Source organism: Veillonella sp. ICM51a, from assembly GCF_000524355.1.
In the GTDB taxonomy this organism is placed as follows: Bacteria; Bacillota; Negativicutes; order Veillonellales; family Veillonellaceae; genus Veillonella; species Veillonella atypica.
Window position 1 is genome coordinate 1 of record NZ_JAPX01000034.1, and the last position, 53,685, is coordinate 53,685.

The window sequence follows — 53,685 nt, forward strand, 5'->3', positions numbered from 1 at the left end:
TGTGTTAACAGCGATGTTCTTAGTATTGTTTGCAATGTTAGTAGTATTATTTTCTACCTTAACATTTGTTTCGTTGATGCGTTTACTATTATCTACAATAGCCTGTGCGTTTACAGCGATGTTCTTAGTATTATTTGTGATGTTAGTAGTATTATTTTCTACCTTACCATTGATATTAGTGATTTGAGTTTTAATATCGTTGATAACTGTAGAGGATTGACCTACTTTGCCTTTCAATTCATCAATAGCTTTAGCGTTGATATTGATATTCTTAGTATTATTTTCAATAGCAACCTTGTTGTCGCCGATAAACTTACGGTTTTCAAGAGCAATTGTGCCAGCTACATTAATATCTTTTGTATTTTGATCTACCCGTTTAGTTAAGCCATCTAAATCGCCTTTAATACCAGCAACTTTTACATTCACATTATTAATAGCTGTTGTATTAGCATCTACTTTAACATTTGTTTCATTGATACGTTTACTATTATCTACGATAGCTGCTGCATTAGCATCTACTTTAACATTTGTTTCGTTGATACGTTTACTATTATCTACGATAGCTTGTGCATTAACAGCGATGTTCTTAGTATTGTTCGCAATGTTAGTAGTATTATTTTCTACCTTAACATTTGTTTCATTGATGCGTTTACTATTATCTACGATAGATTGTGCATTAACAGCGATGTTCTTAGTATTGTTCGCAATGTTAGTAGTATTATTTTCTACCTTAACATTTGTTTCGTTGATGCGTTTGCTATTATCCACGATAGCTTGTGCATTAATAGCGATGTTCTTAGTATTATTTGTGATATTAGTAGTGTTATTTTCTACCTTACCGTTGATATTAGTGATTTGATTTTTAATATCGTTGATAACAGTAGAGGATTTACCTACTTGACCTTTCAATTCATCGATAGCTTTAGCATTGATATTGATATTCTTAGTATTGTTTGCAATGTTAGTAGTATTAACATTTACATTATCTTCAACAGCACTAATGCGTGTAGAGTTATCTACAACATTGCCTTCTAAGTAATCTAAACGTTGATCATGACGATCTACGCGACCTTTAAGGCCATCCAAGTCGCCTTTAACGCCATCAATCTTAACGTTCACTTCACCAATCTTAGTATTGATTGTATTGTTGATTTGTTTGTTATTTTCGTTGATTTTTACATCGATGTTTTTATCAACTTTATTAAGAATTGTAGTATTGTTGTTAGCAATAGCAGTTTCAATATTATTATTGATTACTGTATTGTTATTATTGATAGCTGTTTCGATGTTCTTATTGATAACAGTGTTGTTATTAGTGATTGCAGTGTTGATATCATTTCTAATCACTGTGTTATTGGCTTCAATCTTAGCATTGATTGTATTTTCAACATTAGTGATTGTTGTACCAATTTGGCCTTTTAATTTCTTGATATCATCTTCATTAGCACTAATACGTGTGGAGTTATCTTCAATATTGCCTTGCAAGTAGTCTAAACGTTCGTCATGACGATCTACGCGTTTAGTAAGACCAGCTACATCACCTTTAACACCATCTACACGAACATTAACATTATTGATTGCTGTTGTATTAGCATCAATTTTCTTGTTAACATCAACGATATTAGCATCTATTTTCTTGCTCAAGTCGATAACATTGTTATCAATCTTCGTATTGATTTCATTAACCTTGTTATCAATGTTTGTGTTGATTTCAGTTACTTTATTATCAATCTTAGCGTTGATTTCATTAACTTTATTATCTACCTTCGTATTGATAGTTACATCGTTCTTATCAATCTTAGCATTAATTTCGTTAACCTTGTTATCAATCTTAGTATTGATTTCGTTTACTTTATTATCAACTTTTTTGTTGATAGTAATATTATTATTATCAATTTTTGTATTGATAATATTTACATTATTATCGATTTTTTTGTTAATAATATTTACATTGTTATCAATATTTGCATTGATTTCAGTTACTTTGTTATCAATTTTTTGATCAATAGCAATTACTTTGTTGTCAATCTTAGTATTGATTTCTGTAACCTTATTATCGATCTTAGTATTGATTTCATTAACTTTATTATCTACTTTTGTATTGATAGCGATGTCGTTTTGATCAATCTTTTTATTGATGTTTGTAATATCGTTTTTAATATTATTAATATCTACTTGAACATTACCAATATTTTGACCAACTTTACCCTTCAAATCAGCAATATCCTTTGTATTGATATTAACTTGATTTGTAGTATTGCTCAAATCAGTCTTAATGTTCTTAACATCATTTTCTACAGCTTGTAAACGACCTTCATGGTTGCTCATAGCGTCAAGAATAGTATTAATACGATTATTATTAAATTCTATTTTAGTTGTATTGCCGTCAACCTTAGTGTTTACATTGTTAATTGTAGTGTTAACATTATTAATCTTAGCATCAACATCAGCATTCACTTTATTGATAATAGTTGTGTTGTTAGCATTAATTTCATTTTTGATTGTCTTATTGATTTCGACATTATTTTGTTTAATGCTATTATCAATGTTAGCGTTAATAACTGTGTTATTAGCGTTGATTTTATTATCAATATTAGTGTTTACTGTATTGATAATATTTGTTTTACTATTATCAATTTTAATGTCTACATCTTTATTGATTTGATTAATAATCTTAGTGTTGTTTTCATTAATCTTATTATCAATTGTTGTGTTGATGTTGTTGATAGTAGTACCAACTTTACCTTTCAACTCTTCGATAGCTTTTTTATTATCATTGATGTCTTTTTTGTTATCGCCGATAAGTTTACGGTTTTCTATCGCAATAGTATTGTTGAAAGTGATATTTTTAGTGTTTTCGTTAACTTGTTTAGACAAGTCAGCAATAGACTTGCTGTTATTGTTAACGTTAACAGTCAAGTTGTTGATAGCTTTACTATTAGCATCTACCTTAACATCTACCTTGTTAATATTCGCTTGTAATTCGTTTTTAACATTAGCAATATTTTGATTGATTTTTACATTATTTTCGTCAATCTTATTAACAATTGTTTTGTTAATTTCAACATTATTCGCTTCAATGCTATTTTTGATATTATTGTTAATAACAGTGTTATTAGCATTAATTTCATTCTTAATAGTCTTGTTGATTTCTACATTGTTAGCATTGATTTCGTTTTTAATGTTGTTATTAATAACAGTATTGTTGTTTTGAATACTTTCATTAATAGTTTTGTTTACTGTATTGATGATAGACGTATTATTCTTTTCAATCTTAGCATCAATATTTTGGTCTACTTTATTAATGATTGTTGTATTGTTATTTTCAATCTTAGCATCAATATTTTGATTTACTTGATTGATGATAGTAGTGTTATTATTTTGAATTTCTTTTTTGATGTTGTTATTTACTTGGTTAATAATATTCTTATTATTTTCTTCAATTTTAACATCAATTTTTGCGTTTACAGTATTGTTTACTTGATTAATAACATTGTTAGTAACCTTGTTGATAACATTTTTAGTTACATTATTTGTAACTTTGTTTTCAATGTTTTTCACACTGTTATTAAGTGTATCAACTTTTACATTAAGATTATTAATCGCTAATGTATTTTTAGATACCTTATCAGCTAAACAATAGAATTTACTATTAAGGCAGTTAACATTACCTTTCAATACGCTAATATTGTAAGTATTTTGGTTAACTTGATTTTTAATATTAGTTAAATCAACAATAACCTTACCAGAGCCTTGTTTTTGAGATTGTTGGCCCCATTGTTGTTGGTCTTGTTGTTGCCATTGTTGACCTTGTTGTTGATTTTGTTGGCTTTGTTGCCATTGTTGTTGATCTTGTTGATCTTGTTGATGTAAATCAATTGGTTGTTGTTCAACTGCTTGACTACCTTGGCCAGGTGTTAACCATTTTTGACTACCAATAAGATCAGTTCTATACCAATCTGCAGGTGTGGATGCAGAAGCAATGCCTCCACCCAAACTGGCACTTAACAAAATTGCAGCTACAATTGTAGTTGCTGTTTTTTGATGCGACTTAGCTAACTCAGATGTTACTACATATGCATTCTTAGTCGCACTCCATACTACTTTGAATACCTTATTCATATTAAGTTCCCTCCCAACTTATGCGGCTCTCACCCCGCACAGATGAAATAAATGAAAATACTGGAATATACTTCACTAAATATTCACAATATCTAATTAAATACTAGCACAAGATATTTTAAAATTAAAGCGTTTTTTTAATAAGTTAAACTTATGCTTCATATTTTACTCATCGTTTTATATGGCAACAATCTTGAAAAAGCCTTGTTTATCAAATTTTTCCGATATATAAATTTTCCTCTTCATTTTATATTTAATTAATATTTTTACTTGTATTTTTATTTACACAGATAAAAAAGGCCTATCAATGTATATGTATACATTAATAGGCCTTATATATTTTACCGTTTATTAATCTAATTAGAATTTAGATTCGATAGCACCTTGCAAATCACCTTTTGGTAAGAAACCAATTTTACGATCTACTACTTCGCCATCTTTCAAAATTACAAATGTAGGTAATACTTCTACTTGTAAATCACGTGCCAAGCTTGGTTCTTCATCAGCATTTACTTTTACAAAGTTTGCTTTACCTTCTAGTTCACCAGCGATTTCTTCAATAACTGGCATCATACGTACACAGTAACCGCACCATGGAGCCCAGAAATCAATAACTGTTACGCCACCTTGATTAAGAAGATCTTGATATTCTGCTGTTTTTAACTCTTTTAATTCGCTCATTATTTCCTCCTAAGGCAATTGAACTAATACACAATCTTGAATGTAATCCAAACCTACCTCTTTAGCCTTAGCTAAAACTGCTGGTTTATCCGCACCTGGTTGTAACCAAATCATCTTAATGCCCAATTGTTTACATTCATCAATTGCTGCAAGCCCTGCTGCTTCTGGTACAACAAAATCAACAACGCTAGGAACAACTGGCAACGAAGATAGACTTGGATAACAAGTATCGCCATCGATACTCGTTACATTTGGATTAACCGGATAGACTTCATATCCATGCTCTTTTAAGCACTTATAAATCTTATACCCAAACTTATCGGTTTTATGAGTGGCACCTATTACAGCCCAAACTTTTTCAGCTAACGCATCTTTAATAGTCATTCTTACCACCTCTTATATACTATTATATATCAATATCGAAAACTGTCAATATATTATATCGATTTTTTTAAAACAATATGTTCACAGCCTAACTCTTCGGTTCGCGCTGTATATGTTAATAATGATGCTAGAGAAATACTCGGTGCATCACATTGAGGTAACAATCCCGCCAATACAGCTAATTCTCCCAAAATACGTTCTGCAGTCCACCCCATATCTCTCAATTCTTTTACAGTTATACTTTTCTGCCGTTTTGAAAGCCTATGTCCATCGTTATCTATGAGCAGCGGTGCATGGCCATAGCAAGGAGGCTCAGCATGTAACGTGCGGTACAAATACATTTGTTGAGCCGTAGTTTCCAGTAAATCGTGCCCCCGAATGATTTCAGTAATCCCCATTGCTATATCATCTAGTACGACCGCTAAATTATAGGAATACATGCCATCCCCACGGCGCAATACAAAATCATCAACACCTTGGCGCAATACAAAATGCTGCAGCCCTTGGTATATATCGTTGAAATCCATAGTTGAATCAGTCACCTTAATACGCATTGACGGATTTTTTTCTAATCTCTTCAATTTCACTGTGGCACTATCTAAACTACGACAATGTCCATCATAATGATGAACGACTTCACCTCGATGAGGTGCAGAAGCAATGGATTGCAAGCGAGTACGATTACAAAAACATGGATAGATTAGACCTGTATTCTCTAATTGTTGTAAGACCTCATCATACATTGGCAACCGTTCACTTTGCCAATACGATGGTTCTGGCCCACCCACACGAGGGCCCTCATCCCATTCAAAGCCAAGCCATTCTAAATCATCTAGCAAGGCTTCGCCAAAAGAACGCTTAGAGCGCTGCATATCGATATCTTCCATGCGTACCACATAGGTACCATGTTGGTTACGGGTCGATATATACGACAAAAGGGCGATCCACACATTCCCTAGGTGGATATACCCCGTTGGGCTAGGTGCGAATCGTCCTTTCATAAATAGTATCTCCTTATATGCACTCTAATAATATACTATATATTAATACATTATTATATTAACACATGGTGAGGATAGCCTCAGTTTACAAACTATATATTAGCCAAGGGATATAATGCTATCAAAGACACCAGCATCTTTGATTTTTTGTTCGTTACCCATAGAGCAAATATGATTATCCTTTAACACAGGTTCTACCACATCTGCAAGAGCTACGATATCTTCTGGCTTACAGCCGATGACTTGTTTTCTAAATGCTACCTTATCTTCAATATTGGCACCACTAAAGTATAGCCCCATAGCACGAGGGCCACGCAATGCTGGTGTCATTGGTAAATCAAGACCACTCATAGTACCGATAATATATTTACGCATTTCTCGATCTGTTAATGTAAATTGACGTAAGTATTCAGGTAACTCTTTATATACATTAAGTGTTTCCACAAGATTTGGATCTCGATAGCTACAGAAAATCATATTACCATCGTCGTAGAAGTTAGCAAATGCGCCATAGGCCCCACCTTGTACACGAATGCGAATCCATAAGTATTCATAACGCAAGATTGTTTCTAATACGCTCATAGCACCAACATGAGTAAATCCATGATCGATGAAATTACCACCTTGTGCCACATATTGAACCTTACCAGCTGTGACAATACCTTCATTGCTCGTTGTATGGTCTATGGATAATACATTATTTGGCAATGCCTCTGCATTCCAAGTACTGAGCAATGGTTCCATCAACTCTGTAAATGGTACTAATTCTTGTTCTTCACCTACGAACATGATTTCTACATTGTTAGAACGGAAAATTTTGCGAGCTACATCAGCTAATTTTTCTGGCAATAATGGTAATGCTGCAGGATTAGTAGCTAATTCGCTGATTTTTTGATAATACCCTAAGTTACCGTCATCGCGGAATTTACCAACCTTTGATACCTTAGCCATTACGCGTTGACTAACGATGGTGTTTCCTCTACGGAACGCCTCATTATCCCAAATAGCTTTGCCTTCTTGTACAAGTTCTGTTAAACGCGTTACATCGGTGTATTGAGCATCGTGAATAACTTCATTTACGATATTACACAATTCAGGTAATTTAGCATGCAATACCTTACTACGTACAACCATGAGCGGTACGAATTCATCTCGTTGTCCTGCTTTACTAATGCCTGTAATATCAGCACTCAAACCACCAAGATTTAGATTGATTAATTTTGCCAAATCTTCATAAGAACGTTTGGAAGTATCTACGCGGCCGATGATATCACTTAAGATATCTGCATAGAATAATTCGTCCTCAGTGAGGCAATCTAGCTTAAAATAGTAAGCCACATAGTTGATGCCCTTTGTGAAAGTAGGAACAAAATGAAGTTTTGTATGACCAATCGTACTTTCACGACGTTCCACATCTTCCACTTCTGGACTCAAATCAGATAATTCTAAAAGTGGAATAGTAGCTAGCGCTTCTTCACTATCTGGTGTCTCTTGACGAAGTTTAAGGCGTTTTGTTTGTTCAACGATACCTTCTAGCTCATCTTGTGACATAGAAGCTTTAATAGCTGCTAATTGTTCCTTAACATCTGCATCCTTTTTATCTTGCAATCCTTGTTCAGGATACAAGGATACGAGAGACTTATGATGATTATCCAATAAGGAATGACGAATCAAATCCTCAAAGTAAGAACCTTGAAGGCCTTTGCGAATATTAACTAACGCTTCTTCATAATGCAACAACTCAATTGGATCCTTACCGTATAACCAATTGTCCATCATGCGGATAATATAAGCTAAACCGATTGGACGACCACCAAAGTCGCTTTCACGAAGGGTAAACTCAATGCTATTAAGAGAAGCTTCTAATAATTCCTTGTCGATACCATCCTTACAAAATTGTTGTAATGTAGATTCAACAATCTCTTGTAATTGACCTTGTTTATCCATATTAGAGCCGCTGGCTTGAACAACCCAAATTGGTTGACGGATGCTATCTAGGTAATAACCAGATACATCAGAACCAATACCGGCTTTCACCAATGCTTGTTTTAAAGGTGCTGCAGGAGATGTTAATAAAGCATGTGTTAATACCTCAAAAGCAAGGCTTTGTTCTGGTGTTACATGGGGCAATACATAGGAGAATGCATGTAACGTACGATTATCCGTACTTTCATCAGAGCCTACACTATAAGGATATGTAATCACTTTACATTCCTTAAACGGAGCCTGCTCAGTCACCTCAGTATCGATTTCAATAGCATCGAAATGGCTCAAATATTCATCGTTGATAAAGCGCAATTGTTCTTCGATATTCATTGTGCCATATAGGAAAATATAGCTGTTGGATGGGTGATAGTACACATCGTAGAATTTCTTGAATTTTTCGTAAGTCAAGTCCGTAATATTATCTGGATTACCACCGGAGTCAACACCATATGTTGTATCAGGGAACAAGGAATGCATCAATTCGCGTTCTAGTACGGAATCTGGAGAGGAGTAAACCCCTTTCATCTCGTTAAATACAACGCCCTTATACGTTAACTCATCATCAACAGAATCAAGCTCATAATGCCAACCTTCTTGCATCATAATTTCTGGATCCTTTGCTGCCCGTGGATAAAAAACAGCATCGAGGTATACATCCATTAAATTGTGGAAATCCTTGTCATTCTTACTTGCTACAGGATACATCGTTTTATCCGGATAGGTCATAGCATTTAAGAATGTATTCAAAGAACCTTTTACAAGTTCTACAAATGGTTCTTTTAATGGAAATTTACGAGAACCACAAAGCACGGAGTGCTCCATGATATGAGCGACACCTGTGCTATCTTGAGGAGTCGTTCTAAAGGCAATATTAAATACTTTATTAGTGTCTGGTGAGTCAATATAAATAAGACGAGCACCAGATTTTTCATGTTTCATTTCATAGGCTGTACCATTGATTTCATCAATACGTTCTATGCGATCAAGGCGAAAACCAGAATATATTTTATTCAGTTCCATAGATACCCTTCTTTCTAATTTGTTTATAATGTATATATATATGTAAAATCTTAATCTATTATTGACTATCTATTATACCACATTACGAAGATTTACACGAATTTTCAAGAATTATTATCAAATTACAAAGATTATCTATAACTTATTCTTATTTATGAGATATGAATGTTGCATATAATAACAAAATAAATTAGGACACCCTTATAGGAGTGTCCTGATTTTATTATTTATCTTGTTTGATTTGCCACTTTTGATTGCGTCGACTTGTCAAAAGCCCTTCGAGAACAACCTCAAATTGGCGAAAACTCATTGTATAGGGAGCATACATATCTGGTACTACTTTATAAGATATGGTCACCTCTGACGCATCATAATTATAAAATATACCATGTAAATTGCTCACTGTTGTATAGCCTGTCTGTGCTTGCTCTAATGTGGGAATAGGTTGTGTTTTTAAATTCGCTAATAAATCGCTAATAAAACCTTCCTTACGCCCTTGATCATCGAGCATTTCATCCATAAATGTGCGTAGACTATCCATCATGTATGTTAGCCTCGTTCGTTTAACAAAAGACCATTATGAATAACACGAACTGCATCTTTTACGCGGTTTTGTGCAACCAAGCAAGAAATACTGATTTCAGAAGTACTGATGATTTCAATATTGATGCCTTCTTTACTAAGGATATCAAACATTTGAGCAGCTACGCCAGGTTGACCCAACATACCAGCGCCAATGATAGATACTTTTGCCATATTTTCATCAATATTAACAGCTTCGATATCAACAGTTTGTTGTAATTCTTTCAACACTTCACGTGCCAATACCACATCATCAAGAGCAATTGTAAAGATAAGGTCAGTTTTAGGTTCACCTACGGAACGAATAGATTGAACAATCATATCCACATCAACATTTTTTTCTGCTAATGCTTTGAATACTTTTGCTGCAATACCAGGTTTATTTTCAACGCCCACAAGAGCTACTTTTGCTGTATTTGTATCATCGGCTACGCCTGTAATTACGTGTTTATTAGATTCCACAGTATAATCCTCCCGAATAATTGTGCCTGTATTATTACTGAATGTAGAACGAACATGAATTGGTACACCATAACGGAAACCCATTTCAACAGCACGCGGTTGCATTACGCCTGCACCTAAACGTGCCATTTCAAGCATTTCGCCATACGTAACTTCTTCTAGTTTAAAAGCTTCCTTTGCTACGCGAGGGTCAGTAGAGTATACACCTTCTACATCTGTAAAGATTTCACATACATCGGCTTTCATAGCGCCTGCTAAAGCAACCGCTGTTGTATCAGAACCACCACGGCCTAATGTTACCATGTCACCGTATTCGGTAATACCTTGGAAACCAGCAACAACAACAATATTGCCTGCATCCAATGCTTCGAATACACGATTAGGATCTACACCTAAAATACGACCTTTATTAAAGTTATCACTACTTGTAATACCTGCTTGATCACCAGTTAAAGAAACAGCCTTTTGACCGCGTTCATTAAACGCCATAGCCATCAATGCAATCGTTACTTGTTCGCCAGTAGACAACAAGCGGTCCATTTCACGACCATATGGTTTAGATGTTACTTGTTTTGCCAAAGATACCAAGTCATCTGTTGTATCCCCCATAGCGGATACAACTATTACAATGCGATCGTCCTCTTTCTTTTCATGAAGGACACGATCAACGATATTAAATATTTTTTCAGGTGTTGCAACAGAACTGCCACCAAACTTTTTGACGATTAATGCCACTATTATCCCTCATTTATCATTGTACTAAAAAATAACATGCATATACTTTACCACAAAACAAACCGCACTGTAAAGGGATATACAGGTATTTTTCCACTATAAAAGAACAAAATTCTTTTTATAGCGGACATACATTGTATTTATAATCAATCGTTAATGTTCGTAACTTGTCATACGCTCCATACAAAAAAGGCCAGCCCTAAGGCTGACCTTTTACAGTCAAATACAATTTATTATTCAACTACGATAGCTTTTTCAGATTCCCATAAACCATGGATGTTGCAGTAAGATACAGCAATCAATTTACCAGATTTATTCAAGGATACTGCCAATGTACCTGCGGAAACTGCATGTACAGGACCTTCGTTTGCTGTTGCACCGTCACCATGTACGTTGAAGGATAATTCACCAACTTCATAAGGCAATTGAGTACCTTCAGCTACGAAGTACAATTTAATCCATTCAATGTGATGTTCTACAGTGTTTGGATGAGCAATGTCTTTACCAACAGATAATTTTACGTCGAATGCTTCACCTGCTTTTACTTTATCAGCAGCTTCGATAACAGGAACGTGTTTTTCAGTAGCGAAATCGCCAGATTTAATGTAATCATGTACAGCCATAGTTAACCTCCTGGTTATAGTTATATACATACTTAATGTCTAAGAATATTAGCACCTTGTGCCTATGACTATATTATACATTTTCGATATAGTTTAGGCAAGGACTTTTTCGAAAATTTTCTATATTTAAAACTCGATTCCTCTTGCTGCTTTTATGCCTTTTTCGTAAGCGTGTTTTACTACGTTCATTTCGGTCACTGTATCAGCGATGTCAATGATTTCAGGTTTTGCATAGCGACCTGTTAGGATAACATGTAGTCGCTCTGGTTTTTGTTTAAGCATATCTACAACGGAGTTAACATCGATGAGTTCATAGTTAATAGCATTGTTGATTTCGTCCATAACGATGAGATCCCATTTGTCGGAGTTGACTTCTTCTACTAGTGTTTTCCACGCTTCTTGAGCTGCTGCTTTGTGTTTTTCTAGTTCTTCTACAGTAACTTTATCTCGGTTGTAGTAGATAAATCCTTTACCCATGGATTTAATGGTAACCGCATCACCTAGTTTTTTTAGGCCTTCTAGTTCACCGTATCCATGACCGCTTTTGATGAATTGTAGAATCAAAACTTTCAAGCCTTGTCCTACGGCGCGTAAAACAACACCTAAAGCGGCTGTTGTCTTTCCTTTACCATTACCTGTATTTACGAGAATTAAACCACGTTCGCTCATTTCTATACTCCTATTATCTATGTCACACTATGTAGGGCTGCATCTATAGTTAATATAACAATTAAATACTAATATAATAGATTTATTTAGTATGACCAAAGGCTTCACACATATCTACAAAATGCTTAGCCCCTTCAAGAGAACCAGCAAAGTTAAGATGTAGATAGGATGCCAACACATTATCGGTAGCATACCCACCATCATAGGACTGCGGTTTGCGGCCCCCTTCTAAGTGAAAGGCCCAAGGGAAATCTTCAATGGTTGGTTCCATGGTGGAGAAATGGAATTCATGACCATGCAAAGCTGTTCCTGTATTGCCAAGTAATGTATTGCGTTTAGCCGTTGCCGTTACATATCCTACCTTTTGCAGTTTTTGTTGCATTACACAATTGGCAGGCACAACACCAACTGTATCAAACACATTACCATCAAAATCGTGAATATGTTCACAAAGGTACATAAGGCCACCACATTCAGCATAGATAGGCATACTACATTGATTAGCTTTACGGATTGATTCCTTCATGGCCGTATTTTCAGATAAAGCCTGCAAGAACATTTCAGGGAAACCACCGCCAAATACGAGGCCATCTACATCAGGAATAGCGCTATCATTTAAAGGGCTAAAGTAAACTAGCTCAGCGCCTTGAGCTTCAAGGGCAGATAAGCTGGCTGGATAGTAGAACGAAAAGGCTTCATCATAAGCAACGCCAATTTTTGTTCGTTTAGTAACACCCTTGGTTATATCAATCGGTGCCGGCATAGGTGCTGCACTAGCCGCTACCTTATAGAGTGCCTCTAAATCTACCATAGATTCCACGGCATGCTGAATCGTTGCAATTGCCTCTGTAGGGTCAACTTCTGTAACTGGTGTCAAACCAAGATGACGCTCAGGAGAATGCATGCGGTCATCACGGCGTATAGCACCAATAACAGGAACGCCAATTTTTTCCATACCTTCACGGACCATGCGTTCATGATTATCGGAACCTAAGCGATTTAAAATGACGCCTTTAAAATCCACATCCTTATCATACTCTCTAAAGCCCATGGCAATGGCCGCCGCGCTTTCACCCATGGCCTTACAATCGATAACGAGCACAACAGGAGCACCTAATTGCTTAGCAATTTGAGCCGTACTGCTCACACCCTCTCGGCCACCATCATAGAGCCCCATAACGCCTTCAATAATGGCCAGATCTGCATCGCCCGCCATGGATGCAAAAAATGTTGGCAATGTATCCGGTGGAACTAACCAAGAATCTAAATTATAACTTTCACGGCCCGATGCAATTTTATGAAAGCCCGGATCGATATAATCCGGGCCCACTTTAAAGGATTGCACCCCATGGCCACTTGCTCGATACGCTGCGAGAAGGCCCGCAACAATAGTCGTTTTGCCGACACCGGAATTGGTACCAGCTATAACAACACGTGGAATGGGTACAGTATTCATATGTATTACCTCTTATTAATACTATCTATACGGCTTTCACTAAAAGCATTCAGACATCAGAGTATAGTCAATTAACGATCTTTACGTTTTGCCAAAATTGTGGACAAATAGTTTAATTTCTTGTCCTTAGGCATATTATCAAGACCTACGAAAACTTGTTCATCAGGCAAGCCAACGCGAGAAATCATAACCGCGTCGTCAGCCATATTGTGTTTCAACAATACTTCTTGCACTTCATCAAAGTTTTTATACACCTTCATGATAACTGCATCATCGGCAACAGCCATAACAGCATCAATTTTTTCCTTAGGTGCAGTGGCTGGAACGATAGCCAAAACCTCTTCTTTTTCTACGATTGGATAGCCAAGATGGGAACCAATGGCACAGAATGCAGTGATACCAGGAATTGTTTCAATTTCAAAGCCTGTATTTTCAATCAAACGATATACGTACATATATGTACTATAGAACATTGGATCGCCAAGTGTTAAGAAAACAACATTTTTACCTTGTTCTAAATAAGATACGATAACGCGCTTAGCCTCTTCCCAACCTTCTTGTTGTGTAGCATCATCGAGCACCATTGGGAATACAACTGGAACGATTTCAGTATGTTCTTGAATGTATGGTTTTGCAATATTAAGGGCTACAGAACCATCTTTCTTTTCTGTTTTAGGTGTAATGATAACGTCTGCTTCGCCTACAATACGCGCAGCTTTCACAGTCATTAATTCAGAGTCCCCAGGACCAACACCTATGCCATATAATTTACCTTTCATGATGATTCTCCTATTCTATATTTCAATATGATTAACATTACTATTATACCTAATTTATTAAATATATTCAAAATGTTTGTGAAAGTCTACTCTTATTTCACATTCGGAATCGCTGGTCGATGACTGCTGCGCTTACCGTATATATCATCGATACAATCTTGAATATGCTGGCAATAGATATCTTGAATTTCTGTGTATTCACCGAGGGCATGATGCATTTCTTCTACTTCATAACCAGCCTCTTTCAATACATTGACTACACTATCCTCTTCATCGCCAAATAAATCATTAAGCGCATGATCGCCAAGTACGAGGAGCAATGGGTGCACATAAACCTTATTAGGTTTCTTACCATCAAGCCATTCCCAAGGTACGGCCACATCCTCTACATAAGGAGCATTTTCCAAAGTGGCTACACGAACATGATTAAGGCCACTGCGAATCAATTGATATTGCAAATAACCATATGCAGAATTACCAGAGCCTAAACCACCATGACCAACTAATAATAAACCATCTTCATCGCTGACGGATAAGGATGTAACAAATGTGTCGATTAAAATTTGATAATCATTCGGGTGTTCTTCTTGGCCCATATAGTATACCAATGGTCTGCCTACTCGCAATGTATTCAGTTCTTGTGCCCGTTCGTGATTTAAAATATTATGTTTCAACTTATCAAATTCTTCACCACCAGTGAAGTGCAATGGTTGTACATAAATATCTGTATATCCTTCACCAATGAGAGCATCTAATGCGCCTTGCTCTGTAGGAATTTCAATACCACGGTCTCGTAAACGTTTTACAATGATACGCGATGAAAAGGCTAAACGCACTTCATAATCTGTATATTTCTCTTTAATACGGTTTACAACAGCATCAATTTGATGTTCACGAGCGGAATCAACTGTTGAGCCAAAGGCCACTACTAATATAGCTTGTTTCATAACGGTCTCCTTATCAAATATAATTCACTATTCATCATACCACACGCATTACTATAGTTGGATACCATACCCCGTATAAAGATAATATTATAATTAACTTTCATACCCATATAGATGGATAACAAAAAGCATCCGCCCCTAAAGGTGGATGCTTTTTGAAGATAGTGTGTATTTATGAGAGAGTTTATATACAACTTTACCAGAAGTAATTAAGAAATCATTCCTTGTGCTTCTATACGGGAAGGTCGAATAACAGTTTGATATGATTCGCGTTGAGAGCTACGTTTTCTATCAGACATACGAATCGCTTGACCTAAATGTTTCAAGAATAAATCTTGTACATATGGGTTTTCACCAAGGCCTTCATTCCAGATATCTACATTGTACCCTTGTTCTGTTAAAAGTGCATAAATAGAATCGGAACGATCACCGCCAAGGTAATCCATTAAATGAGTGGAACCAATCAAAGCCAATGGTACAACGAGTACATCTTTATGACCCATTCTATCTACCAATGTTAAGGCCTGCTTAAATGTAGGGAAACCATTTGTAGTAAATACTACTACATTAGAAGCAGAACCATACATAGCTTTCAATTGTAATGTAGAAAATTCTAATTGATTTTGACCATTTGCCATCAATAAAACGGATTTATTAAGAGATTTAGTATTAATATGACGCATGATGCCATCTAATGTAGCTTCATAATCATCAGCGTAATTTTTAACACCTAACGATGTTAATAAGGGTTTACCGATATTAACTTGAGAGAAATTATATTCACTGCTATGTAAGAACTTAAGTGCTTGCTTACGCATTTGTTGATAGCATTGATCCGCTACGAGAGTAATCGGTTGAATATATACCTCATCAATTCCCTTGCGACTAAATTCTTGCATGACGTCGGTGAAAGAAGCAATCGTATCATCATATTTTTCATTCCACTTTTCCACTAATGCATCAGACAAAAATACACGTCGTACCTCTACATCTCTGTATAAGGAACGAACTTTAGACTCTATAGTGCCAATGGATGTTTCCACCGCTTCTTTATAAATTGATCCAAAGGATGCAATGATTATACCTTTCATATGTGACCTCCATATACCCATATATATGAAACAATTTTCATAAATGAAAATTATTATCAACTACTATGTACTAATCATACAGGATTGTCGTATGAAAGTCAATGAGAAATATTATCACTCAAATCAAATGCTCTCCAAATAATAAAAACAAAACAACGATGACCACTGATGTTAAGATCAATATTATAAAAGAATAAATTACATAGAGCATTCTTTTTTCTATTGGAGATAAAAGGCCACGCTTATTTTTGCGGTATAAATTATATATTCCTAAGATTGCCAGTATACTAACCAATACGGAATTAATAGGTGTAATAATATCACTAATACCAAAATACGCAGACAATGCAATACTTAAGAGCAAATAATTTCCTACTAAGGCCACAAGTTTTATGTTATTACTATTTCGATATTTAATCATGAGGTAATTAAAAATTATGAAGATGATTATTATTTGTCCTTGTTCCATTCATATTCTCTCTTACATAAAATTATTTAATCAACAAAAAAGCTATTTTATTATGTATTCCTTGCATGGACTCACCTCTTTTAAACAGATGGCTTCACAAAAATTAGATAAAAAACATATATGTTCACAACAGGCACTATAAGGAAGAAAATCCAAAGACCACTATTACCACTATCATGAAGTCTTCGAACAAGTAAACTAAAAAAAGGAATACACAAAATAGCAACTATCAATTCATTTACTATCACTATACTATTTTGTCCCATAATTTTAGGAGTAAATGGTACAAAATAACTCAATACCATAGATAAAATAGAAAACAAAACTGTGAAAAGTAACAATTCATCTCTAGAAGAACGACCAGTAAAATTGAATACATTCTTTATAAATACATTATGTAAGACATCCATAAATTCCAATTCAGCTTTTGTCGATGGCTTATTACTTCTTCCCTTATCCTCATCATTTCTACGAATTAAATCGAGCCAAAACTTGTGAAACTTACTTTTAATAATCGATATGTTCAACGGATCAACAACCAACTGTGTCCCATCCCAAAATCCAGACTTTGGTTGTTCTCCATAACGATTTATCTTATTTCCAGGAATTAATAAAAATAATAATATAATTCTATTCATAATCATAAAAAAATATGATTTATTTAGATTAAGTATAGAACTTGCTCCTGATTTAGTTATAGATATTATAAAGTTATCGGGACTAACAAAAAAGCTTCCTCCCTGCCAGATTGTAATTAAGGAACTAACCATAATAACAAATATAATACCTACATATCTATGAATACCATAATCCTGACATCGATACCCCAATACTATTAAAAATAATATATTGGTAGTCATCTCTACTCCATAAAAAAAATACTCATACGGCATTGGATTAATAAAAAAAACTACACTCAACGTAAGTAAATATATATAAATTATGGTTGTATAGTAAATTAACGCAGTTGTTATGTTTATGCGTCTATTTTTAAAAATATTGGTTATTCGCAAAGATTCTATATTATCTTTAAACAATCTTATTTCATTATCTATGTTTATATGCTTACTCATTCTATATAAGACACTTTCTATAAACACTTAATTAATCTCAAGTAAACGCCAATCTATTACAAAATATATATTTGTTAAGAGTTTATAGCAACCACAAATCTATATGTCGCTATAAATATAATTAACATCTTATACAATTAATCATTTTAACAAAACAAAATGATAAATCCTATCATAAATATCGAATTACTTATAATTATACCATCATAACCAATAAGAATATTTTTATAAAACATAAGATTATTCCTCATTTATTATGATTTTTTATAAAAAACGGTCGTATTATTTATACGTGTACAGGTATGGGGTTTATTGACATATATACTCTAGGTTGCTACGATTGATTATAGATAATATAGTTATGTCTGCATAGTCAGATGATGTTGTTTAATGAGGTGATTCACTTATGTTTAGTGTAAAAAAACGTGCATTAACAGTTTCTGCTGCATTAGCGGCTTTCGCATTGACATTTGGTGCTCCTGTGCTTGGTCACGCTGCATACCAATTAAATCCTGAAGTAAAAGACCCTACTCCAGCATTAAAAGAAGCTTCTGCAATCGGTGTTCGTACACACAATACTGAAGCTTTACAAAACTTGCCAAACAAAGATGCTATGGTTGTTATGAGCTTTGGTACAACTTTCAAAGATACTCGTGCTAAAACAATTGATGCAACTGTAGATGCTATTAAAGCAGCTCATCCAAACACAAAAGTAATTACAGCTTTCACAAGCCATATTATTCGTGATCGTATCCAACAAAAAGAAGGTATTACTTACCCAACTCCTGAAGAAGCATTGGCTGAACTTAAAAAAGACGGTTACACTCGCGTTGCATTAGCATCCCTTGATGTAATTCCTGGTATGGAATACAACTACGATGCAGCAGTATATAATTTGTACAAAGATAATTTCAAAAAAATGACACTTGGTACATCTCTTATGTACTGGATGGGTCAAGAAAACCAAACTGACCAAGTTATTGAAACATTAAAAGCTGTTCAATCTCAATTCCCTAAATTAGGCAAAGAAGACGGTCTTCTTATCATGGCTCATGGTACTCCAGATCCTTCCAATGCTTACTATTCTGTAATTCAAGACCGTATCCATACTCTTGGTATGAAAAATGTATTTATTTACACTGTAGAAGGTACTCCAAATCTTGAACAAGTTATCCCTCAATTGAAATTACATGGTATTAAACATGTTACATTGATGCCATTCATGATGGTTGCAGGCGACCATGCTAACAATGACATGGCTGGTAATGAACCGGATTCCCATAAATCCATCCTTGAAAAAGAAGGCTTCAAAGTTGACACTTACATCCATGGCTTAGGTGAAAATCCTAACATCCGTAAATTATTCGTTGAACGTGCTAACGAATCTTGGGACGCATTACATAAATAATCAATCTACAATTTAACTAGTATCGTTATATAACATACATAGGAGTACATCATGAAAAAACTACTACTCTGTAGTCTTGCTTTGGTCATGGTTGTACTAGCAATAGCTGGGTGTGGTAAATCCACATCCAGCTCTTCTGCTACTACGAAGGAACTTACCTTTAATGGTGAAACCTACACTGTACCAAAGGATCCACAACGCATCGCCGTTCTTTCAAATTCTGTATTGTCCATGCTATACGCAGTAGATGGCAAGGCAATTTCCCGAGCTAGCACAACAGATAAACTAGCGCCAGAATTAGAAGCATTACCTGCATTAGGTCAAACGGCTAACATCAATATGGAACAATTGTTAGGTTTAAAACCAGATGTGGTATTGGGTTTGGAAAACCAACATAAAAAATATGAATCCCAATTACAATCTAACAATATTACAGCCGTACTTTTCAATTACGATGGTATCAAGGATAATGTGCCAATGCTAACATTCCTTGGAGAGTTAACAAACCATCAAGATAAGGCTAAATCCGTTATTGCCACCTATGAAAGCAACATTCAAAAGGTAAAGGATGCCATTAAAAATCAACAACCTGCACGTGTTGCCGTATTGCGTGCTACCGGTAAAGGTGTGACAGCTGAAACCGACGAAGCGGTAACTGCATCTATGGTCAAAGAATTAGGTATGACAAATGTTGTAACATCTCACCTAGATGGTACAACCAAAGATAAAACGGTACCGTATTCTCTTGAAACATTAACTGCTGATAACCCTGATATTATCTTCGTCGTTACCATGGGTAAAGAAGAAGAAATTACAAAGGCCATGAAGAAAGCTATGACAGATAATCCTGCATGGGCTAATCTTAAGGCTGTACAAAACAACCGTGTCATCTACTTACCATCTAAACTATTCCTACTTAACCCAGGTCTACAAACACCTGAGGCTATGGCTCGTTTAGTGAAAGAAGCATATGGCATTGATGTTACATTTTAACATATCCTAACATACTAAAGAGGGCATTCCCCATTTCGGGAATGCCCTCTTTCACTATTAGTCTAGCTATCTACTCAACTAAACCTTTTACACGTACATATTGTTTATCATCAAAGGTATCGATTTGTACATCTACGGAAAATACATCTCTAAATAGTTCATCCGATACGATTTCTTTCGTGTCTCCAGCTGTCACTAAATGACCATCTTTTATAATAGCCATATAATGAGAATATTGTACGGCTTGCGTCAATTCATGGAGTACCATCAATACGGTTAACCCTTGTTCATCGTTTAATCGTTTTAACAATTCCATGATTTCTAGTTGATGGTTAATATCTAAGTATGTTGTTGGTTCGTCTAACACTAATAATTTTGGTTGTTGTGCTAACGCCATAGCAATCCATACCCGTTGCCGTTCACCACCAGATAAGGATGGAATTAATTGATTCCGTAAATGATTCGTTTTTGTAATACCTAATGCATAGTCAACGATTTCTCGGTCCTCTTTGGCCGTATTCTTCCACCACATTTGGTATGGATAGCGTCCACAATATACCAATTCTTCTACGGTCATATCCTTTGGCATATTAGGCACCTGTGGCAGAAACGCCATTTGACGTGCCAATTCATTTTGTGAATACGACTGTAATGGTTTACCTAAAATAGTCACACATTCACGTGGACTATGAATATAGCCAATCATAGACCGTAAGAGTGTACTTTTACCACAACCATTAGGCCCGATTAAAGTCGTTATTTTACCAGTAGGGACAGATACATTAATATCATGTAAAATATGACGATTTCCGAGAGTGACGGATAACTGATTTACATTAATAGCCGTATTCATTAGTTATCCCTCCTCAATAGATATAAGAAGAATGGCGCCCCAAAGAATGCCATGATAATGCCAACCGGTACCTCAATTGGACTCCACATAACACGCCCTACCGTATCACTAACAACGAGGACGAGTGCCCCTAATAATGCAGAGCCGGGGAGTAAATACGCATAATCATTACCGATGATAAGTCGTAACATATGCGGTATAACGAGGCCTACGAAACCGATTAAACCCGCAATACTAACGGCACCTGCTGCTAATAGAGCCGCAACAGCAGTCATAATAAACCGCGTTTGTTCTACCTTAAGGCCTAGCCCCTTTGCTGTTTCATCACCTAAACTTAAAATAGTAAGACGTTTGGCACCTAAACAGGCAAAAATAAGACCGACTAACGCGTATGGGAACAAAACCTCTACTTGTGGCCAACTGCGTGCAGCCAAGCCCCCTACCATCCAAAGTAAGGCTCCTTGCACACGATCTCCATAGAATACAAGTAGTGCAGAAATACCAGAGCCTAAAAAAGCAGCCACCGCAACACCAGCCAAGATGATACGGCTTGGGCGTACACCATTCTTCCAAGCAAGAGCATATACCATCAACGCCGCAGCCATAGCACCTATAAAGGCGACGAGAGGCACAATATGATCATAGCCAGGGAAAAGAATAAATATAATAACACCGGCAAGTCCAGCACCGGAGGAAACACCAACGATTTGAGGATCTGCCAAAGGGTTCTTCATAACCGCCTGTAAAATGGCACCCGATACGGCTAAACAAGCACCTACCAATGCGGCAACAATATTACGAGGCAACCTAATATTCCAAATGATTTGCGATGCTGTATCTGTTAGATCACTAGCCCACAATGTGTGCCAAATCTCCGATAGTGACACCGGTGTGGAGCCCCAAATCAGTGAGATAATCATGCTAGCTATGACAGCAATAACCAAGACAATAATAACTGATATACGAAATAGTTTTCGTTCATTCAGAGAGTCCACAGTAACCTCTCCTTTCACCAATACATGGTACTATCAGCACCCGTATTATACATATAAACCTCATAATAGATATAGTAAAACCCGAATCGCCCCCAATAAGCAACGATTCGGGTTAACTATTATTTAGATTCTTTGCCTTCTACGAAGAGCATATCGTTGCGTTTTACGTCTGTGTAAAGCAATGCATTACATACGGATGCTGCAATTGGGCTACCACCTTTGTTACCTTTTACAGTGATATAAGGAACTGGGGATACTTCCATCAAATAATCTTTGGATTCAGCAGCGCCAACAAAGCCTACAGGAATACCGATGATAAGAGCTGGTTTAATACCTTCTTCAAGAGCTAAACGCAATACTTCGTACAATGCAGTTGGTGCATTACCGATAGCAACGATTTGGCCTTCTAATTGTTTGCCAAATGTGCGCATAGCAGCGATGGAACGAGTTACACCCAATTCTTTAGCCATTTTAGCTACGTTTTCATCTTTGATTAAGCAATGTACTTCATTACCACGAAGTTTAAGAGCCGGTTTAGAAATACCTGTGCGAACCATTTCTACGTCAGTGTAAATATCTGCACCATTGTCTAATGCTTCTATACCTTTTTGAACAGCGTCAGGGCTCATTTTTACGAGTTGAGCATATTCAACGTCACCAGATGCGTGAACTGTACGAGATACAACGCGTACTTCATCATCAGTTAAACCTAAATCCTTTACATAATCGTAAATGATTTCCATACTTTTATCTTCAATAGCTTTAGGATTTTTAACGTAATCCATTAGTTTCCTCCCATAATTTGAAAAATTCATCATTCGATGATACCACAGGGCATTCGAGTTTCACCCGTGGACGATCGATAACAATAACGTGGATGCCAAGGTCGATGGCAGCCTGTAATTTCGTATCAGCACCACCTACGAGGCCAGAGTTTTTCATAACCACAACGCTCGCCTTTGTATCGTGGAACATAATACGGTTCATATCGTAAGAAAATGGACCTTGTACGGCAACGATACGCTTAGGACTCACATTGAGGTCTTCCATCATTTGCAACACCTCAGCAGTTGGCAAAATACGTGTCCACACTTCACAGTCTTGTAAGGCCTCAGACTTAGCAAAGATGTGCATCGTCTTACTACCAGTAGTCAAATATACATGATTGTTATTTTCCTTAGCCAGCTTGCCAGCTAAATCAGCTGCTTCTGTTTCATCCACGACGATATGCAACTTATCATAGTCTGGCAATGGTACCTCTTTTCGTTCAAACCGAACAAAAGGAATGCCCACCGCCTTAGCTGCATCTTGTGCCGTTGCAGTCACAATAGCCGCATACGGATGGCTTGCATCAATGAGTAGGCGCACATTATGCTCCTTAATCAACTGTTGCATAGCCTCTTGATCGAGGCGTCCTGTATGAACTGTAATGCCTTCATGAGCTGCCAATTCCGCCCCATATTGGCTCACTACTGTCACGAGAACCTCTTCACCGGTTCGTTCTTGGATATCTACCGCTAAGGTTCGACCATCCAAGGTACCAGCAATGACCCAAATCATAATTTATAGCCTCGAGGTGTAATCATACGACCATTTTCAACATAAGTTTGGCTGTTACCAATGATAACAAGTGTTTGCATATCTACTTCTTCTTTTGTGAAGTTTTCTAGATCAGAAATTACCATATGTTGACCTGGACGACCTGCTTTTTGCACGATGCCTACAGGTGTTTTAGGGTCGCGGTATTTTAGAACGATTTCACGTACTTCATCTAAATGAGTTACGCGTTTTTTACTGCGTGGGTTATATAAGGAAATAACCATATCCCCTTGTGCACAAAGGTCAGCACGTTTTTTAATTAAATCCCAAGGTGTCATCAAATCGCTAAGGGAAATAACGGCAAAGTCATGCATCAAAGGTGCACCCAATACAGATGCTGCTACGTTGACAGCACTAAGACCTGGAACAATATCCACGGAAGGGCGTTTGTCTGCTGATACTTTATTAGCCAATTCCAATACAAGGCCAGCCATGCCGTACACGCCGGAGTCACCAGAGGATACTACGACTACTTGATGACCTTCTACAGCCAAATCAACGGCTTGTTGACAACGATCCACTTCTTGCATCATCGCTGTACCTACCGTTTGTTTACCTGCGATAAGGTCTTTAATCAAATCAAGATATGTTAAATAACCGACTACACGATCTGCCGCTAAAATGGCTTCCCGTGCTTGTGGTGTCATAAATTCAGCGTCCCCAGGTCCAATGCCGATTACTTTGATGTTACCTGTGCAATGGCTACCGTTGTTTTGGGATACACCGTTTTGTGCTGTATTAATGTTTGGCTCTTGGCCGCTAGTAATGCTGTTGTCTCGCATACGTTTCCTACTCCTATTGTTCCTTTTACAAATGTGGATTCTTTTAAATCCTGTTCTTCTATAACAGGTGCTATCTCTTCTTGTGTGTAGAAATGGATAGACCACCCTAATTCGTTTACGGCCTCTAATAGGCCCACTTCATCTTGTTTCACGATAACCGATGCAGCTGTGACGATGCTTTTTGGTGAAAGCTTATGCGTCTGTAGAGATTGTGTAATGGCATCCAGTATGAGCTCCTTTGGCGTATCTCGGCGACAACCAATCCCCATCGTATACGTACGAGGGCGTAAGATGAGTTGCTCTGGATACTCAGTAATCACCTTATCTGTTATAACTACACGACGAACACCATCAGTCTCAGGCAATGTAAATACATCTACCACCTGAACCGTGCCATGCGTACCGATATGTAATGCAGCAGCATCGCGTAACCGATTAGCATCGACTAAGGTTTCATCGATGTAGTAGTTGACGCTTTCACCAGCCACAACAGCGGAATTAACATCCACTAATGTGTGAAAATCGTCGACCAACAGATGCTCGTGGCGCGCTAACACGTCAGGCGCTGGCAATCCATTAACATCCGTCGCCGTTGTAATAACTGGGTCCGCATCGATGGCCAGCGAAATGGACTGCGTCCATTCGTTGGCGCCCCCAAGGTGACCAGATAACAAACTGATAACATGATGACCTGCCTCATCCATTACAACGATGGCAGGATCCTTAGATTTATGTTCAATATACGGTGCAATCATGCGCACTACGATACCCAGTGCCATAATGCATAACACTTGGTCATAATCCTTAAAAATCTGCCCTATGTGATGTTTGAGAGAATCAAAATAGATAGCCTCACCACCAGAGGGACGGTTTTCCTTTTCATAACAATCCGCATGAGGGGCCACCAAAGATTTGATGCGTTGCCCCAGCCTAGCACCGCGTTCAGACACAGAAAGAATAGCTGTCCTATTCTTCTTTGCTCCTGTCATAGGTGAATCAGATTCTAGTTCTTTCATCACACTAGTCCTTAGCACTACGATACATATGGGCAAAGCCCTTATCGTAAAGCTTAGATAATTCGTATTCGCTGTCTAGTACATGACTAACAACAATCATAGCTTGACGTAATACGCCTTCTTCAGCTACGATATCCGCAATGGTTTCCAATGTACCGCGGATAATGCGTTGGTCTGGCCAAGACGCTTTCACTACGATAGCTACAGGTGTTGTTTTATCATAACCGCCTTCGATAAGTTCAGCTACTACCTTATCTAGCATTTGAACGCTAAGGAAGATACACATGGTCGCTTCATGAGCCGCCAACATGCGCAATTTTTCCTTTGGAGGCATTGGTGTACGGCCTTCCATGCGCGTAATAATTACGGTTTGAGATACATTTGGCAATGTATACTCTTGTTTTAATGCTGCTGCAGTAGCAAGGAACGAACTTACGCCAGGTACCACTTCATAGGTAATACCCATGCCAGCCAAGGCATCCATTTGTTCTTGAATAGCACCATAAATAGCGGGGTCACCGGTGTGCAAACGAACAACCTTTTTGCCGTCTGCTACGGCAGCTTTCATAACAGCCAATACCTCATCAAGGTTCATAGTGGCACTGTTATGAATTTCACAACCTGGTTTACAAGCCTCTAAAATAGCAGGGTTTACCAAGGAACCCGCATAGATGACAACGTCGGCCTCTTGTACTAAACGATAGCCTTTTCGCGTAATAAGCTCTGGATCCCCAGGGCCTGCGCCTATGATATGTACGTCAACCATATTACTCTCCTTCTGCGATACGCGTTGCAGATACAATAAAAATTGGACTCAATGGGTCCAACAAATGATATGGACCAGCCTTACGATAGCGGCTAATGGACATTTGGTATCCTTCGTATGTGAAAGGACGACCTTTCAACTCTTTTAAAATGGTATAGCCCGTTTCCATCGTTACCGCCGTTACAACAAGGCGACCGCCTACCTTTAACAACCGTTGTGCTTCATCCATAATGCCAGTCATACCGCCAGCACTGCCGCCGATAATAACCGCATCAAGCTCAGGTAAATCTTCCATACCCTCCGGAGCTTTGGATTTTATAACAGTCATATTATTTACATTGAATTTCTTCATATTTTCATGAATCAACTCAATGCCTTTATCAAAACGTTCAATAGCATATACATGACCTTTAGGTGCCGCTAAGGCAGCTTCAATAGAAATCGAACCCGTACCAGCCCCCACATCAAGAACGATGCTATCTTCTTCGATACGTGCCTCATTCATAACGGCTTTGCGAATCTCGCATTTCGTCATCGGCACGTCACCGCGTATAAATTCCTCATCAGGAATTCCAAAAAAATGTCTCATCCTAGTACCACCATTACAGAATGACCAAATCCTTCGAGTTCTGTAAGAACCTCTAGCGTGGAGTCTACGATTTTCTCATCGTCATAACTCAATCGCTCAAGGGCTGCAGCTCTCGTTTCTTTTGGCCAACCTGCATCTATTAAAATACGCGCAATATGCGCTGGATTATATTCAGGATCCGTTAAGAACCCCATCTTTTTTCCCGCTTCATATACGAGTCTTTCAGACGCTGGTTGGCGTCCGTGAAAGCTCATTAAATCCGCATCATGCCACACTTCGTTAAGGCGTGCAAAGGCAAATGTCATGGAACTAATACCTGGCACCACGTCAATGCGTGTGGTAGGAAATTTCTTTTTCAAATACGGTAACAAGCTATAGTAGCCCGTATCACCGCTGACCATAACTACAACATCATGGTCGTGAAGTTCACGCTCGATTTGTTCGGATAACCAACTTAGTTTCCCCGTTACAGGATACGTAATCTGTCCGGGTTCCTTAAAATCCTCCAAGGAGCGTTCACTACCTACCAAAACGGTAGCATGTTTAATTAAATTAAGGCCTTTAGGCACCACATAATCAGGATTGCCCGGGCCAATGCCTACGATATACAAGGTATGTGCCAATGTTCTAGCTCTCCTATTTCTTTTGCATGCTTATCCATAGCCAAAATCTCACCCTTTAATGTGGTAATAATAATACCTACCTCAGCCTCATTGGCAATATATCGTTCACTGCGCATAGATGCGCGGTCTACTACACGTTGATATACACCAGTTAGGCCTTCTCGCTCTAAGATAGGGAAGGTAGATTCTGTAGTTTGGCAATTAAATAACTCTTCACACACCGCTTGGGATGCTCCTTCAAGAGCTGCATAGGCCACAATACTTTCCATGCGACCATCGCTCATGCGATTATGGGTATGGAAACTTCCGCTGGCAAGCTTAATGAGCTTACCGATATGACCGATGATCAAGATTCGTTTAAAGCCAATATGAACGGCTTGTTCAAGCATAAATCCGATGAAGTTGCTAGTTTCAGCCATTTGGTTCTTATGGATACCGAGCACTTGTTCTGCCAAATCTTGACCGATACGCCCCGGTACTAGAACTGCCGTTTCGCAGCCATTGGCTTTCATTACCTTTAACTGAGGCACAAGAGAATTTTTAAACCCTTCTTCACTCATCGGCTTAACGATACCCGTTGTACCGATAATGGATATACCACCTTCGATACCCAGAGTATGATTCAACGTCTTCTTAGCCAACACCTTACCATTAGGAACACTTACTGTTACCGTCACACCTTGACCTTGCGTACAAAACTCTTCAAATACGAGTTTCATCATCGCTCTAGGGCCCGGATTAATGGCCGGTTGTCCAGGTGGCATGGCAAGACCGGGTTTCGTAACCGTACCGACACCAAAGCCAGCTCGAAAACGTAGCTTGCCTGTGTCATCAAGGGTCACCGTCGTTTCCACATCATTGCCATGGGTCACATCTGGATCGTCACCACCATCCTTCATCACAGTCGCCTTTGCCTCTGTTTCGGATATGATTTCCACAGATTTAATAGGTACCTCAATGAATTGACCTTGCGGATTCTCAATGACAACCTTGTCCACAATATCGTGTTCTAAGAGGGCCAATAGACCTGCTTTCATGCCTGCCGTAGCACATGAACCGGTCGTATAACCACCCTTCATGTCCTCTACTCTCATAGCGCCTCCTACACCGATAGGGTTAGAGATTCACTAGAATCAATCTAACCCTATCTCTTATGCTTATATAATTAGGAACGGAAGTTAACGAATTGCAATTCAACCGGTACATCCAATTGTTTTAACATCTGAATAACCGCTTGCAAATCATCCTTATCCTTGCCAGATACGCGCACTTGATCCTCTTGGATAGACGCTTGTACCTTAAGCTTCATATTTTTGATTGCCTTTACTACTTCTTTAGCATTTTCTTTTGTAATGCCTTTTTTAATAGTAATCACTTGGCGTACAGTGGCACCAGCAGCAGGCTCAACCTTACCAAAATCAAGGTTCTTAACCGCTACATTACGTTTAACCATTTTGCCTTTTAATACATCGATAATAGCGTTCAATTTATATTCGTCATCACCGATGATTTTAATGGTATCACCGTCAAGGCTAATTTCAGCTTTAGAACCGCGGAAATCATAACGCGTACCAATCTCTTTCTTCGCTTGGTTTACCGCATTATCCACCTCTTGCATATCCACTTCGGATACAACGTCAAAGGAACAATCTTTAGCCATTTTATACCTCCTACACCTGAACCCGTTGGGCATGGGGTTCACGCATTATTTTCATCATCATCCACGTATTCATTGAATGGAATACATCTATATAATTATATCGTAAATTATCAATATTTACTAGGAATTCAAATAATTAGATTATGATGATTTTTCATTAATCTAAATACAATAATTATCTTCCCATCCTATTATCTTTATATAATCAACTAAAATACCCAATAGCAATATTTTAAAATTTATCACTATTGGGTATTAATACTACTTATATTTTATTTAATTGGTAAAACAATATTTTGACCAGTAGGTTTACTTGGATTCATAGCATTAGGCAAATCTTCCACTGTTGTATTTAGATCTGTATCAGTAGATACAAGAGCTACAAATTTTTGGCCAGGTTCATAGTAAATATTAGTCCCTTTCATGAACAAGCCACCAACCAAACTTACTGCAGCAGCAACGGCAACTGCTCCATTATCAGAATGGCCCTTTCCTTTAACTTCTGCAGTTAATGGAACATTTACACCATTAATAGTCTTAATGCTATCAATTTTAAACTCTAAACGACCTTTGCGTCCAAGCATACCATTTTTTCTTGCTTTTGTAATTGTCCCTAATACCTCTTGGTTTGCTGGAATAACAACTACATCATTAATTAGTAAATTTTCTATGGTCTTTAATCTAAAGGTATTTCCTTCTTTGCTTTTCTTAGAACTAATAGGATCGATTAATTCTAAATTGATATTTGTATCTTTAGGAATATACGCATGTCCAGCAGCAACAGATGACGTCTTTACAGTTGCCATAGTTTCACCACTCTTTAACAACTGAATACGATTAACTCCAGATGGTAATTCTGTCTTAACTACAGATTCTTGCATCGCACTTGGTGCACTTGTATCTTCTGCTGAAGCAGTCAGTGGTAATGCACAAGAAACACTAAGACAACCTACAACCAAAAGTTTTAATAATGCTTTAGATGTTTTCATATATTCCTCCAAAAGCAAATAAATTCACAAGCCAATTTATAACTACAGTATAGCACATTATGAAAAATTAATGAATTCCTCATTTATAGTTAAACAACATAATATACTAGGATAACCAATACATAAATTTTTATTATAATACAATCTATCTATAAAATCTCAATATCCTCATACTGTGGTTGTACAATCCACTCACCACGAAGATTTACAATTCCCCACTTACCTTGAGATTTTACCGGAGCATAACCATGTTTAACGGGCATTGCGGAGGTAATTGTGTTATCACTAAATAATACTTTACCACTATCATCAATAAGCTTATAATCACTAGAAGTCTTATGTACCCAAGTATATGGTCCACTAAATTTATTTATCCCCATATCTTTGGAGGTAGTCAAAATAACATTTCCGGTTGTCATATCGATTAACTGTTGAGTATCACCACTCACTACAACCATATTAGTTAGGCTTACAAATCTAATAGAATCATAGGTAAACGGAATAACTTGTTTGCCTGTATCCACGTCAAATACGCCCGCTTTTTTATTATCTTTATTGATAAGTACTAACAATCCATTAAGATCACTAAATTCGCCTAAATCATAATTACCTGGTTGAATAATATAATTACCTTCACGATTTACGAATCCAATAAGCCCTTGGTTTTTCACAAGTGTGCCATATGCAGTAATTGGCCAAACTGCATCATTTTTACTATCGATAACAATTTTACCATCACGATTAATATAACCGCGTTTTACACCATCATATACAGGGTTCCATGCATCACCATAATAGATTCCACCGTGATTACTAAGGGTTATTCCTACAGCCATACTCAACAAGCCCCCAAGATTAAACTTGCTTATATGGCGTCGGAATTCTGCCAATCCATCATCATATGCGTCAATATCATTAGATGGTGCTTCAAATACAGTCTTACCTGTGCCATCAATTGCTACATTTTTACCTTTAGCATCTTTTACAAAAGCACGATCTTCACTAAATTTCGTATATACTTCTTTAAATTGTGGAGCGATTACAGTATTACCTGATGCATCATTAAAACCCCATTTTCCTTTTACAGAAACGGCCGTATAAGAATCACTTGCATATGTTTCCTTATGATTTGACGAATTTTGATTCTTGTTTACAGTCTCATCATGATGATTGATAATTTGTTTAACCTGTTCATCTAAGGCATCTTTACCACTTGATAAAACGCTACCATCTACTTTAATATGTTCTAAAATTTTCTTTGACTTTACGAAGTATGTTCCGTCCTCAGCATAAGATGGATCCATCTCTTTATATTGTGGGTCAAGCAAAACTTGACCATTGGTTCCTACGAGTCCCCATTTACCATTTTGCTTAACCTTAGCTAATTGACCCAGTTTAATAAGACCACTATTACTTTCAGTGGCCTCATCAATGTTTGCTTGAAGAGACTTAAATGCTTCTGGTGCTAATTTTTGAGGAGTTCCAATAATTGGTACCGCTACATAATCACCTAATCGCCCTACACCAACAGATACAGTTGCACCACTTGATTTAGTAGATGACATTTCAGTTGTAGAAATATTAGTCGTAGATGTAGATGCACCATGTTGTTCACGTGTTACACGCGTACTTGTTGATGTTGGTGTATCATGATTTGTTACAGTCGTAGTACTCGTAGATGTTGTAGTGGATGCTGCCAAAGCACTTGTAGACATAGTCGCCAACACACATGCGACTAATAAAGATTTCTTGTTGAGTTTCATAGGCCTCTCCTCTTATTACTCAAAGGACTCTAGATATAAAAATTTTATAAACAAATATTAATATAAATTATACTATATAGCCCTTTATATATACAATAAATTATGAAAAATTCTTCATCCATTATTTTTTTGCTATAATAGGACCTATGAAAACAGCAACCATAATCGACTTGATTGTAGATGCTAATGTACACACGCAATCTATGAATCACATCATAAAACAACAACATATTTCACAGCGCATGCGCCGGCGTCTAAAAAATGATGGTATCATCACCATTAACGAACAATCGGCTACATGGGATACCCTTGTTCACGGCGGAGATCATCTACTTATGAAATTAGCACCTGAACAAGAATTTTCACACACTCCAATAAATCTGGAAATCGTATACGAAGACGAACACATCCTCGCTGTAAATAAAGCCGCCGGTGTTCTTATGCACCCTACCTCGACGGTACGCGATGGAACATTGGCAAATGGCGTTCTCTATTATTATGACAAAACCGAACAAGCTCATGACTTTCACCCCGTCCATCGCCTCGATAAGGATACATCGGGCATCGTCATCATCGCAAAAACATCGATAGTACAACACGCCTTTGATAAGCAACGTACAAAATTTAAAAAGGTTTATGACGCCATCGTTGAAGGCACTATGCCAAGCCAATCGCTAACAATTAAATGGCCCATCGGTCGTAAAGCAGGTAGCATCATTGAACGATGTTGCACATCAATTGGCAAACCGGCTCGTACTGATGTGACGGTATTGGCACGCCACATTGTTTCCCAGCCTGTACAAATGAATAAAAATTTGAGCACGCAACAGGTTCTGACTCATGTGCAATGTGTACTCCATACGGGCCGAACCCATCAGATTCGTGTACACCTATCCCATTTAGGTTGTCCTTTAGCTGGTGATGATTTATATGGCGGTCATTTAGATCATATTCGTCGGCAAGCATTGCACGCTGGCTACCTAGCTTTCACCCATCCTATGACACAGGAGTATATAGAACTACGGGCCCCTATGCCAACGGATATGAAAGATTTACTATGTCTCTAACAGATTCATCTAGAAAACCTTATAAAATTGTGGTGCTTTATATCGTTTCTTGATATACTAACAATGAATAGATATGTATCATCATAAGTTGATGACAATACTTTCAAAATACATACAATCGGCTATAAAGCCAAGGAGGACAACATGCCATTAGTAACGACTACGGAAATGTTCAAAAAAGCTTATGAAGGCGGCTACGCAGTAGGTGCTTTTAACGTTAACAATATGGAAATCGTACAAGGTATCGTCGATGCAGCAAAAGAGGAACAATCCCCTCTTATTTTGCAAGTATCTGCAGGTGCTCGCAAATATGCTAAACATATTTATCTTGTAAAACTAGTAGAAGCAGCATTGGAAGATAGCAATTTACCAATCGCTCTTCACCTTGACCACGGTGATTCTTTTGAAATCTGTAAAGATTGCGTAGACGGCGGTTTTACATCTGTTATGATTGACGCTTCTCACCATGATTTTGAAGAAAACGTAAAAATTACAAAACAAGTTGTTGAATACGCTCATGCGCACGGTGTTGTAGTAGAAGCAGAGCTTGGTCGTTTGGCTGGCGTCGAAGATGACGTTAACGTATCCGATGCAGACGCTCGCTTCACAGATCCAGAACAAGCTGCTGAATTCGTAGCATTAACAGGGGTTGATTCCTTGGCTATCGCTATCGGTACAAGCCATGGTGCTTACAAATTCAAAGGCACACCATACCTCGACTTTGAACGTTTGGAAAAGGTTGGTAAATTATTGCCTAACTTCCCTATCGTATTGCATGGTGCTTCCTCCGTATTGCCTGAATTCGTAGCAAAATGTAACGAATTTGGTGGCAATATCCCTGGCGCACAAGGCGTACCTGAAGAAATGCTTCGCAAAGCAGCGCAAATGGCGGTTTGCAAAATCAACATCGATACAGACCTTCGCCTTGCTATGACTGCATCTGTACGCGAATACTTGGCACAAAATCCATCCGAATTTGACCCTCGCAAATATTTAGGACCTGCTCGTGACGCTATTAAAGGCATGGTAGCTCACAAAATTAAAGATGTATTAGGTTCTTCTCACAAACTATAATCTATGGCTAGTGGATTTGTAAAAGGAACCTTAATCTTAACCATTGCCGGTTTCGTAGTGAAAGCCATCGGTAGTATCAACTGGATTCTTCTCTCCCGTATCTTGGGCGGGGAAGGCATCGGGATCTACCAGATGGCCTTTCCTATCTATTTGTTACTATTACAAATTTCGAGCGCAGGTGTGCCGATTGCCATCTCTATTTTGACGGCAGAACGATTAGCATTACACGACTTTGGTGGTGCTAAACGAGTATTTAATATTTCTTTCACAATGCTGACCATTACGGGCTTTATCGCCAGCTTAGCCATGTACTTTGGCGCAGATTGGCTTATCTCTAGCGGTCTCATTGCTGAAAGCCGTGCCTACTACTCAATCATCGCACTTGCTCCGGCAGTATTCTTTGTAACGTGGATTTCCTGTTTCCGCGGCTACATCCAAGGTTATGAAATGATGACCCCAACGGCGGTCAGCCAAATCGTAGAACAACTATTGCGCGTTATCGTCATGCTCGGTGCAGCGGCCATCTTATTGCCATATGGCTTACCTGCTGCAGCTGGCGGTGCTAGCCTAGGTGCTGGCGTCGGAGGCTTTGGTGCCTTTCTCGTGCTCTTGTACTATTACTACAAATTGCCTAAGGCTAGTAGTACTGGTGAAAGCTACGATGGTCCACGCGAATCGGCCAAGGAAATTTTATCGCGACTGTTATCGTTGTCCATTCCTATTTCCTTAGCCAGCATCATGTTACCATTAACGGCCAATCTTGATTTGCTCATTGTACCACGTCGCCTATTAGACGCTAATTTCCCGATGAATGAAGTAACAGAACTGTTCGGCTATCTTACAGGTATGGCAGTGCCGCTCATCAACTTGGCTACCATTATTACAGCGGCCCTTGCTACGAGCATAGTACCAGCCATCTCTCATGCTTTTGCTAAGCGAGATTATGAAGGTATTTACGAACGCACTGCTGGTTCTATGCGCTTAACATTTATGGCAACCGTACCATTTACGGTACTATTATATGTACTTGCGGCACCAACTGTTACGTTGATTTACAACGCACCTAAGGCAGAACTGGCAACACAAATCACAGCGTTCTCTATCTTCTTCCTCGGTGTACACCAAGTTACAACAGGGATTTTACAAGGCCTTAATAAGCCACGCATTCCAGTTATCAACATGGGTATTTCCCTTATCATCAAGGTTATCCTTAACTGGACATTGACTGCCATCCCTTGGCTCGGTATCGGTGGTGCTGCCTGGGCAACCGTTGCTGATATTGGCTTTGCAGCGTTACTCAACTTGATTTACATCAAAAAATACACAGGCTACTTCCTCGATATTTCCCTTCTATGGAAAAACGTGGTCAGTGCCGGTGTCATGGGGGTACTCATCTTCTTGAGCTACCACTACTTAACAGATATTTTACCAATGTGGGCTAATTTCATACTCACAGGTATCGAAGGCTTATTACTCTACGTTATCATCATGGTTCTTTTAAAAGGGCTTAATAAAAACGATGGTGCTAGCATGCCACTCATTGGTAGATTTTTTAGATAATTACATATACGAATAGCAAGAGGACCGACTCGTTTGAGCCGGTCCTCTTTTTACTAAGCGATATATATACATCGCTTAATATAATCAATCATATAGAATCACAATACATAATAATTTATTTTTTCTTGTTCAATTCTTCTGATATGTTTCGTTCAATTAAGTACTTTGGTACTCCTAAACCAAGTTTAAATCTACCATAATCTTCTTTATTATGCTTGTAATCTACATATTGAACGATATCACGTAATTTAAAATTACTTACATGCACATCGTGAGGTTTGATCATATAGTGAGTATAAAGATGTGTATCATCAAATACAGTCATCACAAACAAAGTATCCTTTTCACCCTTAACTTCATAATAAGCACCTGGTAGAGCATCATTCCATACGGTAGCAAATTGAATGGGCTTACCTTCATTTAATTGATCTGCACCAATAAATCCAATTAGAGAATGGTACATGATATTCTGTTTCTTTGGATCGTCTCGTTTAAAAAGAGGTCTTACGGAAATAGACTCTTTAATTTTACCAGACTTAAAATATTCAACTTGGCTACCATTTTTAGTGACTTTTGTACCTAAAGATTTACTATTTTTTAAAATTCTGAACGTAAAAGGTCCTCTATGTACTTCAGAGGTATATTCTAATATATCACTAGCAGGTTTTACCGATGGCAATACAATATTCGCCAAACCATTCATAGTGGCTTTAACTAGTACATCATCACCTTTAGAGCTTATCTTTTTAACGACTCCTTTTGGAAGCATATATCCAATATGATAAGAAACCGTCGGCTGTTTTGGCATAGTAAAATTGATTGTTCCTTCTACCAAATCATTCTTATATACGATTGAATCCCATGTAGCCTTTTCAACGGTTGGATATGTAAAAGTATTAGCACCTAACACCTTTTCACTAATTTTTTTATTACCTGCTATGGGATTATATCTTTTATAAAACACTTCTTTCATAGCATCAGAATTTAACTTACTATATGGTATATTCGTATCTTCCCAGTTATCACCCTTAGGCTGTGGCCTTAACTCGTAATACCACTCCCCATTATAGGTCATTACTCCACCTGCACTGATTAATTCTTTATGCTTCCCCATACCTCCCTTAGCCTGAGCTACAATGCTTGGTTGAGGTATAGTAAATTTTATATTCGCTCCGTTTTCTTTTAAGATAAACACAGTACTAGAGTATCTAACACCATGATTTAATTCTCTTGTATGATATATATCCATTGGTGTTTTCGACATATCATAATTAGGAATCGATGTATTATCTCTTGTAACCTTTTCTACAATTCTTTGATCCATTTGTCTAGATTGTGAGGTATTCTTTCGATAATTTTGATATTCATCACCAGGTATAGATGCATCGGCGCCAGGAATATTTACATCTATCGCATAGGACTGCCCCATGCCAAACGTTAATCCAAGTAAACCTAATGCTATTACACGTTTCCAGTTCATACATTCTCTCCTCAATTTATATTCTACATTCTAAGACTCATTATACCTAATTATTAATTTTTTATCAATTTTCTATAAATTCATTTTAGAATTATCCAGTATTATCTATATTTACATAAACGCAATTCCTACTTGCATAATATGTTATAGTATATTATAGGAAAATGAATTATAATTATACTGTACTTGATGTACAGTATTTTACACATTGAGGTGATAGTATGAAAAAACCATTAATCGGAATCTCCGGCAATACGCTACGCGATACCAGCGGCGCTTATGTCGATTTAATCCGTTCTTATGTGAATCAGGATTATGTCCGCTCCATCGAAGAAGCGGGCGGCATTCCTATTATTATTCCTTTTACAGAAAATTTAGAGCAAGCAAAGGAAACCATCGATATCGTTGATGGCCTACTCCTTACAGGTGGTCATGATGTGTATCCGCTCAATTATGGCGAAGAACCATTGCGAGGCATCGGTGATGTATTCCCTGAGCGCGATCAATTTGATTTCGCGTTGCTTGCAGCAGCAGAAGCACGAAATATTCCTGTATTCGCCATCTGCCGCGGTTGCCAAATCGTGAATGTTTATCGTGGTGGTTCCTTGTACCAAGATTTGCCATATGATGAAAATTGCACGATTAAGCACAGCCAAAATCAAACGCCATCATTACCTACGCATACAGTAGAGATTGAACCAGATTCTAAACTTGCTAAAATCATTGGCACTACGACGTGGATTACAAATTCACATCATCATCAAACGTGTCGTAATATTGGTAAAAGCCTAGTTGTTACAGGACGTGCCAAGGACGGTACAGTCGAGGCATTAGAAGATACGAATCGTCCATGGTTCGTAGCGACTCAATTCCATCCAGAAATGATGCATGTGAAAGATGTACATGCAAAAACATTATTTAAAGCCTTCGTAGATGCGACTAAGGAGGTCAACTAATGGATAAGAAAGGTAAATTTGGATTTTGGAGTATTGTACTCCTTGGAATCAATGGTATCGTTGGTACTGGGATTTTCTTGTTACCTAATAAGGCCTATGCCATTATTGGGTCAGCTAGTTTAGGGGTCCTTTTATTTGATGCGGTCATTGCAGGATGTATTGCCTTGTGCTTTGCAGAGGCGGCTAGCCTTTTCACACGTAATGGTGGTCCCTATCTATATGCCAAACATGCATTAGGCGACTTTTGGGGATTTGAGGTAGGCGTCCTTAAATGGATTGTAACCGTTATTGCTTGGGCCGCCATGGCCGTTGGCTTTGCCACGGCGCTAGGCGCTGCAGTCCCTGCCTTAAGTGGCGATTTAGCAAAGGATGTCATTTCCTTCATATTAATCGTAGGCTTAACAATCGTAAACATATTTGGTGTTAACGTATCTAAATTTGTTAATAACTTAATTACAATCTCTAAGTTAGTCCCTCTCACCCTATTTATCGCTATTGGTATATTCTTTATTAACGGCGCTAACTTTACACCTGTATTTCCACACGATACCTATGTAGATGGATCCTTTGCGCAAGCAGCCGTTCTTCTCTTCTTTGCCTATACAGGGTTTGAGGTTATCGCTATTGCCGCAGAGGATATGAAGAATCCTAAAAAGAATTTACCGCGTGCCATTATCATGTGTATGCTACTCGTATCAATCCTATATATGGCCATACTTGCCGTATCTATTGGTGTTTTAGGATCTGACCTTGCTAACACAAAAGCACCGGTACAAGATGCTTTCAACGTAATCCTAGGCCCAATTGGCATGTATATTGTATTAGCAGGCACATTAATTTCCATGGGCGGCATTAACTTTGCCGAAGCCTATTACGCCCCTCGTATCGCAACATCCATGGCCGAAGATGGCATGCTACCAAGTGCCTTAGCTAAACGCAATCGCTACAATGCACCATATGTAGCAGCGATTGTCACCGCTATTGCCAGCGTACTACTCGCCTGGTCTGGTTCATTTACAACTCTTGCTGCTATTAGTGCGGTATCCCGTTTTACACAATACTTACCAACATGTTTAGCAGTCATCATATTCCGTCGTAAATGGGCAAATAAAGAACGGTCTTACACAATCCCTGGTGGTTACACCGTTCCAATCATCGCCATTGCTACATCCCTTTGGATGCTAGGCCAAGCCCAAACAAACCAATTACTTTGGGGTCTAGGTGGCTGTATCGTCATTCTTCCGCTCTACATTTGGTACTGGCGCAAGAAAAAAGCTGGTATAATCAAAGAAAAAGAAGATATCTAATTACATTTTTGTACACAAAAGAGGCAGGAGCTCGGTCCTGCCTCTTTAAAATTAGAACAGGCCTGTTCTATTTCTGAACATACCTATATAAGGTCTCCGTAAAATTAGAACAGGACTGTTCTATCTCTAAACACACCTATACAAGGTCTCCCCAAAATTAGTACAGGCCTGTTCTATTTCTCAACATACCTGTATAGGGGCTCCATAAAATTAGTACAGGCCTGTTCTAATTTTTATGGACATGTATGATGTACCGATCAATAATCCGTAAAAGGTTCTTCTTCTACAGGTTCGGTCAAATCTTCTTCGATATAACCGTATTCATCAATGGATTCTTCTTCGTCGCGCGTATCAATGTATATACTGATTACGGCCAAACCACCTTGTTCGTTAAGGCTCACGATAAGGCTCATAGGGCCATAGACTAAAATAAGATTATCGTCTTCATCACGGATGATATGTGGTACGGCAGCAAAGTGTTGATTCATAAGTTGATCAAAGTAGTCCTCTACATCGAGGCCATTTTCTAGTGTAATAGATTCTGCATCGCCTTTTTGGAACACTACCTTGGTATCTTCATCAATGAATTGGTAAAAATCATCGATATCAAAATTATCAGTTTCAAGCCAAATGCTAAGGGCCGCAATCCAGTCTTTCACAGTGTGCGGCACAATTGGGAAACGATATGGTGTTTCATCTAAGGATAAACGAAGATCATCGTATTCAAACTCATAATTTTCTTGGCTAGAAACGATACGGTCAATACGGCCATCTTCATTGATATCAACAAACAACATATACGCATATTGGTCGCCTTCTTCATAAGCAACGGTCAAACCGTGACGGCCCTCATGAAATAAGGCGCCTTCTTCGTATACCTCTGTAATATGCATAACACGACAGATAACAGGTACATGGTCAGATTGGATAGAATCAACCATGGCCGTTAAAAATTCTAAGCTTTCACGTTTATTACGAGCAATGATACCACGACCCGTAGAAACATATTCGCAATCATCGTCGAGCATGGCTTCAACACCATGAAGATTTGCGGATTCTAACGTGGCTTTCATCAATAATAAAGATTGTATTTCAGTCATACTAATCCTCCAAATATTTTCAACTAGTATACTAATTGTATCATAGACTAATTTAAAATTCTCGGTTCATGTCATATAATGGAATAAGATTATACAGATTTTGGAGGTCCCCATGAAATATACAACTATCGTATTCGATTGTGACGGCACATTGCTAGATACGTTAACAGATTTACGCAATGCGGTGAATTATGTATTGCGCGCTCATGATTTGCCAGAACGGTCGGTTCCTGAGGTGAAAGTAGCCCTTGGCAACGGCGTAGCTCATTTGATGCATCAATCACTGCCAGATTCCATTTCGGAGGCTGAATTCAACACCTATCTCGACGAATTTAAAGCATACTACGGCGAACATTTACAGGATTACACAGCCCCATATCCTGGCATGCTTGACGTATTAGATACATTACGTGCCAAAGGATATAAACTCGCCATTGTTTCTAATAAAATTCAAGAAGGTATTACTCCATTAAATAAGGAATACTTTGGTGATCGTTTACCGGTAGCTATTGGCGAACGCCCTGGATTACAGCGTAAACCAGCACCAGATATGGTACTACAAGCATTAAAAGAATTAGATTCCACACAAAGTGAATCTATCTACATCGGTGATTCTGAAGTCGATGTAGCTACTGCAAAAAACTCTGGCCTACTATGCATCGGCGTTACATGGGGCTTTAGAGACGAACAATTACATAAAGATTTAGGCGTCAAACACATTGCTCGAAAGTCAGAAGATATCGTAACGATTATCGAAGCGCTTAATGCATAAGATATCATAATGATTATCGAATAGTTTAATGCATAAAAAACGACTAGCACCATATACGTATGTATATAATGCTAGTCGTTTTATATTGTATAGATTTACATTCCTATACCAAATATCGTTAATATTTCCATAATAACTGGTATAACGAATACGAATAATACGGAGCTAATGGTTACGAGTCCTGTGGCAAATGGTAAATCAGAACCTGCTTCATTCGCTACGATTGGCAATACGGCGATTACCGGTCCTGCGGATTGAACGATGAATGTGACGACCGCAACGGAATCTAATGTAATGCCCATGAGGTATTTGGTAGCATAGATAACGCAGAACATAATAAATGGGGCTACGGCAAAACGGCCAATGATACCACCGATGGAATCCTTATTTAAACGCATGCTTTTAAGGCCCGCATCATGTAATACGATACCAATATATAGCAAGGATAATGGTGTTACCATATTCCCTATATAGTTTAACGTATTATGTAATACCGTAGGCAATGGAATCTGAGCATACAAAAATACCAGTGCCAAGAAAAATCCTAGTAAAGGAGGCGGCAACAATTTTTTCCAAGAAAACTTGCGTACCAAGGTGCGGAAGCTTTCACCATGGCTAGCACCATTCGTAGGCAACGGATCAGCCTCAATAAGGAATACACCAAACATCCATACAGATATGGTATTACCAATATAATACAGCAAGAAAAACGGTAATGCATCAGGCCCAAACAATGCAATCTGTACAGGTAGTCCAATAAATAAACAATTATCGTTAACTACCATATTGATAAAAATACCGCGGCGTCCCCGTGGGACATGTACAATTTTCATCATAATAAACGCTATGATGTACGATACTACATAGGTCATCATCACGACGAGTAATCCATACCGCAAGTCCCACAAATCCGACGTTTGCACATTGTGTAGCACGGACATAAATACGCCGACCGGCAAAATGACGGACATGATGAGCCTCGATAGATTTGAGCTAAATGTATCATTAAACATGCCCCGCCCTTTTAGGAAATACCCAAGCGATATGAGCAAAACGATAGGCATGATGCTTTGTAATGAAGTAAGAAAAACCATATAACCTCCTACATACTTTATATGTAGTATATCATAAATAAAGGACTTAAATGTGGGCTTCTTAATCTTCTCTATCTTTGGTACAATCGCATCTTTGAAAACAAACAAGGTTGTATTCGCTATTATGCTATTAATCTGCTTCCTATTCTTCGGTCTTGCAACAGACCTATTCTTAGGTGGCAAAACAGGCTTCTTCGCCCTTGCAGCATGGTCTGAATTATTCATCTCCCTCTTGGGCTTCTACGGTTCTGGTGCCGTACTTGTAAACAAGGTATTTGGCAAAACTGTATTCCCTATGGGTAAAAGCATCCTATAATAGTTGGAAAACTAGATAATACAATTAAAGGTCTATATATTACTGTGCTGTAGTATATAGACCTTTTTTCATTACATATTCTATTAATAAGAAACTTTAAAATATAAGAAACTCCTCAGATAAAGGCTGTATTTTTTGATTCGTAAGCGAAACTTTATCTTTTATCTTTACAGATTCTGCTATATAACGTATTTCATCACGACTAAGCTTAGTATCTTTTAAGTTATAGGCAATCCAATTTACAAGCATCCTATTGTCATCATATGTAAGTACAACGATTAAAGAATCCCCATCCGGATTATATACATCAATTAAAGCTGATGGAATACCATCATTCCAAACAATAGCATATTGCGGATCTTTAATACCTAAATTTATACCAATAATAGTTATAAATTCTAACATTTTAGTATACTGAGCAGCCATGCTTTTATCACCAAGTTGACTACGATTCACAAACACACACTGTTCGTACCCAACTGTTTTATATACATGAATTTCATCATTATTTATGTCATATCCAATCTCCTGATGTGAACCTATAGGCATCTTATAAGTAAATCCATATAACTCTTTGCTTTCAGAATATGAATCTGTATCAGGTAAAAGCTGAATAGATGGCACTAAATAATTAGCAATCATATTTTCTACATGACGATCAGTCAATACACCTTCAGAACCGCCCCCATTATAAGTAAATGCCAACCGATAGGATTTTGACTTATTCTTAGGATTTTTAAACTGAATACCTGTCGTATATATTTCGTTATTGTCTTTAGATTGTTGCTTTTCCTTAAACCACAAAGCAGATCCTATGAATGGATTAGAGAATTTTTTAATGTCACGATGTAAATCACGATTTTTCTTATTTAATTGATTTAAATACTGTGTTGTATCTGCCATAATAGAAAAATCAATTTTCTGATTATTGATTTCTAAAGTCTGTCCATCCTGTTTCTGAGTATACATACCATGCTGGCTTGAAAATGGCATTACTAATCGCATACTATCCGTATCAGAATGTAGACGAATGATTGTACTATGTGCTAGCACGGCACGTAAACTATTCTTACTATATTGAACTTGTTTACTAATTTCATAATCTCGATAATGGTAAGATCTTAATTTCTTAGCTACATGTTCTTCCTTATCTGATAACACCTTTTCTAAACTTTCATTCGTATAATTATAATTCTTATACGCCTCTACAGGAACAGTCTTATCGGCACCAGGTATATTAATGTCTATAGCCTGAGCAGGCGTAATGATAGCTACGCTAATAGTCATAGCTAATACTATATGCTTTAACACAATGTATCCTCTCTCGAATATAATATAATCATATTATTTATAGCTAAACTGCGCATCCATAATCATTTCTCGCAGTTGCTCAATGCGAACACCGTTTGGCAATCTATCTCTATAGAACTGCAATTTATAATAGTATCTAGTTCCTTCATAATCAGTAACTAATACCATATCCGTCCTATTTTTTAATGGCCAGCCATACATAAATTCAGCAAGTAAACTGCGCACACCATCATTATTAACCTCTATTACATCATCCTTAATAGGCAATACCATCTTAACAGTCGGTTCAGGAATCGTTCTATCTTTAACAAGATTCTTAATCTCATTATCCAAGGACATACTACTATCATCAATAGATTTAGCCTTAACATGCATAAATACCCCATCAGAGGTTCTAAACACCCTACCATCAATATCTTTTGTTTCGCCCTGCGTTTCAATAGCATCCTTTAATACGCGGAATTGATATGGTCCGAAGAATTTTGTTTCTGTGAAAGTATCTAACGATTCATCACTTTGACCATTATGCACATTCGTAACACGTATCATTGGTGTTGTATCAATTGCTTGTGAAAGCACTGGTATCGCTAGCAATACCCCAAGGCTGATAGCATATATAATTCGTTTCATCTCTACGCCCTCCACGATTATCGATGATACGGATAATCCTGTTCAATATCCTCTCTATAATCATCTTTATACCGGATTTCATCAATCTCTGCTGGAGTCAACACACGACCTTCAGCATCGACATATTCACGAAATTCATTAAAATATATTCCCTCTATATCTGAAGGTTCTAATTGTAGTTCATATGATTCAATATTTCCGTATGTACGATTAATTTCGTCTAATATGCAATTCTGTTTCTCTATATCCGCATCACTATCTGTTTGATTATTCAATGATCTAGATTTTGCAATAAGTGCAATGACGATGACGGCAATGACTAAATACAACATAGGTCTCTCCTACAACACGACTACTATATTAATAATTGTAACATATTGAGGTATACAAATTAAAAAAGTCAAGTAAAAAAGGTTCCTATTAGTCACCTAGGTGACTATTAGGAACCTCTAATCTATTTACTTCTATGATTGACAGCACTATATTGAACTTGAGGCCTCTAAATGGGTCCAGCCTTTGCTAATCAACTCGAGGATTGGCGGTGATCAATATGAGTACATACAAAGTGTTATCATTAATGATTTCCTTTGGCATACTTGTAGCGACCATTATCATGGCAGCAAAATGATTGACCTCTAGATAAAATCTAGCTTTCTAATCGCGGTATGAAAAAAGGCCCGACAGAGAAGTCAGACCGTTTCTTCAATATTAAAATTCGAGAAGCGAGAGCTGGCGACCAAACCATTTATGCCTCACTTTGATATAAATTATATCATATCTAAACAGGGAAAGGAATCGAAGGATTCCTTTCCTTATTTCATTTATAAATAGTTTTAACTAAACAATCCAAACATCACCTGCATATAGATTACCAGTAGACGATAATTTTACATCAGTAATTAATCTACGTAATTGCGCTTTACTATATACACCATTATCTAGCGGGTATTGGATTGTGTTTACATACTTATGGCTCGCATCATAAGTAATAAACATCAATATACCCTGTTGATTATCTAGTTCAAGATCTAATAATAACCCTGGTATGCCATCATTCCAAACATAAGTATGGAGCTCCTTTGTTATCATTTTTGCTCCAGGGATACCAAAAAGCTCTGCTGACTTATTATCAATCTTATTTAATATACGAATCTCATCAACTGTACTAAATAATCCTTTTTCAGATTCATTATTAGGTTCAATACGAATCTGTTGATTTATATCTTTATTAATTGTAAAGCTAACACCGTCTACTCTTTCATTTGGCTTTTTATCTTTTACAGCTGTTTTAGGTACTCTAAAGGAATACGTTTTATATGTCTCAACCTTGCTATAGTCATCTAACTCTTGAAGAGAATGAATTGAAGGCAATACATAATTAGCCATTATTTTATTAATATCATTGGATGTGACTAGCTTCGTTGCACGCGGATACAGGATGACATTGTACTCTTGATTTGGATGTTTACTCAGTTCAATTTTTAAACCAATAATCTCCATCTCAACTGCCCCTCTAAGTGTTGTCTTTCTTAAAGAACTTTTACTTAAGCCATCATATTTAAATACAATATCAGTTTTTTCAGTAGTATTTGATGTTTTATTTTCAATAATACCTGCAGCAATCATTGGGGATTCTACTAAATAATGAGCATTTGAATTAGGAAAATCAGTTATAGCCTCTTTCTGTATTGCACTAAATGGAAGTGTAACTGATAGTCCACCATCATTATTATGTAAATTCACAATTGTATTACCGTCAAATTGACGACGCTTAATAGAATATAACTCATTTTTAAAAGATTCAACTTCAGCATCATTAACATCCGTACCAAACTTTTTAGGTATTCCCTCTTTTGAAATAATTGAGTCTATAATCTTTCGAGTTTCTACATCATAAGCACTCTTAATTTTCTCAGTCCTATAAATTCCTTGTTCATAAGCACCCTTAGCAATAGTTGGATCTGCACCGGGAATATTCACATCAACAGCGTAACTAGATATACTAACAGCGCTCAACACCATAACACTTAATAATAATCGTTTTAACATATACATCTCTCCATAAAATAATAATTTTAACTGTATTGTATCATAATAAGAATATATTTATGAAAATAATTACAAAACGAAAGAGGTTCCTATTAATCACCTAGGTGACTATTAGGAACCTCTAATCTATTTACTTTTATAATTGACGGCATTATATTGAACTTGAGGCCTCTAAATGGGTCCAGTCTTTGCTAATCGTGGCTTGAAAAAAGGCCCGACAGAGAAGTCAGACCGTTTCTTCAATTTCAATTACTAGAAGCGAAGTCTGGCGACCAAACCATTTATGCCTCACTTTGATATAAATTATATCATATCTAAGCACGGAAGGGAATTGAACAATTTCCTTCCGTGTTTTGTTTACAAACCTTCATGCATTCTTCGTTCATAGGTATCATCTTTAGGAAACAGATGGGCCTTCACATATTGATTCCAATAATTGCCTTTTATAATTTCCTTACCATTATATCGTATAGCAGCCCGCCCCTCATGATCAGGCGATTTACTATAAGTGGTAACAAAATATTGAATATGCCCTCGCAAGCTGATAGCAAGATATTCTGTTTCTAACTTATGCCGTATTCCAGACCACGTAGCCATAGGATTCACACCTCAACACACGAAACAAATATACACATTACTTAAAAGAATAATCCTGCTCATAGTCCTCTTAATAATCTAGTTTAGGACGAACCGCATCAACTTCATTGGGACTTAGTACATTTCATATTACTATTATTGTATCATAGTAAATCTACTTCACCCTTATAGGTATCTCCTAAGTTTGCAATCTTAGCATCTGAAATAATACTATGCAATTAGAGATTGGCGGTGAGGTTTCCATAAACTGAATCATTAGTATGATATAATATTATTCTGTATACTAAGTTATGTATTTGAAAGGAGGAAAATATAATGCAACAATCATGGAAAATTGCATTTGCCTACATAGGTGTTATTGTAGGTGCAGGACTCTCGAGTGGACAAGATCTTCTACAATATTTTATAAGTTTTGGCCAAATAGGTCTTATTGGTGTTCTATTACTAGGTCTATTAAATGCCGCATTTGGTAAAATCATGCTTTCTTTGGGGAGCTACTATCGTGCAGATAATCATGAAGAAGTTTTTACACAGATTTCCCATCCTATTATTACAAGAATACTTGATTTTGTACTAATCTCTGGTAGCTTTATTATGGGATTTGTTATGATTGCTGGCGCAGGCTCAAACTTAGAACAACAATTTGGATTCCCTTTTTGGCTTGGTGGATTAATTTGCTCACTTTTAATCATAACCGTATCATTTATGAACTTTGACAAAATAACCAGTGTTCTAGGTGTTTTTACTCCTATCATGATTGTTATGATATTCATCATTACAGGCTACTCTTTTATTGGTAAAAGTCATGATTGGACTACATTAGAGGCTATAGCCCACACAATCAAACCAGCCACAAGCAATGTATGGTTTTCTGTCATTAATTATTATTCTCTATGTGCTATGACAGCTGTTTCTATGGCCTTTATTTTAGGTGGTTCTGTTGTTCGTATTGGTATTGCAGAAAAAGGTGGCACTCGTGGTGGCCTATTAGTCGGATTAGTTGTTTTTATAGCTGCTATCTCTATTTTTGCAAATCTAGATACAGTAAAAGATGCAGATTTGCCGATTCTTGCTATTGCCAATCAAATTCATCCTTGGCTAGCATATATATATGCAATCACAGTCTTTTCACTTATTTTTAATACAGCATTCTCTCTTTTTTATTCTATTGCTAGACGTTTTGCCAACGGCAGCACAAAAAGAATGAGAATTGTTATTATTTCTGTAGTAATCATAGGATATATATGTAGTTTCTTTGGTTTTAAAGATTTGATTAGTATCCTCTACCCAATTCTCGGTTATATGGGACTATTACTCCTAATTATTCTTATTTATGGCTGGCTCCGTGATCGTAAAGATATCATTATGGAAAAACTCTTCCGAAGAAAGATGCTCCATTTATCATTAAAAAAACATAGTCCTCACAAAAATCTTTCAGAAAAAGAACGTGAACTATTCCATACATTAGGTGATATTAGTCAAGCAGATACAAAATCTCTTAAAGAAGATATTCATAATGAAGCAAAAGAAATACTTTCAAATACGGAAACAGTTCAAGAGCTAAAAGACTATGTAGAAGAGCATCTCTCAATAGACGAAGAAGTTATACATCAAAATATCAATATTCTACAAGAACAACAGGAAGAATCAAAATCAACTGAATCTTCTAAAGATAGACCTATCAAAAAGTCCAATATAAATAACAATGAAGTAAAATGAACAACGAGGAAATAATGACAGGTGTGGAATTAGAAATTATACTAAAAGCTGGAAAAATACTACTTAGCAGTGGCGCCGAAATCAGTCGTACAGAGGATACTATGAACTACATAGCACGAGCTATGAATTTTAAAGATTTAGAAGCCTACGTATCCAATAGAGGTATTTTTGCAACTGCTAAGAAAGCTGATGGAACTGAAATTACTCGTATTTGTAACGTTCCTGAAGTCGATATTAACCTCAGCAAAATTGAATCTGTTAATGCTCTCTCCCGACGTATCACACAAAAAAATATTACTATTGAGGAGATTGAAAGTGAACTTAATCAAATTGATACCATGTCAGACTATTCTTTTTTTTGGAGATTAGTAGCTTATACGTTAGGAGCTTCAGGCTTTAGCTATGCAATTGGTAGTTCTATAACAGACTCTATAATTGCCGGTATTATAGGTTTGGTATTAGGTATCTATGTATGTACCATTAAACGCATACTTAGCTCTGATGTATTGATTACCATTTTAAGTAGTATTCTAATAGCCTTATTGGGTAATCTCTTTATCCACTTTGAATTAGGCTCCAACCTATCAGTTATATTACTAGGAGCCATGATTGACATTGTTCCCGGAGTTCCTTTCGTCAATGCTATTAGAGAGTATAGCCAGAATAACTATAATACAGGAATAACCCTTATGATGGGCGCGTTACTTACCTGTATTTCAATGGCTGTAGGGGTCGCAGTAGTACAATCACTACTCTTCAACACACAAATGATTCCTCTTTATACCTCTAATTTAGATACTAATTCCTTAACCTCTATGTTTATGCGTAGTATAATGGCTGGTATTGGTACTACAGCATTTGCAATCTTATTCCGTGTAGCTAAACAACATTTTATCGATTGTACAATATTAGGATTCATCTCATGGTTCTTGTTCTTAACATTATCTTCACTACAGTCTAATGTTATGCTCTCCATATTCATCAGTGGTTTTATCATCGCCATAGCATCAAGAATATTGGCTGTTAAACGGAAATGCCCTGCTATAGTTTTCCTAATGACTAGCTTATTCCCTTTACTACCAGGGCTCAGCTTTTATCGATCCATTTATTATATGCTAATGGGACAAGAAACTATTGCCATTAGCTTCGCAAAAGAATCCTTTTTGATAGCTTTTACAATTGCTATATCTATCGTAATTGTAAAACATATAAAACCACCACGAATCCGAAAAAACACTTATAAATAATATAACCTTATAACAAGTTCATGTAAATTAAAGCATTTACAACGTAAACTCCAAATCTATTACCTGTAAAAATATGATATATGTTACGTTTATGAGGCGGTACTTTCACATAGATACGCCATCAAAACTGTATTTCCTTTGGGTAAAAGCATTCTGTAATAGTTTACTAACTATATAATTTACTTGCCCGATAAAAGAGGTTCCTATAAGTCACTACTGTGACCATTAGGAACCTCTTTTATTTATAACTATACTGTGCTAATTAGATATCACTTATTTATAACTAAACTGCGCATCCATAATCATTTGGCGCAACTGCTCAATGCGAACACCTTCAGGTAGCTTGTCTCTATAAAACTGTAAATTATAATAGTAACGAGTATCTTCATAATCAGCAACTAATACCATATCCGTCCTATTATGTAATAGCCACCCATACATAAATTCAGCTAGTAAACTACGCACGCCATCATTGTTGACCTCTATTACATCATGCTTAATAGGCAATACCATCTTTACGGTAGGTTCAGGAACCGTTCTGTCCTTGATAAGATTATAGACTAAGTAATGTAATATAACGTTTCATACACACATCTCCCATTGAACACTAATATTAACTGTATTGTAACATAATAAAAAGATATTCATGAAAATGATGATTGAGGCATGAAAAAAGGCCCGACATAGAAGTCAGACCGTTTCTTCAAATTTTTACTTTAGAAGCGAAGTCTGGCGTCGAAACCATTTATGCCTCACTTTGATATAAATTATATCATATCTAAACAGGGAAAGGAGTCTCATACGATTTCTTTTTTATTTTTAAGCATAATGAACCTAAGCAAGAAATAATATGCAAACTAATCTTCACTGTCGTCAATATAAATATGTACAGAATTTGCTGGCCCCGCTAAACTACGGCCGATTTCAATCGTCATAGGTCCATACTTTATAAAGGATCTATTATTCTTATCACGAATTATATGTGGCATAGTATAGAAAAATAAATTCATCATCTTATCAAAGTCATTTATAATTTCTTCCTTACCTAACAACAAAATAGGTTCTTGATTTTTTCTTTGAAAATGTACACAGCACTCATCAGCAAGTGAATCATAAAAAGAATGCTCATCTACATATCCAGTTTCTAACCAAATACTAATGGCTGTAAGCCAATCCAAAAAATCAACAGGCTCCTTATAAAAAATGTAATCTATAGGAGGGGAATTATTTTCAGCACGATGTTTATCAAGTCTAAAACTCGGAATATTATTACTAACAATAATTTTGTTAATAAAATTATTTGAATCTAACTCAATAAACATACCTATAGCATAATTGTCCATTTCATTGTATGCAATAGCGAGCCCTCTTTCACCTTCATAAAAAAACTCTTTTTCGTTGGTTCCCTCACTAAGTGTCATCATATGTGCATACACAGCTAAATTATCATCTCTGGTCCTTTTTGCCATTGAATTTAGAAAATCATATACTTCTATCTTTCCATTTTTTAATATATTCCTCTCAACATTAATATACTGACAATTATCTGCTAACAAATTATTAATCCCCTTAAAATCAGCATATTCTAATGCAGATTTAAATATTAATAACACATGATTTACATTCATCTAGGACACCGCTTTCAATAAAAGAAAAACTGATTATTAGCGCCTTAATTACTGAATTGGATACAATAAAATAAATCATACCACTTGCATCTCATAATAATTTCATTATATAGTAAGAATTTATTAAAATAAATCTATAAAATCCAAAATTCAGAAGGGTAGATAGGGCTTTTTTACTATAAGATAAAAATAAGGATTAGATAAACCAAACATCCTCTTGATACATATTACCAGTGTCAGATAATGTTGCATCTGTAATTAATTTTCGTAACTGCACCTTGGTATATGCACCATTATCTAAGGGATAGTGGATTGAATTTTGGTACTTAAAACTGTCATCATAAGTAATAAACATCAATATACCCTGTCGATTATCTAATTCAAGATCTAGTAATAAACCTGGCATACCATCATTCCAAACAAAGGAATGGCTACCTTTGGTAATCTTTGGGGATCCAGGAAATCCAAAGAACTCAGCAGTCTTATTATCTAGTTTATGTAACAGATCAATTTCGTCAAATGAACTAAATATACCCTTTTCCAAATTATTCGCAGGGTCAATCAAAATTTGTTGCCTTATATCTTTATCAACTGTGAAAGTCACACCATCTATTTTAACATTAGGGTTATTTTCTTTAACGGCTGTTTTAGGAACTCTAAAAGAATATTTCTTATAGTTTTCTACTCGGCTATAGTCATCTAAATCTTGAAGAGAATGAATTGAAGGCAATACATAATTAGCCATTATTTTATTAATATCATTTGATGTGACACTCTCCGTTACACGAGGATACAGAATAACATTATATGCTTGCTTAGGATGCTTACTCAACTCAAAATTTAAAGCAATAATGTCCATATCTACAGCACCAGTAAGAGTTATTTTTCTCCAGTAACTTTTACTAAGACCATCATATTTAAAAACCATATCTGTTTTATCAGGAGAATATGGCATTTTATTTTCAATAATAGCAGTAACAATCATTGGGGACTGAAATAAATAACCAGCCGCTGCATCTGGAAAATCACTTAATGCCTCTTTTTGTACTACACTAAATGGTAATGTTACTGATAGGCCGCCCTTTTTATTATGTAAATTCACTACTGTGTTACCATCATACTTACGGCGCTCAATAGTATAAATCTCATTCTTTAAGGCTTCTACTGCATCGTCATCTACAACAACACCAAACTCTTGATTAAAGCGCTCTTTAGAATAAGCGGAAAATGAATCTGCCTTCTTTTTTAATCTCTCATCATATGTAGACTCAATTTTATCAGTCGTATATACCGCTTGTACATATGCATCACGCGAAATACTTGGATCCGCACCAGGAAGTTTCACATCAACAGCATAACTAGAACCACTAATAGCGCTCAATACAATAGCACTTAATAATAATCGTTTTAACATATACATCTCTCCACAAAATAGTAATTTTAACAGTATTGTAACATAATAAAAAGATATTGATAAAATTAATTACAAAACGAAAGAGGTTCCTATTGGTCACCTAGGTGACTATTAGGAACCTCTAATCTATTTACTTTTATTATTTACAACATTATATTGAACTTGAGGCCTCTAAATGGGTCCAGCCTTTGCTATTCGTGGCATGAAAAAAGGCCCGACATTGAGAGTCAGACCGTTTCTTCAATTTT

Annotated in this window: 49 protein-coding genes and 2 pseudogenes; 12 read left to right on the plus strand and 39 right to left on the minus strand. The window is 36.9% G+C overall.

From position 1 onward, the window contains the following. The 15 genes from HMPREF1504_RS05820 to HMPREF1504_RS05890 all read right to left on the minus strand — a co-directional run. On the minus strand, positions 1 to 4,122 hold a 4,122-nt coding region (locus HMPREF1504_RS05820), incomplete at its 3' end, for an ESPR-type extended signal peptide-containing protein (RefSeq protein ID WP_038124264.1). Between the two features lie 360 nt (positions 4,123 to 4,482). Continuing rightward, the gene (locus tag HMPREF1504_RS05825) at positions 4,483 to 4,803 is read right to left on the minus strand and encodes a co-chaperone YbbN (RefSeq protein ID WP_005376372.1); all 321 of its coding nucleotides are present in this window, start codon (positions 4,801 to 4,803) and stop codon (positions 4,483 to 4,485) included. A gap of 9 nt (positions 4,804 to 4,812) precedes the next feature. Beyond that, the gene (locus HMPREF1504_RS05830) at positions 4,813 to 5,187 is read right to left on the minus strand and encodes a CoA-binding protein (RefSeq protein ID WP_005376120.1); all 375 of its coding nucleotides are present in this window, start codon (positions 5,185 to 5,187) and stop codon (positions 4,813 to 4,815) included. 53 nt (positions 5,188 to 5,240) lie between these two features. Next, positions 5,241 to 6,188 carry a tRNA glutamyl-Q(34) synthetase GluQRS gene (gene gluQRS / locus HMPREF1504_RS05835; RefSeq protein ID WP_038124266.1) on the minus strand — a complete coding sequence of 316 codons (948 nt, stop codon included), beginning with the start codon at positions 6,186 to 6,188 and terminating at the stop codon, positions 5,241 to 5,243. A gap of 99 nt (positions 6,189 to 6,287) precedes the next feature. Further along, positions 6,288 to 9,194 carry an insulinase family protein gene (locus HMPREF1504_RS05840; protein ID WP_038124268.1) on the minus strand — a complete coding sequence of 969 codons (2,907 nt, stop codon included), beginning with the start codon at positions 9,192 to 9,194 and terminating at the stop codon, positions 6,288 to 6,290. Positions 9,195 to 9,417: 223 nt separating this feature from the next. Beyond that, the gene (locus tag HMPREF1504_RS05845) at positions 9,418 to 9,735 is read right to left on the minus strand and encodes a hypothetical protein (protein ID WP_038124353.1); all 318 of its coding nucleotides are present in this window, start codon (positions 9,733 to 9,735) and stop codon (positions 9,418 to 9,420) included. Positions 9,736 to 9,743: 8 nt separating this feature from the next. Then, complete coding sequence (locus HMPREF1504_RS05850) at positions 9,744 to 10,973, minus strand: aspartate kinase (protein WP_038124271.1); 1,230 nt, start codon at positions 10,971 to 10,973, stop codon at positions 9,744 to 9,746. Between the two features lie 233 nt (positions 10,974 to 11,206). Further along, entirely contained in the window at positions 11,207 to 11,596 is a 390-nt protein-coding gene (locus tag HMPREF1504_RS05855; protein ID WP_005376230.1) for a class II SORL domain-containing protein, read from the minus strand. 126 nt (positions 11,597 to 11,722) lie between these two features. Beyond that, positions 11,723 to 12,265, minus strand: coding sequence for a cob(I)yrinic acid a,c-diamide adenosyltransferase (gene cobO, locus HMPREF1504_RS05860; protein ID WP_038124276.1), 543 nt, complete (start codon positions 12,263 to 12,265; stop codon positions 11,723 to 11,725). 82 nt (positions 12,266 to 12,347) lie between these two features. After that, positions 12,348 to 13,721, minus strand: a complete 1,374-nt coding sequence (locus HMPREF1504_RS05865; RefSeq protein WP_038124279.1) for a cobyrinate a,c-diamide synthase — start codon at positions 13,719 to 13,721, stop codon at positions 12,348 to 12,350. 71 nt (positions 13,722 to 13,792) lie between these two features. Continuing rightward, positions 13,793 to 14,500 (minus strand): precorrin-2 C(20)-methyltransferase, encoded by a 708-nt coding sequence (cobI, locus tag HMPREF1504_RS05870; protein WP_005376046.1) that lies wholly within the window; start codon positions 14,498 to 14,500, stop codon positions 13,793 to 13,795. Between the two features lie 92 nt (positions 14,501 to 14,592). Then, entirely contained in the window at positions 14,593 to 15,447 is an 855-nt protein-coding gene (locus tag HMPREF1504_RS05875) for a sirohydrochlorin cobaltochelatase (protein ID WP_038124282.1), read from the minus strand. Between the two features lie 209 nt (positions 15,448 to 15,656). Continuing rightward, positions 15,657 to 16,538, minus strand: coding sequence for a sirohydrochlorin cobaltochelatase (locus tag HMPREF1504_RS05880; protein ID WP_038124284.1), 882 nt, complete (start codon positions 16,536 to 16,538; stop codon positions 15,657 to 15,659). Positions 16,539 to 16,656: 118 nt separating this feature from the next. Further along, a complete protein-coding gene (locus tag HMPREF1504_RS05885; RefSeq protein WP_038124287.1) occupies positions 16,657 to 17,007 on the minus strand; it encodes a hypothetical protein in 351 nt (116 codons plus the stop codon). Positions 17,008 to 17,087: 80 nt separating this feature from the next. Then, positions 17,088 to 17,867 (minus strand): DUF805 domain-containing protein, encoded by a 780-nt coding sequence (locus tag HMPREF1504_RS05890; protein WP_038124290.1) that lies wholly within the window; start codon positions 17,865 to 17,867, stop codon positions 17,088 to 17,090. Positions 17,868 to 18,486: 619 nt separating this feature from the next. Here HMPREF1504_RS05890 and HMPREF1504_RS05895 point away from each other — a divergent pair. Together HMPREF1504_RS05895 and HMPREF1504_RS05900 are read left to right on the plus strand one after the other, a co-directional pair. After that, on the plus strand, positions 18,487 to 19,488 hold the full coding sequence (locus tag HMPREF1504_RS05895) for a sirohydrochlorin cobaltochelatase (RefSeq protein WP_038124293.1): 1,002 nt from the start codon (positions 18,487 to 18,489) through the stop codon (positions 19,486 to 19,488). A gap of 51 nt (positions 19,489 to 19,539) precedes the next feature. Continuing rightward, positions 19,540 to 20,481 carry an ABC transporter substrate-binding protein gene (locus HMPREF1504_RS05900; RefSeq protein ID WP_038124297.1) on the plus strand — a complete coding sequence of 314 codons (942 nt, stop codon included), beginning with the start codon at positions 19,540 to 19,542 and terminating at the stop codon, positions 20,479 to 20,481. 70 nt (positions 20,482 to 20,551) lie between these two features. On the opposite strand, the gene HMPREF1504_RS05905 is transcribed toward HMPREF1504_RS05900, so the two are convergent. The 13 genes from HMPREF1504_RS05905 to HMPREF1504_RS05965 all read right to left on the minus strand — a co-directional run bounded on the left by HMPREF1504_RS05905 (position 20,552) and on the right by HMPREF1504_RS05965 (position 32,116). Then, complete coding sequence (locus HMPREF1504_RS05905; RefSeq protein ID WP_038124298.1) at positions 20,552 to 21,334, minus strand: ABC transporter ATP-binding protein; 783 nt, start codon at positions 21,332 to 21,334, stop codon at positions 20,552 to 20,554. After that, complete coding sequence (locus HMPREF1504_RS05910) at positions 21,334 to 22,329, minus strand: iron ABC transporter permease (RefSeq protein WP_038124301.1); 996 nt, start codon at positions 22,327 to 22,329, stop codon at positions 21,334 to 21,336. The genes HMPREF1504_RS05905 and HMPREF1504_RS05910 overlap by 1 nt, the downstream gene beginning before the upstream one ends. 119 nt (positions 22,330 to 22,448) lie before the next feature. Then, entirely contained in the window at positions 22,449 to 23,114 is a 666-nt protein-coding gene (locus HMPREF1504_RS05915) for a precorrin-8X methylmutase (protein WP_005376263.1), read from the minus strand. Beyond that, positions 23,101 to 23,889 (minus strand): precorrin-6A reductase, encoded by a 789-nt coding sequence (gene cobK / locus HMPREF1504_RS05920; RefSeq protein ID WP_038124304.1) that lies wholly within the window; start codon positions 23,887 to 23,889, stop codon positions 23,101 to 23,103. The genes HMPREF1504_RS05915 and cobK overlap by 14 nt, the downstream gene beginning before the upstream one ends. Next, positions 23,886 to 24,575 (minus strand): precorrin-3B C(17)-methyltransferase, encoded by a 690-nt coding sequence (gene cobJ / locus HMPREF1504_RS05925; protein ID WP_016475726.1) that lies wholly within the window; start codon positions 24,573 to 24,575, stop codon positions 23,886 to 23,888. Before cobJ ends, cobK begins: the two co-directional genes overlap by 4 nt. A 29-nt stretch (positions 24,576 to 24,604) precedes the next feature. Beyond that, positions 24,605 to 25,726 (minus strand): cobalt-precorrin 5A hydrolase, encoded by a 1,122-nt coding sequence (locus tag HMPREF1504_RS05930; protein ID WP_038124308.1) that lies wholly within the window; start codon positions 25,724 to 25,726, stop codon positions 24,605 to 24,607. Positions 25,727 to 25,730: 4 nt separating this feature from the next. Further along, positions 25,731 to 26,492, minus strand: a complete 762-nt coding sequence (gene cobM, locus HMPREF1504_RS05935; protein ID WP_009661195.1) for a precorrin-4 C(11)-methyltransferase — start codon at positions 26,490 to 26,492, stop codon at positions 25,731 to 25,733. A gap of 1 nt (position 26,493) precedes the next feature. Then, on the minus strand, positions 26,494 to 27,081 hold the full coding sequence (cbiT, locus tag HMPREF1504_RS05940) for a precorrin-6Y C5,15-methyltransferase (decarboxylating) subunit CbiT (RefSeq protein ID WP_038124311.1): 588 nt from the start codon (positions 27,079 to 27,081) through the stop codon (positions 26,494 to 26,496). Beyond that, positions 27,078 to 27,704: a precorrin-6y C5,15-methyltransferase (decarboxylating) subunit CbiE gene (cbiE, locus tag HMPREF1504_RS05945; protein ID WP_038124313.1), complete on the minus strand. Its 627-nt coding sequence runs from the start codon at positions 27,702 to 27,704 to the stop codon at positions 27,078 to 27,080. Before cbiE ends, cbiT begins: the two co-directional genes overlap by 4 nt. Continuing rightward, on the minus strand, positions 27,680 to 28,798 hold the full coding sequence (gene cbiD / locus HMPREF1504_RS05950; RefSeq protein WP_005379239.1) for a cobalt-precorrin-5B (C(1))-methyltransferase CbiD: 1,119 nt from the start codon (positions 28,796 to 28,798) through the stop codon (positions 27,680 to 27,682). The genes cbiE and cbiD overlap by 25 nt, the downstream gene beginning before the upstream one ends. 71 nt (positions 28,799 to 28,869) lie before the next feature. Continuing rightward, positions 28,870 to 29,364 carry a YajQ family cyclic di-GMP-binding protein gene (locus HMPREF1504_RS05955; RefSeq protein WP_005379265.1) on the minus strand — a complete coding sequence of 165 codons (495 nt, stop codon included), beginning with the start codon at positions 29,362 to 29,364 and terminating at the stop codon, positions 28,870 to 28,872. Positions 29,365 to 29,636: 272 nt separating this feature from the next. Further along, positions 29,637 to 30,353, minus strand: coding sequence for a hypothetical protein (locus tag HMPREF1504_RS05960; RefSeq protein WP_038124319.1), 717 nt, complete (start codon positions 30,351 to 30,353; stop codon positions 29,637 to 29,639). Positions 30,354 to 30,502: 149 nt separating this feature from the next. Beyond that, complete coding sequence (locus HMPREF1504_RS05965; protein WP_038124322.1) at positions 30,503 to 32,116, minus strand: WG repeat-containing protein; 1,614 nt, start codon at positions 32,114 to 32,116, stop codon at positions 30,503 to 30,505. 146 nt (positions 32,117 to 32,262) lie between these two features. On the opposite strand from HMPREF1504_RS05965, the gene HMPREF1504_RS05970 reads away from it, so the two are divergent. The 3 genes from HMPREF1504_RS05970 (at position 32,263) to HMPREF1504_RS05980 (ending at position 35,817) form a co-directional block, all read left to right on the plus strand. Next, complete coding sequence (locus HMPREF1504_RS05970) at positions 32,263 to 33,183, plus strand: RluA family pseudouridine synthase (RefSeq protein WP_038124324.1); 921 nt, start codon at positions 32,263 to 32,265, stop codon at positions 33,181 to 33,183. Positions 33,184 to 33,327: 144 nt separating this feature from the next. Continuing rightward, complete coding sequence (gene fba, locus HMPREF1504_RS05975) at positions 33,328 to 34,257, plus strand: class II fructose-1,6-bisphosphate aldolase (RefSeq protein WP_005376256.1); 930 nt, start codon at positions 33,328 to 33,330, stop codon at positions 34,255 to 34,257. Positions 34,258 to 34,260: 3 nt separating this feature from the next. After that, entirely contained in the window at positions 34,261 to 35,817 is a 1,557-nt protein-coding gene (locus tag HMPREF1504_RS05980; protein ID WP_038124327.1) for a polysaccharide biosynthesis protein, read from the plus strand. 115 nt (positions 35,818 to 35,932) lie between these two features. Here HMPREF1504_RS05980 and HMPREF1504_RS05985 read toward each other — a convergent pair whose 3' ends face one another. Beyond that, complete coding sequence (locus tag HMPREF1504_RS05985; RefSeq protein ID WP_038124329.1) at positions 35,933 to 37,297, minus strand: hypothetical protein; 1,365 nt, start codon at positions 37,295 to 37,297, stop codon at positions 35,933 to 35,935. A 221-nt stretch (positions 37,298 to 37,518) separates the two neighbouring features. On the opposite strand from HMPREF1504_RS05985, the gene HMPREF1504_RS05990 reads away from it, so the two are divergent. Further along, positions 37,519 to 38,253: a gamma-glutamyl-gamma-aminobutyrate hydrolase family protein gene (locus HMPREF1504_RS05990; protein ID WP_038124331.1), complete on the plus strand. Its 735-nt coding sequence runs from the start codon at positions 37,519 to 37,521 to the stop codon at positions 38,251 to 38,253. After that, the gene (locus HMPREF1504_RS05995) at positions 38,253 to 39,560 is read left to right on the plus strand and encodes an APC family permease (protein ID WP_038124334.1); all 1,308 of its coding nucleotides are present in this window, start codon (positions 38,253 to 38,255) and stop codon (positions 39,558 to 39,560) included. The genes HMPREF1504_RS05990 and HMPREF1504_RS05995 overlap by 1 nt, the downstream gene beginning before the upstream one ends. 257 nt (positions 39,561 to 39,817) lie before the next feature. Here HMPREF1504_RS05995 and HMPREF1504_RS06000 read toward each other — a convergent pair whose 3' ends face one another. Beyond that, positions 39,818 to 40,660: a hypothetical protein gene (locus HMPREF1504_RS06000; protein WP_038124337.1), complete on the minus strand. Its 843-nt coding sequence runs from the start codon at positions 40,658 to 40,660 to the stop codon at positions 39,818 to 39,820. A 112-nt stretch (positions 40,661 to 40,772) separates the two neighbouring features. On the opposite strand from HMPREF1504_RS06000, the gene HMPREF1504_RS06005 reads away from it, so the two are divergent. Continuing rightward, positions 40,773 to 41,432, plus strand: coding sequence for an HAD family hydrolase (locus HMPREF1504_RS06005; RefSeq protein WP_005380001.1), 660 nt, complete (start codon positions 40,773 to 40,775; stop codon positions 41,430 to 41,432). A gap of 95 nt (positions 41,433 to 41,527) precedes the next feature. Here HMPREF1504_RS06005 and HMPREF1504_RS06010 read toward each other — a convergent pair whose 3' ends face one another. Further along, positions 41,528 to 42,526 (minus strand): AEC family transporter, encoded by a 999-nt coding sequence (locus tag HMPREF1504_RS06010; protein WP_038124339.1) that lies wholly within the window; start codon positions 42,524 to 42,526, stop codon positions 41,528 to 41,530. Positions 42,527 to 42,578: 52 nt separating this feature from the next. Between HMPREF1504_RS06010 and HMPREF1504_RS06015 the strand changes: the two genes are divergently transcribed. Next, positions 42,579 to 42,842 carry a hypothetical protein gene (locus HMPREF1504_RS06015; protein WP_072137529.1) on the plus strand — a complete coding sequence of 88 codons (264 nt, stop codon included), beginning with the start codon at positions 42,579 to 42,581 and terminating at the stop codon, positions 42,840 to 42,842. Between the two features lie 96 nt (positions 42,843 to 42,938). Here the strand turns inward: HMPREF1504_RS06015 and HMPREF1504_RS06020 are convergent, their stop codons facing one another. From HMPREF1504_RS06020 to HMPREF1504_RS06030, 3 genes are read right to left on the minus strand one after another with little or no spacing between them, the layout of a single operon-like run. Continuing rightward, positions 42,939 to 44,153 (minus strand): hypothetical protein, encoded by a 1,215-nt coding sequence (locus tag HMPREF1504_RS06020; RefSeq protein WP_038124342.1) that lies wholly within the window; start codon positions 44,151 to 44,153, stop codon positions 42,939 to 42,941. Positions 44,154 to 44,186: 33 nt separating this feature from the next. Then, a complete protein-coding gene (locus HMPREF1504_RS06025; protein WP_005376238.1) occupies positions 44,187 to 44,783 on the minus strand; it encodes a hypothetical protein in 597 nt (198 codons plus the stop codon). A gap of 17 nt (positions 44,784 to 44,800) precedes the next feature. Continuing rightward, positions 44,801 to 45,115 carry a hypothetical protein gene (locus HMPREF1504_RS06030; protein ID WP_005376025.1) on the minus strand — a complete coding sequence of 105 codons (315 nt, stop codon included), beginning with the start codon at positions 45,113 to 45,115 and terminating at the stop codon, positions 44,801 to 44,803. Positions 45,116 to 45,360: 245 nt separating this feature from the next. On the opposite strand from HMPREF1504_RS06030, the gene HMPREF1504_RS10655 reads away from it, so the two are divergent. Then, positions 45,361 to 45,411, plus strand: a complete 51-nt coding sequence (locus HMPREF1504_RS10655; protein WP_353511575.1) for a hypothetical protein — start codon at positions 45,361 to 45,363, stop codon at positions 45,409 to 45,411. Positions 45,412 to 45,620: 209 nt separating this feature from the next. Here HMPREF1504_RS10655 and HMPREF1504_RS06035 read toward each other — a convergent pair whose 3' ends face one another. Together HMPREF1504_RS06035 and HMPREF1504_RS06040 are read right to left on the minus strand one after the other, a co-directional pair. After that, complete coding sequence (locus HMPREF1504_RS06035) at positions 45,621 to 46,832, minus strand: hypothetical protein (protein ID WP_038124346.1); 1,212 nt, start codon at positions 46,830 to 46,832, stop codon at positions 45,621 to 45,623. Positions 46,833 to 47,198: 366 nt separating this feature from the next. Then, positions 47,199 to 47,429 (minus strand): annotated as a pseudogene (locus tag HMPREF1504_RS06040) (hypothetical protein); the annotation flags it as partial. A 315-nt stretch (positions 47,430 to 47,744) separates the two neighbouring features. On the opposite strand from HMPREF1504_RS06040, the gene HMPREF1504_RS06045 reads away from it, so the two are divergent. Further along, the gene (locus HMPREF1504_RS06045) at positions 47,745 to 49,148 is read left to right on the plus strand and encodes a membrane protein (RefSeq protein WP_009661113.1); all 1,404 of its coding nucleotides are present in this window, start codon (positions 47,745 to 47,747) and stop codon (positions 49,146 to 49,148) included. Between the two features lie 14 nt (positions 49,149 to 49,162). Continuing rightward, the gene (locus tag HMPREF1504_RS06050; RefSeq protein ID WP_051411680.1) at positions 49,163 to 50,395 is read left to right on the plus strand and encodes a threonine/serine exporter ThrE family protein; all 1,233 of its coding nucleotides are present in this window, start codon (positions 49,163 to 49,165) and stop codon (positions 50,393 to 50,395) included. 273 nt (positions 50,396 to 50,668) lie between these two features. On the opposite strand, the pseudogene HMPREF1504_RS06055 reads toward HMPREF1504_RS06050, so the two are convergent. The 3 genes and pseudogenes from HMPREF1504_RS06055 to HMPREF1504_RS06065 all read right to left on the minus strand — a co-directional run. Beyond that, positions 50,669 to 50,956 (minus strand): annotated as a pseudogene (locus HMPREF1504_RS06055) (hypothetical protein); the annotation flags it as partial. A gap of 296 nt (positions 50,957 to 51,252) precedes the next feature. After that, positions 51,253 to 52,023 carry a hypothetical protein gene (locus tag HMPREF1504_RS06060; RefSeq protein ID WP_005376188.1) on the minus strand — a complete coding sequence of 257 codons (771 nt, stop codon included), beginning with the start codon at positions 52,021 to 52,023 and terminating at the stop codon, positions 51,253 to 51,255. A 196-nt stretch (positions 52,024 to 52,219) separates the two neighbouring features. After that, positions 52,220 to 53,437, minus strand: coding sequence for a hypothetical protein (locus HMPREF1504_RS06065; protein WP_005376304.1), 1,218 nt, complete (start codon positions 53,435 to 53,437; stop codon positions 52,220 to 52,222). Positions 53,438 to 53,685 lie beyond the last annotated feature (248 nt).

Excerpts from the sequence above, each read along its gene's own strand:
- HMPREF1504_RS05965 (WP_038124322.1), bottom strand. The coding sequence starts at position 32,116 with ATGAAACTCAACAAGAAATCTTTATTAGTCGCATGTGTGTTGGCGACT.
- HMPREF1504_RS05915 (WP_005376263.1), bottom strand. The coding sequence starts at position 23,114 with ATGGATTACGTTAAAAATCCTAAAGCTATTGAAGATAAAAGTATGGAA.
- HMPREF1504_RS05825 (WP_005376372.1), bottom strand. The coding sequence starts at position 4,803 with ATGAGCGAATTAAAAGAGTTAAAAACAGCAGAATATCAAGATCTTCTT.
- cobM (WP_009661195.1), bottom strand. The coding sequence starts at position 26,492 with ATGGTTGACGTACATATCATAGGCGCAGGCCCTGGGGATCCAGAGCTT.
- HMPREF1504_RS05900 (WP_038124297.1), top strand. The coding sequence starts at position 19,540 with ATGAAAAAACTACTACTCTGTAGTCTTGCTTTGGTCATGGTTGTACTA.
- HMPREF1504_RS06045 (WP_009661113.1), top strand. The coding sequence starts at position 47,745 with ATGCAACAATCATGGAAAATTGCATTTGCCTACATAGGTGTTATTGTA.
- cbiT (WP_038124311.1), bottom strand. The coding sequence starts at position 27,081 with ATGAGACATTTTTTTGGAATTCCTGATGAGGAATTTATACGCGGTGAC.
- HMPREF1504_RS05890 (WP_038124290.1), bottom strand. The coding sequence starts at position 17,867 with ATGACTACCAATATATTATTTTTAATAGTATTGGGGTATCGATGTCAG.
- HMPREF1504_RS05895 (WP_038124293.1), top strand. The coding sequence starts at position 18,487 with ATGTTTAGTGTAAAAAAACGTGCATTAACAGTTTCTGCTGCATTAGCG.
- HMPREF1504_RS06000 (WP_038124337.1), bottom strand. The coding sequence starts at position 40,660 with ATGACTGAAATACAATCTTTATTATTGATGAAAGCCACGTTAGAATCC.
- HMPREF1504_RS05985 (WP_038124329.1), bottom strand. The coding sequence starts at position 37,297 with ATGAACTGGAAACGTGTAATAGCATTAGGTTTACTTGGATTAACGTTT.
- gluQRS (WP_038124266.1), bottom strand. The coding sequence starts at position 6,188 with ATGAAAGGACGATTCGCACCTAGCCCAACGGGGTATATCCACCTAGGG.
- HMPREF1504_RS05970 (WP_038124324.1), top strand. The coding sequence starts at position 32,263 with ATGAAAACAGCAACCATAATCGACTTGATTGTAGATGCTAATGTACAC.
- HMPREF1504_RS06065 (WP_005376304.1), bottom strand. The coding sequence starts at position 53,437 with ATGTTAAAACGATTATTATTAAGTGCTATTGTATTGAGCGCTATTAGT.
- HMPREF1504_RS05875 (WP_038124282.1), bottom strand. The coding sequence starts at position 15,447 with ATGAAACAAGCTATATTAGTAGTGGCCTTTGGCTCAACAGTTGATTCC.
- HMPREF1504_RS05840 (WP_038124268.1), bottom strand. The coding sequence starts at position 9,194 with ATGGAACTGAATAAAATATATTCTGGTTTTCGCCTTGATCGCATAGAA.
- HMPREF1504_RS05930 (WP_038124308.1), bottom strand. The coding sequence starts at position 25,726 with ATGAAAGAACTAGAATCTGATTCACCTATGACAGGAGCAAAGAAGAAT.
- HMPREF1504_RS05980 (WP_038124327.1), top strand. The coding sequence starts at position 34,261 with ATGGCTAGTGGATTTGTAAAAGGAACCTTAATCTTAACCATTGCCGGT.
- HMPREF1504_RS05880 (WP_038124284.1), bottom strand. The coding sequence starts at position 16,538 with ATGAAAGGTATAATCATTGCATCCTTTGGATCAATTTATAAAGAAGCG.
- HMPREF1504_RS05855 (WP_005376230.1), bottom strand. The coding sequence starts at position 11,596 with ATGGCTGTACATGATTACATTAAATCTGGCGATTTCGCTACTGAAAAA.
- cbiD (WP_005379239.1), bottom strand. The coding sequence starts at position 28,798 with ATGAGAGTAGAGGACATGAAGGGTGGTTATACGACCGGTTCATGTGCT.
- cobO (WP_038124276.1), bottom strand. The coding sequence starts at position 12,265 with ATGAGCGAACGTGGTTTAATTCTCGTAAATACAGGTAATGGTAAAGGA.
- HMPREF1504_RS05905 (WP_038124298.1), bottom strand. The coding sequence starts at position 21,334 with ATGAATACGGCTATTAATGTAAATCAGTTATCCGTCACTCTCGGAAAT.
- HMPREF1504_RS06005 (WP_005380001.1), top strand. The coding sequence starts at position 40,773 with ATGAAATATACAACTATCGTATTCGATTGTGACGGCACATTGCTAGAT.
- fba (WP_005376256.1), top strand. The coding sequence starts at position 33,328 with ATGCCATTAGTAACGACTACGGAAATGTTCAAAAAAGCTTATGAAGGC.
- cobI (WP_005376046.1), bottom strand. The coding sequence starts at position 14,500 with ATGAAAGGTAAATTATATGGCATAGGTGTTGGTCCTGGGGACTCTGAA.
- HMPREF1504_RS05845 (WP_038124353.1), bottom strand. The coding sequence starts at position 9,735 with ATGGATAGTCTACGCACATTTATGGATGAAATGCTCGATGATCAAGGG.
- HMPREF1504_RS05960 (WP_038124319.1), bottom strand. The coding sequence starts at position 30,353 with ATGAAAACATCTAAAGCATTATTAAAACTTTTGGTTGTAGGTTGTCTT.
- HMPREF1504_RS05865 (WP_038124279.1), bottom strand. The coding sequence starts at position 13,721 with ATGAATACTGTACCCATTCCACGTGTTGTTATAGCTGGTACCAATTCC.
- HMPREF1504_RS06030 (WP_005376025.1), bottom strand. The coding sequence starts at position 45,115 with ATGTTGTATTTAGTCATTGCCGTCATCGTCATTGCACTTATTGCAAAA.
- HMPREF1504_RS05885 (WP_038124287.1), bottom strand. The coding sequence starts at position 17,007 with ATGGAACAAGGACAAATAATAATCATCTTCATAATTTTTAATTACCTC.
- cobK (WP_038124304.1), bottom strand. The coding sequence starts at position 23,889 with ATGATTTGGGTCATTGCTGGTACCTTGGATGGTCGAACCTTAGCGGTA.
- HMPREF1504_RS06050 (WP_051411680.1), top strand. The coding sequence starts at position 49,163 with ATGACAGGTGTGGAATTAGAAATTATACTAAAAGCTGGAAAAATACTA.
- HMPREF1504_RS05955 (WP_005379265.1), bottom strand. The coding sequence starts at position 29,364 with ATGGCTAAAGATTGTTCCTTTGACGTTGTATCCGAAGTGGATATGCAA.
- HMPREF1504_RS05990 (WP_038124331.1), top strand. The coding sequence starts at position 37,519 with ATGAAAAAACCATTAATCGGAATCTCCGGCAATACGCTACGCGATACC.
- HMPREF1504_RS05995 (WP_038124334.1), top strand. The coding sequence starts at position 38,253 with ATGGATAAGAAAGGTAAATTTGGATTTTGGAGTATTGTACTCCTTGGA.
- HMPREF1504_RS06060 (WP_005376188.1), bottom strand. The coding sequence starts at position 52,023 with ATGAATGTAAATCATGTGTTATTAATATTTAAATCTGCATTAGAATAT.
- HMPREF1504_RS06010 (WP_038124339.1), bottom strand. The coding sequence starts at position 42,526 with ATGGTTTTTCTTACTTCATTACAAAGCATCATGCCTATCGTTTTGCTC.
- HMPREF1504_RS06025 (WP_005376238.1), bottom strand. The coding sequence starts at position 44,783 with ATGAAACGAATTATATATGCTATCAGCCTTGGGGTATTGCTAGCGATA.
- HMPREF1504_RS05830 (WP_005376120.1), bottom strand. The coding sequence starts at position 5,187 with ATGACTATTAAAGATGCGTTAGCTGAAAAAGTTTGGGCTGTAATAGGT.
- HMPREF1504_RS06035 (WP_038124346.1), bottom strand. The coding sequence starts at position 46,832 with ATGTTAAAACGATTATTATTAAGTGTTATGGTGTTGAGCGCTGTTAGT.
- cobJ (WP_016475726.1), bottom strand. The coding sequence starts at position 24,575 with ATGACACCACAAGCACGGGAAGCCATTTTAGCGGCAGATCGTGTAGTC.